55 protein-coding genes (2 of these 55 running past the window's edge) are annotated in these 56,794 nt (G+C 58.9%); 36 read left to right on the top strand and 19 right to left on the bottom strand.

Annotated elements, in window-relative coordinates; all coding sequences use genetic code 11:
- Positions 1-713 carry the start of a xanthine dehydrogenase family protein molybdopterin-binding subunit gene (locus ACR0MV_RS04735; protein ID WP_480701138.1) on the bottom strand. Its footprint begins 1,474 nt before the window's first position, so the window shows 713 of its 2,187 coding nt (coding positions 1-713); the start codon lies at positions 711-713; its stop codon lies off the left edge, out of view.
- Between the two features lie 3 nt (positions 714-716).
- A complete protein-coding gene (locus tag ACR0MV_RS04730) occupies positions 717-1,181 on the bottom strand; it encodes a (2Fe-2S)-binding protein (RefSeq protein WP_170426472.1) in 465 nt (154 codons plus the stop codon).
- Between the two features lie 139 nt (positions 1,182-1,320).
- Between ACR0MV_RS04730 and ACR0MV_RS04725 the strand changes: the two genes are divergently transcribed.
- Positions 1,321-1,923, top strand: coding sequence for a TetR/AcrR family transcriptional regulator (locus ACR0MV_RS04725; RefSeq protein WP_170426471.1), 603 nt, complete (start codon positions 1,321-1,323; stop codon positions 1,921-1,923).
- Between the two features lie 9 nt (positions 1,924-1,932).
- On the opposite strand, the gene ACR0MV_RS04720 is transcribed toward ACR0MV_RS04725, so the two are convergent.
- From ACR0MV_RS04720 to ACR0MV_RS04705, 4 genes are read right to left on the bottom strand one after another with little or no spacing between them, the layout of a single operon-like run.
- The gene (locus ACR0MV_RS04720) at positions 1,933-2,706 is read right to left on the bottom strand and encodes a heme ABC transporter ATP-binding protein (RefSeq protein ID WP_480701137.1); all 774 of its coding nucleotides are present in this window, start codon (positions 2,704-2,706) and stop codon (positions 1,933-1,935) included.
- Positions 2,707-2,709: 3 nt separating this feature from the next.
- Positions 2,710-3,786, bottom strand: a complete 1,077-nt coding sequence (locus ACR0MV_RS04715; RefSeq protein WP_480701136.1) for a FecCD family ABC transporter permease — start codon at positions 3,784-3,786, stop codon at positions 2,710-2,712.
- Positions 3,783-4,652: a heme/hemin ABC transporter substrate-binding protein gene (locus ACR0MV_RS04710; protein ID WP_480701135.1), complete on the bottom strand. Its 870-nt coding sequence runs from the start codon at positions 4,650-4,652 to the stop codon at positions 3,783-3,785. Before ACR0MV_RS04710 ends, ACR0MV_RS04715 begins: the two co-directional genes overlap by 4 nt.
- Positions 4,652-5,707, bottom strand: coding sequence for a hemin-degrading factor (locus tag ACR0MV_RS04705; RefSeq protein WP_480701134.1), 1,056 nt, complete (start codon positions 5,705-5,707; stop codon positions 4,652-4,654). The genes ACR0MV_RS04710 and ACR0MV_RS04705 overlap by 1 nt, the downstream gene beginning before the upstream one ends.
- Positions 5,708-5,941: 234 nt before the next feature.
- On the opposite strand from ACR0MV_RS04705, the gene ACR0MV_RS04700 reads away from it, so the two are divergent.
- The 6 genes from ACR0MV_RS04700 to ACR0MV_RS04675 are packed head-to-tail and all read left to right on the top strand — an operon-like array spanning position 5,942 to position 10,596.
- Positions 5,942-7,972, top strand: coding sequence for a TonB-dependent receptor domain-containing protein (locus ACR0MV_RS04700; RefSeq protein WP_480701133.1), 2,031 nt, complete (start codon positions 5,942-5,944; stop codon positions 7,970-7,972).
- A 20-nt stretch (positions 7,973-7,992) separates the two neighbouring features.
- Entirely contained in the window at positions 7,993-8,439 is a 447-nt protein-coding gene (locus tag ACR0MV_RS04695) for a hypothetical protein (RefSeq protein WP_480701132.1), read from the top strand.
- A 4-nt stretch (positions 8,440-8,443) separates the two neighbouring features.
- Positions 8,444-9,106 carry a MotA/TolQ/ExbB proton channel family protein gene (locus ACR0MV_RS04690; protein ID WP_480701131.1) on the top strand — a complete coding sequence of 221 codons (663 nt, stop codon included), beginning with the start codon at positions 8,444-8,446 and terminating at the stop codon, positions 9,104-9,106.
- Positions 9,107-9,137: 31 nt separating this feature from the next.
- A complete protein-coding gene (locus ACR0MV_RS04685) occupies positions 9,138-9,467 on the top strand; it encodes a biopolymer transporter ExbD (protein ID WP_480701130.1) in 330 nt (109 codons plus the stop codon).
- Positions 9,464-9,859: an ExbD/TolR family protein gene (locus ACR0MV_RS04680; protein ID WP_480701129.1), complete on the top strand. Its 396-nt coding sequence runs from the start codon at positions 9,464-9,466 to the stop codon at positions 9,857-9,859. Before ACR0MV_RS04685 ends, ACR0MV_RS04680 begins: the two co-directional genes overlap by 4 nt.
- Complete coding sequence (locus ACR0MV_RS04675; RefSeq protein WP_480701128.1) at positions 9,856-10,596, top strand: energy transducer TonB; 741 nt, start codon at positions 9,856-9,858, stop codon at positions 10,594-10,596. The genes ACR0MV_RS04680 and ACR0MV_RS04675 overlap by 4 nt, the downstream gene beginning before the upstream one ends.
- 25 nt (positions 10,597-10,621) lie before the next feature.
- Here ACR0MV_RS04675 and ACR0MV_RS04670 read toward each other — a convergent pair whose 3' ends face one another.
- A complete protein-coding gene (locus tag ACR0MV_RS04670; RefSeq protein ID WP_480701127.1) occupies positions 10,622-11,416 on the bottom strand; it encodes a FadR/GntR family transcriptional regulator in 795 nt (264 codons plus the stop codon).
- 346 nt (positions 11,417-11,762) lie between these two features.
- Between ACR0MV_RS04670 and ACR0MV_RS04665 the strand changes: the two genes are divergently transcribed.
- From ACR0MV_RS04665 to ACR0MV_RS04625, 9 genes are all read left to right on the top strand, one after another.
- Positions 11,763-12,812 carry a TRAP transporter substrate-binding protein gene (locus ACR0MV_RS04665; protein ID WP_170426460.1) on the top strand — a complete coding sequence of 350 codons (1,050 nt, stop codon included), beginning with the start codon at positions 11,763-11,765 and terminating at the stop codon, positions 12,810-12,812.
- A gap of 115 nt (positions 12,813-12,927) precedes the next feature.
- Positions 12,928-14,991 (top strand): TRAP transporter large permease subunit, encoded by a 2,064-nt coding sequence (locus ACR0MV_RS04660; RefSeq protein WP_480701126.1) that lies wholly within the window; start codon positions 12,928-12,930, stop codon positions 14,989-14,991.
- 12 nt (positions 14,992-15,003) lie between these two features.
- Positions 15,004-16,191 (top strand): alpha-hydroxy acid oxidase, encoded by a 1,188-nt coding sequence (locus ACR0MV_RS04655; protein WP_480701125.1) that lies wholly within the window; start codon positions 15,004-15,006, stop codon positions 16,189-16,191.
- Positions 16,188-17,873, top strand: coding sequence for a D-lactate dehydrogenase (gene dld / locus ACR0MV_RS04650; RefSeq protein WP_480701124.1), 1,686 nt, complete (start codon positions 16,188-16,190; stop codon positions 17,871-17,873). Before ACR0MV_RS04655 ends, dld begins: the two co-directional genes overlap by 4 nt.
- A 155-nt stretch (positions 17,874-18,028) precedes the next feature.
- On the top strand, positions 18,029-18,475 hold the full coding sequence (locus tag ACR0MV_RS04645; RefSeq protein WP_170426456.1) for a phasin family protein: 447 nt from the start codon (positions 18,029-18,031) through the stop codon (positions 18,473-18,475).
- 198 nt (positions 18,476-18,673) lie between these two features.
- A complete protein-coding gene (gene dusA, locus ACR0MV_RS04640) occupies positions 18,674-19,687 on the top strand; it encodes a tRNA dihydrouridine(20/20a) synthase DusA (protein WP_480701246.1) in 1,014 nt (337 codons plus the stop codon).
- Positions 19,688-19,727: 40 nt separating this feature from the next.
- Positions 19,728-20,552, top strand: a complete 825-nt coding sequence (locus ACR0MV_RS04635; protein ID WP_170468679.1) for a sulfite exporter TauE/SafE family protein — start codon at positions 19,728-19,730, stop codon at positions 20,550-20,552.
- On the top strand, positions 20,549-21,331 hold the full coding sequence (locus tag ACR0MV_RS04630) for a hypothetical protein (RefSeq protein WP_480701123.1): 783 nt from the start codon (positions 20,549-20,551) through the stop codon (positions 21,329-21,331). Before ACR0MV_RS04635 ends, ACR0MV_RS04630 begins: the two co-directional genes overlap by 4 nt.
- A gap of 32 nt (positions 21,332-21,363) precedes the next feature.
- Positions 21,364-22,092 (top strand): SpoIIAA family protein, encoded by a 729-nt coding sequence (locus tag ACR0MV_RS04625; protein WP_170428259.1) that lies wholly within the window; start codon positions 21,364-21,366, stop codon positions 22,090-22,092.
- 258 nt (positions 22,093-22,350) lie between these two features.
- Here ACR0MV_RS04625 and ACR0MV_RS04620 read toward each other — a convergent pair whose 3' ends face one another.
- Genes ACR0MV_RS04620 through ccmI form a run of 3 tightly spaced genes read right to left on the bottom strand, consistent with a single transcriptional unit; the run spans position 22,351 to position 24,289 of the window.
- Positions 22,351-22,584: a DUF1289 domain-containing protein gene (locus tag ACR0MV_RS04620; RefSeq protein ID WP_480701122.1), complete on the bottom strand. Its 234-nt coding sequence runs from the start codon at positions 22,582-22,584 to the stop codon at positions 22,351-22,353.
- A 17-nt stretch (positions 22,585-22,601) separates the two neighbouring features.
- Complete coding sequence (gene ruvX, locus ACR0MV_RS04615) at positions 22,602-23,066, bottom strand: Holliday junction resolvase RuvX (protein WP_170428253.1); 465 nt, start codon at positions 23,064-23,066, stop codon at positions 22,602-22,604.
- Entirely contained in the window at positions 23,063-24,289 is a 1,227-nt protein-coding gene (gene ccmI, locus ACR0MV_RS04610) for a c-type cytochrome biogenesis protein CcmI (RefSeq protein WP_480701121.1), read from the bottom strand. The genes ruvX and ccmI overlap by 4 nt, the downstream gene beginning before the upstream one ends.
- A gap of 196 nt (positions 24,290-24,485) precedes the next feature.
- Here ccmI and ACR0MV_RS04605 point away from each other — a divergent pair, with 196 nt between their 5' ends.
- From ACR0MV_RS04605 to ACR0MV_RS04590, 4 genes are all read left to right on the top strand, one after another.
- Positions 24,486-25,730: a sarcosine oxidase subunit beta family protein gene (locus ACR0MV_RS04605; protein ID WP_170468673.1), complete on the top strand. Its 1,245-nt coding sequence runs from the start codon at positions 24,486-24,488 to the stop codon at positions 25,728-25,730.
- Between the two features lie 75 nt (positions 25,731-25,805).
- Positions 25,806-26,135: a sarcosine oxidase subunit delta gene (locus ACR0MV_RS04600; RefSeq protein ID WP_170468671.1), complete on the top strand. Its 330-nt coding sequence runs from the start codon at positions 25,806-25,808 to the stop codon at positions 26,133-26,135.
- A 43-nt stretch (positions 26,136-26,178) separates the two neighbouring features.
- On the top strand, positions 26,179-29,193 hold the full coding sequence (locus tag ACR0MV_RS04595) for a sarcosine oxidase subunit alpha family protein (RefSeq protein ID WP_480701120.1): 3,015 nt from the start codon (positions 26,179-26,181) through the stop codon (positions 29,191-29,193).
- Entirely contained in the window at positions 29,186-29,752 is a 567-nt protein-coding gene (locus ACR0MV_RS04590; protein ID WP_480701119.1) for a sarcosine oxidase subunit gamma, read from the top strand. The genes ACR0MV_RS04595 and ACR0MV_RS04590 overlap by 8 nt, the downstream gene beginning before the upstream one ends.
- 31 nt (positions 29,753-29,783) lie before the next feature.
- On the opposite strand, the gene ACR0MV_RS04585 is transcribed toward ACR0MV_RS04590, so the two are convergent.
- Positions 29,784-30,545, bottom strand: coding sequence for an FkbM family methyltransferase (locus tag ACR0MV_RS04585; protein ID WP_480701118.1), 762 nt, complete (start codon positions 30,543-30,545; stop codon positions 29,784-29,786).
- Between the two features lie 100 nt (positions 30,546-30,645).
- Here ACR0MV_RS04585 and ACR0MV_RS04580 point away from each other — a divergent pair, with 100 nt between their 5' ends.
- Complete coding sequence (locus ACR0MV_RS04580; protein ID WP_480701117.1) at positions 30,646-31,245, top strand: superoxide dismutase; 600 nt, start codon at positions 30,646-30,648, stop codon at positions 31,243-31,245.
- 153 nt (positions 31,246-31,398) lie between these two features.
- Here the strand turns inward: ACR0MV_RS04580 and ACR0MV_RS04575 are convergent, their stop codons facing one another.
- Positions 31,399-31,971, bottom strand: a complete 573-nt coding sequence (locus ACR0MV_RS04575; protein WP_480701116.1) for a hypothetical protein — start codon at positions 31,969-31,971, stop codon at positions 31,399-31,401.
- 393 nt (positions 31,972-32,364) lie between these two features.
- Between ACR0MV_RS04575 and ACR0MV_RS04570 the strand changes: the two genes are divergently transcribed.
- Complete coding sequence (locus ACR0MV_RS04570) at positions 32,365-32,817, top strand: baeRF12 domain-containing protein (RefSeq protein ID WP_170428230.1); 453 nt, start codon at positions 32,365-32,367, stop codon at positions 32,815-32,817.
- Between the two features lie 47 nt (positions 32,818-32,864).
- On the opposite strand, the gene ACR0MV_RS04565 is transcribed toward ACR0MV_RS04570, so the two are convergent.
- Complete coding sequence (locus tag ACR0MV_RS04565) at positions 32,865-33,416, bottom strand: LOG family protein (RefSeq protein ID WP_170428227.1); 552 nt, start codon at positions 33,414-33,416, stop codon at positions 32,865-32,867.
- A 126-nt stretch (positions 33,417-33,542) separates the two neighbouring features.
- Here ACR0MV_RS04565 and ACR0MV_RS04560 point away from each other — a divergent pair, with 126 nt between their 5' ends.
- The 3 genes from ACR0MV_RS04560 to ACR0MV_RS04550 all read left to right on the top strand — a co-directional run bounded on the left by ACR0MV_RS04560 (position 33,543) and on the right by ACR0MV_RS04550 (position 37,223).
- The gene (locus ACR0MV_RS04560) at positions 33,543-34,874 is read left to right on the top strand and encodes a LysM peptidoglycan-binding domain-containing protein (protein WP_480701115.1); all 1,332 of its coding nucleotides are present in this window, start codon (positions 33,543-33,545) and stop codon (positions 34,872-34,874) included.
- Between the two features lie 78 nt (positions 34,875-34,952).
- Positions 34,953-36,752 carry an ABCB family ABC transporter ATP-binding protein/permease gene (locus tag ACR0MV_RS04555; protein ID WP_480701114.1) on the top strand — a complete coding sequence of 600 codons (1,800 nt, stop codon included), beginning with the start codon at positions 34,953-34,955 and terminating at the stop codon, positions 36,750-36,752.
- Positions 36,753-36,899: 147 nt separating this feature from the next.
- Positions 36,900-37,223, top strand: a complete 324-nt coding sequence (locus ACR0MV_RS04550; RefSeq protein ID WP_480701113.1) for a hypothetical protein — start codon at positions 36,900-36,902, stop codon at positions 37,221-37,223.
- A gap of 122 nt (positions 37,224-37,345) precedes the next feature.
- Here the strand turns inward: ACR0MV_RS04550 and ACR0MV_RS04545 are convergent, their stop codons facing one another.
- The 4 genes from ACR0MV_RS04545 to ACR0MV_RS04530 all read right to left on the bottom strand — a co-directional run bounded on the left by ACR0MV_RS04545 (position 37,346) and on the right by ACR0MV_RS04530 (position 43,407).
- Complete coding sequence (locus ACR0MV_RS04545; protein ID WP_480701112.1) at positions 37,346-37,594, bottom strand: hypothetical protein; 249 nt, start codon at positions 37,592-37,594, stop codon at positions 37,346-37,348.
- 297 nt (positions 37,595-37,891) lie between these two features.
- A complete protein-coding gene (gene speD / locus ACR0MV_RS04540; RefSeq protein WP_480701111.1) occupies positions 37,892-38,281 on the bottom strand; it encodes an adenosylmethionine decarboxylase in 390 nt (129 codons plus the stop codon).
- A 99-nt stretch (positions 38,282-38,380) separates the two neighbouring features.
- Complete coding sequence (locus ACR0MV_RS04535; protein WP_480701110.1) at positions 38,381-42,178, bottom strand: efflux RND transporter permease subunit; 3,798 nt, start codon at positions 42,176-42,178, stop codon at positions 38,381-38,383.
- Positions 42,175-43,407, bottom strand: coding sequence for an efflux RND transporter periplasmic adaptor subunit (locus ACR0MV_RS04530; protein ID WP_480701109.1), 1,233 nt, complete (start codon positions 43,405-43,407; stop codon positions 42,175-42,177). Before ACR0MV_RS04530 ends, ACR0MV_RS04535 begins: the two co-directional genes overlap by 4 nt.
- Before the next feature lie 226 nt (positions 43,408-43,633).
- Between ACR0MV_RS04530 and ACR0MV_RS04525 the strand changes: the two genes are divergently transcribed.
- From ACR0MV_RS04525 to ACR0MV_RS04505, 5 genes are all read left to right on the top strand, one after another.
- Complete coding sequence (locus ACR0MV_RS04525) at positions 43,634-44,305, top strand: hypothetical protein (protein WP_480701108.1); 672 nt, start codon at positions 43,634-43,636, stop codon at positions 44,303-44,305.
- A 42-nt stretch (positions 44,306-44,347) separates the two neighbouring features.
- Positions 44,348-45,670: a PQQ-like beta-propeller repeat protein gene (locus tag ACR0MV_RS04520; protein ID WP_480701107.1), complete on the top strand. Its 1,323-nt coding sequence runs from the start codon at positions 44,348-44,350 to the stop codon at positions 45,668-45,670.
- Positions 45,671-45,718: 48 nt separating this feature from the next.
- Positions 45,719-47,182 (top strand): ribosome biogenesis GTPase Der, encoded by a 1,464-nt coding sequence (der, locus tag ACR0MV_RS04515; protein WP_480701106.1) that lies wholly within the window; start codon positions 45,719-45,721, stop codon positions 47,180-47,182.
- 162 nt (positions 47,183-47,344) lie between these two features.
- The gene (locus ACR0MV_RS04510; RefSeq protein WP_170428190.1) at positions 47,345-48,331 is read left to right on the top strand and encodes a fatty acid desaturase; all 987 of its coding nucleotides are present in this window, start codon (positions 47,345-47,347) and stop codon (positions 48,329-48,331) included.
- Entirely contained in the window at positions 48,328-49,053 is a 726-nt protein-coding gene (locus tag ACR0MV_RS04505; RefSeq protein ID WP_480701105.1) for a helix-hairpin-helix domain-containing protein, read from the top strand. The genes ACR0MV_RS04510 and ACR0MV_RS04505 overlap by 4 nt, the downstream gene beginning before the upstream one ends.
- Positions 49,054-49,107: 54 nt before the next feature.
- Here the strand turns inward: ACR0MV_RS04505 and serS are convergent, their stop codons facing one another.
- Together serS and ACR0MV_RS04495 are read right to left on the bottom strand one after the other, a co-directional pair.
- Positions 49,108-50,400, bottom strand: coding sequence for a serine--tRNA ligase (gene serS / locus ACR0MV_RS04500; RefSeq protein WP_480701104.1), 1,293 nt, complete (start codon positions 50,398-50,400; stop codon positions 49,108-49,110).
- Between the two features lie 72 nt (positions 50,401-50,472).
- A complete protein-coding gene (locus ACR0MV_RS04495; protein WP_480701103.1) occupies positions 50,473-52,137 on the bottom strand; it encodes a mechanosensitive ion channel family protein in 1,665 nt (554 codons plus the stop codon).
- A 201-nt stretch (positions 52,138-52,338) separates the two neighbouring features.
- On the opposite strand from ACR0MV_RS04495, the gene yajC reads away from it, so the two are divergent.
- From yajC to ccmA, 6 genes are all read left to right on the top strand, one after another.
- Entirely contained in the window at positions 52,339-52,626 is a 288-nt protein-coding gene (yajC, locus tag ACR0MV_RS04490; protein WP_170428181.1) for a preprotein translocase subunit YajC, read from the top strand.
- A 33-nt stretch (positions 52,627-52,659) separates the two neighbouring features.
- Positions 52,660-54,321 (top strand): protein translocase subunit SecD, encoded by a 1,662-nt coding sequence (gene secD, locus ACR0MV_RS04485; RefSeq protein ID WP_170428178.1) that lies wholly within the window; start codon positions 52,660-52,662, stop codon positions 54,319-54,321.
- Position 54,322: 1 nt separating this feature from the next.
- A complete protein-coding gene (gene secF, locus ACR0MV_RS04480) occupies positions 54,323-55,291 on the top strand; it encodes a protein translocase subunit SecF (RefSeq protein ID WP_170428175.1) in 969 nt (322 codons plus the stop codon).
- Entirely contained in the window at positions 55,278-56,054 is a 777-nt protein-coding gene (locus ACR0MV_RS04475; protein ID WP_480701102.1) for a TSUP family transporter, read from the top strand. Before secF ends, ACR0MV_RS04475 begins: the two co-directional genes overlap by 14 nt.
- Entirely contained in the window at positions 56,041-56,394 is a 354-nt protein-coding gene (locus tag ACR0MV_RS04470) for an Mth938-like domain-containing protein (RefSeq protein ID WP_170428169.1), read from the top strand. The genes ACR0MV_RS04475 and ACR0MV_RS04470 overlap by 14 nt, the downstream gene beginning before the upstream one ends.
- Positions 56,395-56,542: 148 nt before the next feature.
- Positions 56,543-56,794: the beginning of a heme ABC exporter ATP-binding protein CcmA gene (gene ccmA, locus ACR0MV_RS04465; protein ID WP_480701101.1), read on the top strand. Its footprint extends 363 nt past the window's final position; 252 of the gene's 615 nt are visible here — the first part of the coding sequence; the start codon lies at positions 56,543-56,545; its stop codon lies off the right edge, out of view.

Here is a 56,794-nt window from a genome sequence, read left to right as displayed (position 1 = left end):
TCAAAGCCGGTCACTGTTGCGCCACGGGCTTCGGGCCGTTTGACCATCGCCACCATCTGGTTCGGCAGGTGCAGGTCCATGCCGTAGATGGCCTGACCATTGGTCTTGATGGGTGAGTCTTTGCGGCGAACCGACTCGTTCCCGATCAGAACAAATTCCGACGGATCTTTCAGTTTGGGTTCCGCCGGAGCTTCCAACTGCGCTGCAGCGGCCACGAACTCGGCCAGAGGTGCCGACTTGTCGCCCGCCTTGACAATGCCTTCTTCGATAGTGATGCCGGACGCATCGACGCCCCAGGCTTGCGCAGCAGCGGCGATCAGCATTTCGCGCGCGGCGGCACCTGCCTGACGGTACTGCATCCAGGAGTTGGCAATCGCGGTCGAACCACCGGTGCCCTGGGCCGTCCCAAAAGCGAAGTTCGCATAAACCTGCGGGTTGGACGGCGCAAAATCGTACTCGATCTGGTCCATACGCAGGCCGATCTCTTCGGCGATGATGGTCGGCAGGCCGGTTGAAGGACCCTGACCCATCTCGAAGTGCTTGACGATCGCGGTCACTGTACCGTCGGTGTCGATCCGCACGAACGGGTTCAACTGAGCGCTTTCGGTCGATGCAGCAGCAAGCGCGCCGTCAGGGCGGGCACCGACCAGCAGAACGGCACCGGCAGCTGCAGCGCCTTTCAGAAATCCACGGCGGGAGGTGTTGATGGTCATGGATCAGGCCTCCAGAATTTCAGATGCGCGCTGGATACCGGCGCGGATGCGTTGATAGGTGGCGCAACGGCACGCGTTGCCGGCCATGTAATCGTCAATCTCTTCTACGCTGGGCTTGGGGTTCTCGGACAGCAGGCCCACGGCCGACATCACCTGACCCGACTGGCAATAGCCGCACTGGACGACGTCCAGTTCGACCCAGGCCTGCTGGACGGCAGCACCGATCTTTTCGTCGCCAACGGCTTCGATTGTGGTGATCTCGGCGTCTTCGACGTCTTCGATGTAAGTCTGGCACGAGCGCACGGGCTCGCCATTCAGGTGCACAGTGCAGGCACCGCAGGATGCGACACCGCATCCGAATTTCGTTCCGGTCAGCTTGAGTTCATCCCGGATCACCCAGAGGAGGGGCGTGCCGGGTTCGGCGTCCACCGTGTGGGTTTCGCCGTTCAATTTCAAAGTCAATGCCATGAGGGGACTCTCCGTGTTGGGCTGGTTACCTGAGTCGGTAAACTGGCGGGTTTACACTAGGCGAGAAAATTGCCGGTGTAAACTGGTGAGTTTACGTAGCGTTTGACCTCAATCTGTCAATGGGTCTATAGCTTTGGATATGAACGAATGCACAACACCGAATGCGTCCAAGCGCGCCCAGATCATTGAGGCGGCCGTGGCTGAATTCCAGGAAAAGGGGTTCGCCGACGCAAGCATGGATCGTATCTCGGCGCGTGCCGAAGTGTCCAAGCGGACCCTATATAAGTACTTCGAAAGCAAGGAAAACCTGTTTCGTTCTATTGTGATAGAGCTTTCTGATCGGTTCGCCAGTGTGCGGGATATCCGGTACGAAAAAGGTCGTGACATTCGCGCGCAACTCACCGATCTGGCTTGGGCCGAAGGGCGCATTCTGATGCTGCCCGAGGTTATGGCGATGGCTCGCATGGTGATCAGCGAAACCTTGCGCAATCCCGTTCTTGCTGCGGCTGCCCAGGGCAAACTCGACAAGACGGCGATCTTCATTCAGATGCTGAAGGACGCAGCAGAAGATGGTCAGCTGCGTATCGACGATCCGGAAAGTGCGGGACAGGAGTTTATCGGTTTGATCAAGGCCAAAGCCTTTTGGCCGATGATCTTTACGGGCAGTGTTCTGACCGAGGCCGAGATGACGGCCACGATCGAGAACAGTGTTGAGATGATCCTCAGCCGCTACGGCGTGTGATCCGCACGGTTATTGCATGGCCTGTGGCAGGACGAAGGGAACCTGCGACGTTGGCAAGGTGCTGATGGGCAGGTTGATGCCATAAACCTGTAGCATGGTCTGGTCGTTCAGGATGTTCGCGGGCGTGCCCGAACCCCAAACCGCGCCATCTGACATCACATAGACCTGATCGGCGAACATTGCTGTCAGGTTCAGGTCATGCATCACCACCACGACGCCGCCGCTGTTGGCAGCAAATTCTCGGGCAACGCCCAGCACGGTGAATTGGTGCGCGATGTCCAGGCTGGCCACGGGCTCATCCAGAAGCAACCACCTTGGTTGATCGTTATAGGTCGCCTCCCAGACTTGCGTCAGCACGCGGGCCAGTTGAACTCGCTGCTGCTCACCGCCTGAGAGGTTCTGATAGGATCGGTCTCCGAACCCGGCAAGGTCGACATGGGCCAGTGCCTTTGATGGCAGGCTGTCATCCCCCGCCGCCAACCCGTTCGCCAGACCCAGCCTGACGATCTCCATCACCGTAAACGGGAAGGCCACCGTTGACGCTTGCGGCAGCACGCCCCGCATTACTGCCAATTGCCAGGGTTTCAAGCCAGAGATGTCGCGCCCGTTCAGGGATACCTGCCCAGACGCATGAATCTCACCCGATAAGGCTTTGAGCAGGGTGGACTTTCCTGATCCATTGGGCCCGATGATCGCCGTAACCTTCCCGGGTTCGGCGTCAAAATCCACGCCATGCAGGATATCCGTCCGGCCCAGTTTGACGCGTATGTTTCTCGCCTTCATCCGTTACATCCCCATTGTTCCATGACGCCGCAGCAGGATCCACAGGAACACCGGCGCGCCGAGTATTGCGGTTACGATGCCAATCGGCAGTTCAGCGGGGGCAACGATCAAACGGCTGATCATATCGGCGCACAGCAGCAAGCTGGCCCCCAGCAGGGCCGAGTTCATGAGCAGGCGATGATGGTCCGGCCCTGTCGCCAATCGCAACAGATGCGGCACGACGATGCCGATAAAACCAATGCCGCCGGACACGGCGACCGCCGCGCCGGTCGCGGCTGCGACTGCCAGAATGGCGATGTTCTTGCTGCGCTGCACCGGGATACCCATGTGATGCGCCACCGCTTCGCCCATGGCCATTCCGTTCAGAGCACGGGCAAGGAACTGCGCCACAAACACCGAGATCAGGATGATGGGTGCGGCGGTGATCACTTTGGTCCAGGTCGCGCCGGCCAAAGAGCCCATGCCCCAAAAGGTCAGGTCACGCAGTTGTTGGTCGTCGGCCATATAGACCAGAACCCCGGATACCGCACCTGACAGGGCCCCTAACGCGATCCCGGCCAGCAGCATGGTCGCGACCGAAGTCTGCCCCCGCCGCGTGGAAACGCGGTAAAGCAATAGGACCGAGGTCCACCCTCCCAGAAACGCCGCAACTGCAACGAGCCCGTTGCCGACCCAGGCCAGGATCGTCGCGGGCAGATACGCCCCGAGAATGATGGCTGAGATCGCACCAAGACCCGCGCCAGCACTGACGCCTACGATGCCAGGGTCGGCCAGCGGGTTGCGAAAGAGGCCCTGCATGACAACGCCCGACACGGCCAACGCTGCGCCGACCAAAACACCCATCGTCAAACGAGGAAGACGGATGTCCCACAGGACGATCCGATCAAGGTCCGACATCTCGCGTCCGTTTACCAAGTCTGCAATCGCCGCACGAACCGACGCTTCGGACGCGCCGACGGAAATGCTGAGGATACTGGTGAGACCCAGCAGCAAAAGCAGGGCCAACGTGACCCGCCGCGCCGTCGTCCGACGATCGCGGGCGGGTAGGGTCAGCCCGTCGTGATCCATTGCAAGGGTCATGAGCCCCCCAGCCTTTGAAGCTCGGACGACAGTTCAGCGATCGCTTGGGCGGTGCGGGGACCAAAGCCCAAAAGGTAGGCGCCGGGCATCCGGATGAGCTTTTTGTTCTGACCGGCGGGCGTCAGTTGGATGGCGGGCAGAGCGAACAGTTCCTCATTCGCCGTAGCGTGATTGCCTTGTCGATCCATCATCAGGATCACGTCTGGCGCGGTCGAGGCAATCGCTTCGGGTGTCATCGGTTTGAAACCCGATACGGAACCTGCTGCGTTCACACCGCCTGCAAGGCGAATGATGCTGTCGGCTTGGGTGTTCGCTCCACCGACCATGATGCGGTTGTCCTGCGCGGACAGAATGAACAGAACCCGAGCAGTTCCGCCTGAATCCACTGCAACTGCATGAGCACCGTCGATTTGCGCGCCGGTCTGCGCCGCCAATGCCTCGGCGGCATCTTCGACCCCCAACGCCGCACCAACGGCACGGATTTTCTGGACCACTCCGTCGCGGCTGTAGTCTTCAGCGACCGTCACAAAGGGGACGCCCGCCTCTTTCAACACGGCGACGGCTTCGGGCGGGCCTGCGCCTTCCAAGGCAACGATGAGGTCCGGCGATACCGACAGAACGCCTTCGGGGGACAGCGCCCGCATGTATCCCACGTCCGGCAGATCAAGCACGGCTGGGGGGTAAGTCGACGTTTGATCGCGGCCCACCAGGCGGTTTTGCTGGCCCAACGCGTACACGATTTCCGTCACAGAGCTGCCTATGGCGATGATGCGGTTCGGTTCTGTGTCGTCCGAAGCGAAAGCCGACGTTCCAAATGTTGCCGCAGCCAATGCAACAACGGAAGAGATTCTGCGAATTGCCTGCATCACGCGACCTCGGTTGTTCTTAGGGTTTGCAGGCCATTCACCAGCGTGTTCCATGCCGCGCGGTGGTCCGTCTCGCCCGAACGGCGACCGAATATCTGAAAGATCAGTCCGCCTTCGGCGTCGAACGCCTCGACCGAGACTGCAGGTCCACGTTGTGTGGGTTTGGTCACCGCCCAGACCTCGGCAATGTGATCCGAGCGCAGATGCAGGTTGAACCGCGGATCGAGTACGTTGAACCACGGCCCCATCTGTTTGAGCATTTGCACAGGTCCGCCGTGGATTTCGATGCATCCGCGATTGCCGACGAAGACCATGACCTCGAGCGACTGGTCACGCACTTGTTCGAACATCGGTGAAATCACACTGGGCTCAAGTGCCCGGGCCAGCGGTTCCCCTGCGACGCGATATGCACCCAAGCGGTTCATCTTCAGCTTGGATGTCAGGCGCAGAAATTGGTGCGTGTCCGTCATCTTGGCCCATTCGGTGCGTAGGGCGTCGGCCTTATCCGGGTTCGCCTTGGCGGCCTCGGCGGGCTTGCGCGGCTCAAGGGTCAACTCCTGGGATTGATCCTTGTCTGCCAGCGTTCGAACCAACTTGTTCCAGTGGGTCAGGTCGGATCCTCCGCGCAGAAATATCTTGTGCACCGCATCACCCGCTGCATCAAAGATCTGCAGGGACCGCTTGGTTCCGTTCTCTGTCTCGCGCTCAATCGCAAAGGTATGAATCCAGTGGCCGGGAAACATCCGCAGATCGATTTCTTCGGTCAGAACCATCGAGGCATGCGCGCCGGAATGGTAGTTGTCGTACCGTCCGACCTTTTCGATTACGCAAGAAGGGTTGCGCGTCAGCGCCATGACCTCACCCAACCCGTTGAGCATCGGGAAGAGGGCATCAAGGCTGTTCGAAAGCTTTGTTGCGTCGATTCCTGTGAAGGCTGCAACAAGCTGACCTTCGGTTATTCCAAGCGACTCCGCCAGATCGCGATCTCGTTTTTCGGTGTTGTCAGCATAGGCTGCGCGAATTTGATCCGGGGCCAGAAGCACCTGTTCCGTCATGGGTTTTTCCATCTTTGATTGTCAGGGTGTCGGGCTGGCACGGTCACCGGAAAGCGCGGAGAGCTGCTGGCGAAGGTCGATTCAACGACCCAGAAATTATGTTGACTGTTTTAGTCAGCTTTATTAACGAGCACAAGTCGCCAAAAAATGGCGATTCCAAAAATCAAAAAAGACTGACCACAGCCAGCACGGAGCAAGCATTTCCGGTCCTCTTAACGTTTCGAAGGGACAGAAATGCGTACGCGAATTCAAAAGATGGGGCTGTTGGGCACCGTGTCATGCCTCAGCGTGATTGCGGCAGGCGCTTCAGCGCAGGAACAGGAAGACGGCTTTCTCGGCACGCTTGAGCTGGGGGAAAGCAAGCGGGAAATCCAGACCGACACCGCCGTACCTGTAACCAATATCGATCAGGAAGAGATCAATGATCGTCAGGCCAACACCGTGGCCGAACTGATCGACACGGTGCCGGGTGTGACGTTGGTCAACGGCTCGACCCCGCAAGGCTCGGGCATCAACATCCGCGGCTTTGGGGCCAACGGCACCTTTGGCACCGACCAGAAAGTGCTGATCCTTGTCGACGGCGCGACGACAGGCGCAGAAGAGTTGTACCGGATCGGGAATCAGTTGTTCACTGACCCGCAGCTTTACAAAAGCGTTTCGGTCATCCGCGGCACCGTAGGGTCGTTCGAATATGGCTCGGGCGTTGTCGGCGGTGTTGTCCTGCTGGAAACCAAGGACGCGTCGGACTTTACCGGCGGTGAGCCGGGCTTCCGCTTCCGCCAGACGCTGGAAGGGTACTCCAACGGCAACGGCTTTGCGTCCTCGTCGATCCTGGCGTGGCAGCCCAACCGCCAGACCGAGTTCCTGTTCAACTATACCTACAGGGATCAGAACGACCAGAAGGACGGAAACGGCGACACGATCGGCAACAGCGCGTTTACGCTGCCGTCGCTGCTGGCCAAGGGGAAATATAGCTTCGGCGACGACCTGGAACACTCGATCACCGCGTCCTACAACCAGTCCACGTCGGAAGAGCGCGATGTGCCCTACGACTCGTTTGGCACGACCTCGGATTCGTTTGGCAATGTGGACCGCGATATCGAAACGAAAATCGGTGTTCTGCGCTATCAATACCGGCCAGCAGGCAATGACCTGATCGATCTGGACGTAAACCTCAGCTACTCGGAGCAGAAGATCGACAGCTCGTATGTGCCCGGCTCGTCCAGCCTTGAGCGATCGCCGTTTTTCCCAAGCATTCGCGGACTGGCTGATGCAAGCCACAGATATGAGACAACCAAGCTGACGGTCAAAAACACCTCATATTTCCAGACCGGTATCGCGTCGCATGATCTGCGCGCGGGCGTTGAATACATCAATCGCAAACGCCTGAATGCACCCTCTGCACCTGGCGGAACGGATCGCCGCGTCGCCTTGTTCGTCGTGGATGACATTCAGGTTACGGATGGCCTGACGGTTACGCCGGCTGTTCGGTACGAAACGCAGGACATCAAAGGCGACGGCGATGCGCCTGCGCCGCGGAACGCCAGCTATGACAATGACGCTCTGATGGGTGGCCTGTCCGCACGGTACGAATTCTCCAGCGGTTTTGCGGTCTTTGGCAGCGGGGCATACACGGAAAGCCTGCCGATCATCGACGATCTGGGCACGCCGGTATTCATGACCCAGCCCGAAAAGTCGCGCACCTGGGAGGCGGGTTTCTCGTACAATCGCGGCGACATCTTTGCATCCGGTGACGTGGTTCGCGCCAAGGTCAACTTCTACAAGACGGATCTATGGGACATCACGTCTTATAGCTTGGGTCGCCCCTCGCGCCCGCTATCGGAAGTTGAAACCAAAGGTGTGGAAATCGAGGCGTCCTACGCCAGCGCGGCGGGATACTATGTCGATTTCAACGCGAACATCGTCAAGGGAACCGAAACCAGCGCGACCGGTGCCGAGAGCCGTTGGCGGAACGAGCCGACGGATTCGGCCCGTGTGACGGTCGGTAAGCGCTTTGGTGAAACGCTGGATGTCAGTTGGGAACTGTTTGGCGCCAAATCCGGCACCGATTCCAGCGGTGATCCGGTGGCGGGGTATGGCGTGAACACCTTGCGGGCGACGTACCTGCCGCAAGAGGGCGTGTTCCAAGGCTTCGAGGTTCGCGCAGGTGTCGAGAACATCTTTGACAAGAACTACCTGCCGAACCTTTCGACCCGCAACTCTCCGGGCCGGAACTTCAAGCTGACCTTGGCGAAAACCTTTTGAGCCACATGAAAGGACCAGTCATGCAAACCAACGTTCACAGCTCTGCACGGGTGGTCCTGCTGGCCCTGCTCCTGATTTTGGGGGCGGGGCTGGCCAGAGCCGAAGATATCAAAGCGTCTGGCGGGGTATCCATCGAACTCAGCAGCGTTCAGGACAATGGCCAGAGCTGTATGCTCAGCTTTCTGGCGGAAAATGCCTATGAAGCGGACATCGACAGCGCGGTGTACGAGACGGTGCTGTTCGGTGCCGAGGGGCAGGTGGCCCTGCTGACCTTGCTGGACTTTGCCTCTCTGCCAGCGGGCAAGCCGCGTGTGCGGCAGTTTCAGTTCAATGACATGGCTTGCGAGCAGATCAGCCGCATTCTGATCAACGGTGTTCAGGAATGTGAAACCCAGGCGGACATGGCGGATGCCTGTGCGGCGGGTCTGACGCTGAACAGTCGTGTGAAGATCGAAGTGATTGGGTGAAATCATGGATGCAATTATCCAGAAAACAACGGAAATCTTGGAGCTTGGCGGGCCGGTTGTCGCTATTTTGATCCTGACATCGGTCGCGACATTGTCGTTGGTTCTCTACAAGCTTTGGCAGTTTCGGGCGGCAGGCGTTGGCCGCCATATCGAGCTGTCCCGCGCCATTCAGGCCTGGGACCGCAAGGACCTGGCTGAGACGCGCACCCATCTAAACAAAAGCCGCAGTTACTTGGCCCCGGTGATCGTGATGGCCCTGTCCGGCGAGGATCGCACTTTGTCCGAGCGCGTGGATGCCGAGGCCGAGGCGCGATTTGCGAAGCTTGAACAGGGGTTCAATGTGCTGGACATGGTAGCCCAGCTTGCGCCTTTGCTGGGTTTGTTTGGCACCGTTCTGGGGATGATCGAGGCGTTTCAGACCTTACAAGGGGCAGGTAACTCGGTCGATCCTTCGCTGCTGGCCGGTGGGATTTGGGTTGCGCTTTTGACAACGGCTGCCGGGCTTGCCGTCGCGATGCCGACCTCAATGGTCCTGACGTGGTTCGAAGCCCGGATGAACCGTGAACGCAGCTTTGCCAACCGGGCGCTCAGAACTGTTTTTGCGCCGGGTCACGCGCAGGGCACCGTTTCGCCAGCCCCGGAAATGGCCCTGGCCCATGGCGCTTGATCTGCGGCGAAAACGGCGCAGGCGCTTGTCGATGACGTCCCTGATCGACGTCATCTTTTTGCTGCTTCTGTTTTTCATGCTGACGTCGACATTCTCCAAGTTTGGCGAAATCGAGTTCGCGACCGCCGCTGCCGGAGGCGGGGAACAGGACTGGACGATCCGTTTCCTTAAGCTGGAAGCCGAGCGCATTCTGGTGGATGGCAAGCCCATGCCACTGGCTGACGTCGCGGCACGGCTGGAGGGTGACAAACCACAAATCGCGCTGATCAGTCTTGGTCCGAACGCGACCTCTCAGGATCTGATCGACCTGCTTTCGGTCCTGAATGGCGTCGACCAATTGCGTGCACAGGTGATCGGATGATCCAGCTAAAGCCCAAGGCGAAACAGGGCCGAGAGCCAACGATCGCCTTGATCAACGTGGTGTTTCTGATGCTTATCTTCTTCATGATCGCGGGCACATTGGCACCACCGCTGAGCAAGTCGGTGAAGTTGGTGGAAACCAACGATCTTGAAGGGCGCGAGCCACCGGATGCGTTGGTCATCCGGGCCGATGCGACGTTGGAATACCGTGGTGCCGAGCTGACTGGAGTTGAGGCTTATGTCGAGCGCGCCTCGATCAACCTTCCGCTGGACGACGTGCGCCTTGTTCCAGACCGCGCCCTGCCTGCAGTCAAATTGAAGGAGGTCAGCGATGCCCTGCGCGCGTTGGGGGCGAAAAAGGTCTATGTGGTCACCGAAAGGGGCGTGCAATGATACCCACTTCGCGCGTTGTGGCCTTGGGGGCCCTGGCCTTGGCGGCAAGCACGCATGTTCTGGCGCTGCATGATTTCTCAGCTACAGAACAGGTTCAGATCGAAGGCGGCGGCGCTGGAGAGGCCGCCGCGCTGGGCGAGGCGTTTCGGGATTATGTGACTGGCTCGACAGCCTCAGCCCCCGTTACTGTGCGCCAGCACGCGGTCACGCCGGCCTCACAGCAAGCGGCGGTGCGCCCTGTCGATCACGCTCAGGCCGCGCCGATCAAAGCTGCCAGCGCTGTTTCTAAGCCGACAACGGTTGCGCAGACTCCAAAGGCGCAGCCGCCAGAGCCAACACCAAAGCCGCAAGCTCAGATCGCGTCGCAGGCGGGCAATTCAGACAGGGCCGCGCGAAAAGGCAACGCGTCCGGAACCAAACAGAAGGGCGCTGCCACGACACGAAAGACCGCTTCGACCTCCGCCGCGCAAGGCAATGCCGAGGCTAGCAACTATGCGGGTCACGTAAAGCGCAAGATTTCCCGCGCCCGGCGCAAAACCGTCAATATTCGCGGCGCGGCGATGGTGCGTTTTCGGATCGGAGACGACGGTGCGTTGCTCAGCCTCGACGTCGCGCGCAGCTCGGGATCAAAGCGGCTGGATCAGGTAGCGTTGGCTCAGGTTCGCGCTGCCGCACCGTTTCAGCCGCCACCGCCTTCCGCACGACGGGACTACACAATCAAGATTATCGGAAAATAAAGCCAGCCTTCGTCACCCCGTGCCATCACGACTGAGGTGTGGGCTTGGGATCGGACAAAAGGCGACGCTTTTCGGCCATGGCCTCACGGCGGCGCCTTTCAATGCCCAGCTTAAAGGACTCCTCGACAAAATCGATATGGTCGTGGGCCGCTTTGACAGCGCGCTCTTCGTTGCCTTCGATCACGGCCAGCCCAAGTTCGCGGTGCTGCTCCATCAGCAGCTTTCCGGTTCCGTCGATGGTCTTCAGGAAATCTCGGTTGTAGAAAACGCCCTGCCGCGTGAGTTCGTAGATCGAGGCCATCATGTGAATCAGCGTCGCATTCTGGCTGGCATCTACGATTGCGGCATGCAGAGCAAAGTCGGCCTCACGTGATGCCAACTGATCCTTTTCTCGCCACGCGCGTTCATCTTCGGCCAGAATTTCGGTGATCCGTTCCTTGTCGGCGCGGGTCGCGCGGCGCGCGGCAAGCTTGGCGGCAAACCCTTCTTGTTCGCGCCGGTATTCTAGGTAATCAAAAAACGCAGGCTCATGACGTTCATAAAGGGCCAACAGGGCAGGGAGCATGGCGCTGCCTGTCAAAGCAGCGACAAAGGTGCCCTCACCATGTTGAGTGGTGACCAGGCCGCGTTGTTCCAGAACGGCCAGCGCTTCGCGGAGCTTTGGGCGCGACACACGCAGGGTTTCGGCCAGGTCACGCTCGGACGGCAGCTTACGTCCCTGTTTCAGTATCCCCGACGCAATCAGGTCTTCGATTTGCGCAACCACCGCGTCCGAGAGTGATTCGTGCCCGATTGGTTCGAAAATCGCTGTCGTGTTCATCGTGGCTGGCCCTTCGAGTTCAGGTTGCAGACATCTCTTGGTAAACAAAACTAACCTTTGAATGGTTTCCAATCAATAGTGTGGTTCAAATACGCCTTTTTCGCGAGCGGCGCGCCAAGGCGCTGAAAATAAATGAAATGTGACAAATTTATTGAGCCTCGCCATGCTGTCGGTGCTTTCGCGACATTAGTGAAGCGCCCAATTTTCGACCATCTACGCTCCGTGCCAGTGGTAAACAAAGTTGTTGACTGATTCACGTGGTCAACTTTATTTACCACCAAGGCGCATGTGTTTCGCGTCACGAGATGTTCGGACGTTGTGTTCGATCGACCCTGGAGGAGAATTCATGAAAAAGACCCTGACGAGCCTTGCCGTTGCTGCCAGCCTGATGGCCGCCCCCGCCGTGGCCAAAGACAAGCTGCTGCTGAAAACGCCGATTGCGTTCTCGACCGAGCTGCCAGGCCTTGGCTCGCCGATCCCACGCGTTGCCGAACAGCTGGACCTGATGTCCGGCGGCACGCTGAAGATGAAGGTGTACGAGCCGGGTAAACTGGTTCCGCCGTTCGAGATTTTGGATGCCGTATCCACCGGCAAGATCAACTCGGGCTACACCACCGCCGGTTATTGGGCGGGTAAAATCCCGGCTGCTCCGCTGTTCTCGGCCGTTCCGTTCGGTCCCGAGGCAGGCGAATACATGGCGTGGCTGTACTACGGCAACGGCATGTCGCTGTACCAGGAAATGTACGATCAGGCCGGTTACAACGTACACGTGATCCCTTGCGCGGTTATTGCCCCTGAAACCTCGGGCTGGTTCGCATCCGAGATCAACACGCCCGAAGATCTGAACGGCCTGAAGATGCGCTTTTTCGGTTTGGGTGGCAAAGTGATGCAGAAACTGGGTGTCGCAACCTCTCTGCTGCCGGGTGGTGAGATTTTCCCGGCATTGGAAAAAGGTGCCATCGACGCGACCGAATTCTCGATGCCTGCCATCGACGCACGTCTTGGTTTCCACAAACTGGTCAAGTTCAACTACTTCCCCGGCTGGCACCAGCAGGCGACTGTGTTCGAACTGATGATCAACAAAGACGTATGGAACGAAACCAGCGAGCAGCACAAAGCGATCATCGAAAACGCCTGTAAGGCCTCGATGGCCGACAGCTTTGCCGAAGGCGAAGCCATTCAGCACGCGGCCCTGATCGACAACGTTGAAAACAATGGTGTCACCATCAAGCAGTGGTCGCCCGAGATGCTGGATACCTTCCGCGCAACCTGGGAAGAGGTCGCTGCTGAAGAGGCTGCCAATGATGCCTTCTTCAACAAGGTTCTGACCGACATGAACCAGTTCCGCGAAGGGTACAACCTTTGGAAAACCAACGCGTTCCTCCCCCGTCAGTAACTGATTGACTGACGTTTCCGGGGCGTCGGACCAGTCCGCGCCCCGGATATTCTCAGGATTTGAACCTTCAGTCCCCTGACCGCGTCCGCGCCGGTCAACCGAGCGAGGATTTCCCATGGTCACGCAAAACAACCTCAATGATCCGGTCGAAGCCTATGAAGGCATCCTGGAACATCCCGATACCGACCGCCAAAAGATCGCTGTTGCCATAGACACGGGCGTAAAGGCCGTTGGGCATGTGGTGATGTGGGCCAATGTCCTTCTGATCGCCGCGATCTTCAGCCAGGTTTCGCTGCGTTATCTGTTCAGCCAGAACTATCCAAAACTGGACGAGATCCAGTGGCATTTCTACGGCCTCGTCACGATGATCGGCATTTCCTATGCCTTGATCACCGACAGCCATGTCCGTGTCGACGTTTTGCACATGCAGCTATCGCGCCGCGCGCAGCGTGTGATCGAAGTGATCGGCATCCTGACCCTGCTGACCCCGTTCATCTATCTGATGATCGATCAGGGGTATGACTATTTCTACGAAAGTTTCCGCGTCAACGAGCGTTCGGACAGCCCCACAGGCCTGCCTGCGCGCTGGGCGTTCAAAGCGGTCATTCCGATCAGCTTCATCCTGTTGGCGCTAGCTGCTCTGGCGCGCCTGATCCACGATGGGCATGCGCTGCTTTACGGACCAGCCTCGGAACGCGAAGGCGCGCCGCTGCGTCGGGTTCTGCTGGTGCTGGCTGTGTTTGCAGCGATCTGTGTCGGCCTGACATTCCTGGTTGAAACGACTGAGGAAAAACTGGTCATTGCGATGTTCCTGACCTTCATTGCGCTGCTTTTCACCGGCTATCCGGTGGCCTGGGTTCTGGCTGGTGTCGGTGTCGCCTATTGCGGTCTGGCCTATCTGTTCGACAACGATCTGATGCTTTGGACAGGTCTTGAGAGCACGTTCACCGGGCTCGATTACCTGACCCTCGGAGCGGTCGTGAACCGGGTCTACGCGACCATGTCCAATGCGGTTCTGGTGGCCCTTCCGATGTTCATCTTCATGGGCCTGATGCTGGACGAATCCGGAGTGGCAGAGCGTCTGATGTCCTCGATGCAACGCTTGTTTGGTACGGTGCGCGGCGGTCTGGCGATCACGGTAACCTTGATCGGGATCATTCTGGCCGCGTCGACGGGCATTATCGGTGCCTCGGTGGTGCTGCTGGGCGTCCTGTCGCTGCCCTCAATGATGCAGCAGAAATATCAGCCAACGCTGGCGGCGGGTGTGGTTTCAGCGTCCGGGACGCTGGGCATCCTGATCCCACCCTCGATCATGCTGGTGATCATGGCCGACCAGATGGCTTTGTCTGTTGGGGACCTGTTCATGGCTGCCGTCTTCCCCGGTGTCATCATCGGTGGCCTGTATCTGACCTATATCTTCATCCTCGCGCTGGTGAAACGTGACGCTGCCCCGGTGCCCGAAGGGGCCAAGGCCCCGGATTGGGCCGCCGTCAAGGATGTGCTGATCGCCGTGATCCCGACGCTGTTGCTGATCCTTGCCGTGCTGGGCTCGATCTTTGCCGGTTTGACAACGCCAACCGAAGCCTCAGGCATTGGTGCGCTGGGTGCGACCCTGCTGGCATTGGGTTATCGCAAGCTGTCCCTGACCAAGCTGTGGAATGTGCTGGTGTCGACCTTCAACACCACCGCCTACATCTTCGCGATCTTCTTGGGTGCGACCGTGTTCTCGTACGTTCTGCGTGAACTAGGTGGGGATGAGCTGATCGAACATGTGGTGCAATCGACCGGGTTCGGAGCCAATGGTACAATCCTGTTCATCTTGTTCATCGTCTTCCTTCTGGGCTTTGTTCTGGACTGGATCGAGATCACGCTGATCGTCCTGCCCCTGATGCGCCCCATCGTGAACGGGTTGGGCATCGATATCCCCGGTTACGGTGTTCTGGATGAGCCTGCGCTGGTCTGGTTCGTGATTCTGGTGGCGGTCACTCTGCAAACCAGCTTTTTGACCCCGCCGGTTGGCTTTGCCTTGTTCTATCTCAAAGGCGTTTGCCCGCCAGAGATTAAACTGACGCATATCTACAAGGGCATCATTCCCTTTGTCCTGCTGCAGCTGACCGGTCTGGCGCTGGTGTTCCTGTGGCCCACACTTGCCACGTGGCTGCCATCCGTCGCGTATTAAGGAGGAAGACTCATGCGTCTGAAAGACTGCCATAACTTCCAGGACTTCCGCACTTTGGCCAAACGCCGCCTTCCGGGGCCGATCTTTAACTACATCGACGGCGGCGCGGATGATGAGGTGACATATCGGGAAAACACCCGGGCGTTCGAGCGGTGCGACCTGCTGCCCTCGGTCCTGCGCGGGGTGGAAGACGTGGATATGTCCGTCACCGTGATGGGGCAAAAGCTGGACATGCCGATCTATTGCTCGCCCACCGCTTTGCAGCGTCTGTTCCACCATCAGGGGGAACGGGCGGTGGCGGCGGCGGCAGAGAAATACGGCACCATGTTCGGAGTGTCGTCGCTGGGCACCGTCTCGCTAGAGGAGTTGAGGCAAAAGCACAAGAACCCGCAGGTCTATCAGTTCTACTTCCACAAGGATCGCGGCTTGAACTCGGCCATGATGCAGCGCGCCAAAGAGGCCGGGGTCGAGGTGATGATGCTGACTGTCGACAGCATCACCGGCGGAAATCGCGAGCGTGATCTGCGCACCGGGTTCTCGATCCCGTTCCGGCTGACGCTGGGCGGCATGATCCAATTCGCGATCAAACCGATGTGGGGCATCAACTATGTCACGCATGAGAAATTCCGCCTGCCGCAACTGGACGAGCATGTGGACATGAGCGGTGGCGCCAGCTCGATCGGGGGCTATTTCACCGACATGCTGGACCCTTCGATGAATTGGGATGACGTTGCCCAGATGGTGCGTGAATGGGACGGCCAGTTCTGCCTCAAAGGGATAATGACCGTCGAAGATGCTCGCCGCGCGGCTGAGATCGGCTGCACGGGCATCATTTTGTCGAACCATGGCGGTCGCCAATTGGACGGCTCACGCACGCCTTTCGACCAACTGGCCGAGATTGTCGATGCGGTCGGGGATCGTGTTGACGTGATGATGGACAGTGGCATCCAGCGCGGGACCCATGTGCTCAAGGCGCTGTCTCTGGGGGCCAAAGCAGTAGGGGTCGGGCGGCACTATCTGTATCCGCTGGCTGCAGCGGGTCAGCCAGGCGTCGAACGCGCGCTTGGTCTGATGCGTGCCGAGATCGAGCGCGACATGAAACTCATGGGAGTCACGCGGGTCGAACAACTGTCGCGCGCCAATCTGCGGTTCCGCGATCCGGTGGCGGCTCCGGGTGAAGCGCATCGGAACGCGGCATGAGCAACGAGGCCCTCATATCCGACTTCCGCGCCATCGTAGGGTCTCGGCACGTTCTGACCGGGGCGCGCGCGACGGAACGGTTCCGCCGCGGGTTCAGATCGGGGGAGGGCGAAGCGCTCTGCGTCGTTCAACCCGGCACTCTGCTGGAGCAGTGGACAGTGCTGCAGGCCTGCGTCGCCGCCGACAAGATCGTCATCATGCAGGCGGCCAATACCGGTCTGACCGAAGGGTCCACCCCCTCGGGTCGCTATGACCGCGACGTGGTTCTGATCAATACCCGCCGTATGGACACTCTGGTACCGTTGAACGACGGCCATCAGGTCGTCAGCTTTCCCGGAGCTACTCTGTTCGCGCTGGAAAAACTTCTGGAGCCGATGGGGCGTGAACCGCATTCGGTGATTGGCTCCTCCTGCATTGGTGCGTCGATCGTAGGCGGCGTGTGCAACAACTCGGGTGGGTCGCTCGTGGAACGCGGCCCGGTTTACACCGAACTGTCCGTTTATGCCCGCGTCTCCGAAGACGGCGCGCTGGAACTGGTCAACCATCTGGGCATCGATCTGGGCGAGACGCCCGAAGAAATCCTGTCCAACCTCGACGCCGGTACGTTCGAACGTAATCCGGGTGCCACCAACAAACGCGCCTCGGCCAGGGACTACGCTCAGATCGTGCGCGACGTGGATGCTGAAACCCCGGCGCGGTTCAATGCCGACAAGGCTAAACTGTTCGAGTCTGCAGGCTCTGCCGGGAAAATGGCCGTGTTTGCGGTTCGGCTTGATACATTCGCCAAGAACGAGGCAGAGCAGGTCTTTTACATAGGCACCAACAGCCCCGATGACCTGGCCGATCTGCGCCGTCACATCCTGTCCAGTTTCTCATCTCTGCCGGTGTCCGCCGAGTATATGCAGCGCGATGTGTTCGACATCACCAAGACCTACGGTAAGGACACGGTCTGGATGATCGACAAGCTGGGCACGGACAGGTTGCCCATGTTCTTCGCGCTGAAAGGGGCAGTGGACGCCCGTTTGCGGCGTGTCCCGTTCCTGCGCAATTTTACCGACCGGTTCATGCAGGCGGCGGTTGGTCTGCTGCCGCAGGTGTTGCCCAAGCGGATGATTGAATACCGCGACGCCTATGAACACCACCTGATCCTGAAGATGAAGGATGACGGCATCGATGAGATCCGCGCCTGGCTTCCCGGTTTCCTCGACAGCCGCGATGCCGGATGCTTTGAATGCACCCCGCGCGAGGCCAAGATCGCGGGTCTGCACCGTTTTGCTGCTGCGGGCGCTGCCGTGCGCTACATGGCCATACATGCCAATGAGGTCGAGGATATCATCGCGTTGGACGTTGCTTTGCGCCGCAATGACCGCGATTGGCTGGAAAACCTGCCGCCCGAGATCAGCGATCAACTGGTGCATAAACTCTATTACGGTCACTTCATGTGCCACGTCATGCATCAGGATTACGTGGTTCGCAAAGGGGCAGACCCCAAGGCCCTGAAGGCCGCGATGTTGAAGCTCTTCGATGAGCGAGGGGCTGAATACCCGGCCGAGCATAATGTCGGACATCTCTACAAGGCCAAGCAGGATTTGGCGGCGCACTACAAATGTTGCGACCCGACAAATTCATTCAATCCTGGGATTGGTAAGATGTCTAAAGCCCGAAACTACGCTGGTGAGTGATGTGCGCGTGAAGGCAAGTCATTGATTTAACTTGGTGCGGCAAGGTTTTTCTGCATTGCAGCAAAAAAACCTTGCAATGCTGCATTGCGGCATCCATATTGTCCTTACGCTGAGGAAAGCCGGGGTGGGCCCGGTTCGGCAAAAGGATTTGTAAAATGGCAAAGACGCAAGATTTCACTGCGACCCTGAAAGACATGATGGGCGCGTTCCCCGTTGACACCACCGCTCTGGAAGGTGCCTTCAAGTCGACCGCGACGCTGAACGAAAAGCTGTCGGGTGTTGCTCTGGAAGCGGCTGAAAAGTCGGCCGAGATCTCGAACAAATGGACCAAGGACACCCTGGCCAAACTGAGCGAGATGTCGAAAGCCAAAGCAGAGCCTGCAGACTACGCCAAAGCGGCCACCGATTTCGCCAGCGCATCGGCTGAAGTTGCTGCAGAAAACATGGCCGCCTTCGCTGAGATCGCGAAAAAGGTTCAGACCGAAACCGTTGAGCTGCTGATGGCGGCTGGCAAAGACGCAGCCGAAGACGCAACCGCGGCCGTCAAGAAAGCCACCAACGACGTGACCGCAGCTGCCAAGAAAGCCGCTGCTGCCAAGTAAGCAAATGCCGCGAGGCGCACCCGTTCCTCCCATCCGGTGCAATCGCGTAGGGCAGGTCGAAAGACCTGCCCTTTCTTTTTGTGCCGAAGGCCCTGTCTGAAGTGATGCGCCCTTGGTTGCGAAACCATGTTTGGTGCAGTAAGCCAGCAGCCTAGTTTAGCCCGAGATCAACCGATGACAGCGCCGTCAAACTCTGTGATGCAAAGACAATCCACTTCGGCAGCCCGTGTTTCTCAGGCCGCAAGGCTGTCTGTCGCTCCGATGATGGACTGGACCGATCGTCATTGCCGGTATTTGCATCGCTTACTCAGTCAGGACACGCTTCTATACACTGAAATGGTGACCGCCCCGGCCTTAGTGCGCGGAGGGGCATTGCATCTGTTGGACTACAATCCACAAGAACACCCTGTCGCCCTGCAACTGGGTGGGTCTGATCCGCAAGAACTGGCGCAGGCGGCGCGACTGGGGGCGGAGGTCGGGTATGATGAGATCAACTTGAACTGCGGCTGCCCCTCGGACCGGGTTCAATCGGGTACGTTCGGTGCGGTGTTGATGAAAGAGCCCGAACGGGTCGCTGATTGCGTTTCTGCAATGCGTGAGGCAGTTGATGTTGAGGTCACTGTGAAGTGCCGCATTGGGGTCGACGATCAGGACCCCGAACAGGTTCTGCCAGATTTCCTGCAGGCCATTCAGGCGGCGGGGTGCCAACGCGTCACAATCCATGCGCGTAAGGCCTGGCTACAGGGGCTGAGCCCCAAGGAAAACCGGGACATTCCGCCGCTAGACTACGATCTGGTGCACCGCATGAAGGCGGCGTTCCCCGATATGCATGTCTCGATCAATGGTGGCATTACCTCGTTGAAACAGGCGCAGGCGCAGCTTGAGGCTGGTTTGGACGGCGTCATGATCGGGCGCGCGGCGTATCACCAACCAACCGACATTCTAGCCGAGGCGGATGTTCGGATTTTTGGCGCCGGACAGGTGGCGGATCCGATTGATGTCGTTCACAAAATGGTGCCCTATGTGGAACGTCACCTTGCCAATGGTGGGCGTTTGCACCAGATCACGCGTCATATGCTGGGCCTGTTTGCCGGTCGCCCGGGCGCACGCGCATGGCGACGGGCTTTGTCCGAGGGTGCGGTACATGACGGTGCTGGCCCCGAGGTGATGCTGCAGGCTCTGGACAGTATCGCGCCATTGGCCGAAGTTTGAGTGGAACGGAATACGGCTGTGAGGCCGGTTTGGGGGGATGATGCCCGAGACGATGTTGCTGGCCCAGATGCTGGGCCTTTTGCTTGTGATCGGGGCGCTGGCCGGCGTGCTGGCTGGATTGCTTGGTGTCGGCGGCGGCATTGTGCTGGTGCCCGCGTTTTTCTATGCATTTCAGACCCTTGGGTACGGTGGCCCGCAGTTGATGCAGCTGTGTCTGGCGACCTCTTTGGCGACGATCATCGTGACTTCTTTGCGCTCGGTTCTGGCGCATAACAAGAAGGGCGCGGTCGATTGGGATATTCTGCGCGGTTGGGGTCCGGGGATCGCGGTCGGTGCTATTGTTGGCGTACTGGTCGCCTCTGCCTTGCGTACCGAGGCACTGCAGGCTCTGTTCGGGGTGCTGGGCATGGTGATCGGTGCTTATCTGGGGCTTGGCAAATCTGAGTGGCGGCTTGGCGACGCAATGCCCAAGGGCGTTAAACGCGCGGTTCTGTCTCCGTCGGTTGGGTTTTTGTCGGTTCTGATGGGGATTGGGGGGGGCAGCTTTGGTGTGCCGCTGATGAGCCTGTTCAACACGCCGATCCACCGGGCAGTGGCGACGGCGGCCGGGTTTGGCGTGATCATCGCCGTGCCCTCGGTTCTTGGCTTTCTGTTTCTTGATATCGCGCCCGAGCATCGCCCTCCGCTGACCATTGGGGCCGTCAATCTGGTGGCTTTTGCGATCGTAGTGGCCATGACCATGATCACCGCCCCGTGGGGGGTGAAGCTGGCGCATGCGATGGATCCGAAACCTTTGAAGCGTGTGTTCGCGGTGTTCCTGACGCTGGTTGCGCTGAACATGTTGCGCAAGGCACTGGGGCTGTGACCGACTTTTGGGACAAAGGCTGGATCCGGTTTCCGTATGATCCTGCCCTTGCCCGGTGGGTTGATCATGCCTTGCCGCAGGCGCGGGCTTCGGTCACCGATCCCGCGTTTGCCGAGTGGCTTGATTGCGAAGGTACCTGGTTTATCGGGGTAGATGCGCTGGACAACGATCCCGAGGGCAGGGTGGGGCAATCGAACCCTCTTTCAGGTCAGGCCATGACTTTTGTCTCTCAGCATTACGGGCATTTGCCGCTTCACAAGGGGCAGGTCTCGGTTGTCTATCCCGGCTATCCACGGCCGCGCCGTGGCGAAAGCGAAGCGGCCAGTCGCTACCGGCGGAACCGTGATGCGGCACATGTGGACGGGCTGCGCCCTATGGGGCCGGATCGTCGCCGACGCGTCGACGAACCGCATGCCTGGATCCTTGGTATCCCGTTGACCGAGGCCAGCGCAGACGCCGCTCCGATGGTTCTATGGGAAGGCAGCCACAAGATCCTGGGTCCCGCTTTTGCGCGCGCAATGGAGGGCCAGCCCAAGGATACCTTGCATCAGATCGACATCACTGAGATCTATCAGGCGGCCCGCCGCGAGGTTTTTGAAACTTGTTCCCGTATCGAGTTACCCGCAAAGCCGGGCGAGGCGTATCTGCTGCATCGCCATTGCCTGCACGGTGTTGCGCCCTGGGCCGAAGCGGCTTCAGCCGGGCCGGATGGACGAATGATCGCCTATTTCCGCCCAGAATTTGCAGGGGGTGTAGCGGAGTGGATCGAATCCCCGTAACCTCCTGCCATTATTCAGGTTTGGAGGGTTTCATGATTACGGTTCATACCGATTCCGAAGGGGCACAGATCGAGGTCGAGCTGTCCGGCGAAGTCACCAGCAAAGATTACAGCGAAACATTGGTGCCCGCGATCGAGGCCGCACTGGCGGATCATGACGCGGTGCGGATGCTGGCTATCGTGCAACCAGAGTTCCAAGGCTATGACCTTGGGGCCGCTTGGGCGGATACGAAACTTGGCCTCAGCCATTGGCGCGGGTTCGACCGCATTGCTGTTGCAGCCGATCAGGGCTGGGTCCGATCCGGCGTTCATCTGGCTGCACCGATTTTGCCATGTCCGGTTCAGGTGTTTGACCTTGCCGAACTTGAGGCCGCGCGCCGTTGGATGCGAGAATCTCTGGGGGCCATTCATGTCACCGATCTGGGCGGACCCTGTGTTCAGATCAGCCTGATGGGAAAACTGGACCCGGATCAATACAAACAAGCCGAGCGCGATCTTGATGCTGTTCTTAGTACCAAGGACGGGTTTCGCCTGCTGATTGATTTGCGAGAGTTTGACGGCTGGCAGGGGCTGACAGCGTTGGCCGCGCATTTCCGGCTGGCACGAGGGCACGTAGGACTGTTGGACCGCGCGGCCATTGTGGGGGACAAGGCCTGGCAGCATATCGCGCAACGCGTGGCCAGTCATGTTCTTGGCGCGCGTACGCAGTTCTTTCCGTCCGAAGAGTTTGAAAGCTCAAAGACCTGGCTGGCTGCGGGATAGCGCGTCTGTTTTGCAACATAAATGCTGCGCAAGTTGACCATTACGTCAAGTTAAGTAAACGAGCGTTCAATTTTTCTTGATCGACTGGTCAAAAAACATTAAGCAACCATTGTCCGCCCGTCTAACCACTTCGGGTGTACGCCTTTTTTGAAACGCCGCTGTGGGTTGCCACTCACTCAACGTTTGTCTTGGAACTTGACCCCCTCGTAGTTCAGACCAACCCGCAGCGGCGCGGATACATCCCTGAATTGAGAGTTCTTAGGATTTGTTCAAGCGTGCAGAACGTCCGCCACGCCGCTTGGAAAGGCGCGGTTTGCGGGCAGGCAAGTCATCCATGATTTCTGCACGTTCACTGCTGTCCATTTTTGACCAGCGCGTGATCTCGTCAATGGTGCGATAACAGCCGGTACAGATGCGTTCGGTCGGGTGCACGACGCAAATCTGGATGCAAGGGCTTTCGACCTCGTTCCTTTTCCAGACCATGTTTGTCATCGGTGTTCCCCGTGCCGTTACAAAAAGCGCAGCCTATCCAGTGCTCCTTGCAGAATATAGCCAGCCGCGACGTGGTCGATAACCTGTCCGCGACGTTTTCGTGTCGTATCCGCCTCCAGCAGTGCTTTTTCTGCCGCAACCGTGCTAAGCCGTTCGTCCCAAAAGCCGATTGAAACCTCGGTCAGGCGCGACAGGTTTCGGGCAAAAGCGCGGGTTGATTGGCAGCGAGGGCCTTCGGTTCCGTCCATGTTTTTGGGCAGGCCGAGGATAACACCGCCGATCTCGCGATCAGCGATGATCTCAAGCAAGCGAGCGGAATCGAGGGTGAATTTCTTGCGCCGCACAGTCTCAAGCGGGCTGGCCACACCGCGCATCCGGTCGGACACGGCGACACCGATGGTTTTCTCGCCCAGATCGAGCCCCATCAGCGCTGTCATCGGCGGAAGATTGGCCGCGAAGTCTTCAAACGCGTCATGGATCATTGTGCGATACCGGCTTGGTAGGCTGCGGCGTCGATGATCTCGAGCGCTTCTGCGTTTCCGGCAAAGACTTCCATCGCCTCGTTCTTGATGTCGATGGCGCGCTGTCCCTCGCCCAGAACGCCCAGCGCAGCTATCAGGCGGGCCCAGTCTTCTGGCGCACCACCTTCGGTAGCCAACCGGTCCGAAAGCTGATTGACCATGCCACGGATCATCTCTTGCCGTTCTTCGGGGGTCAGGGCGGCCGCAGCGTCGATATCGTCTTGCGAGGGACCAGAAATCGCAGGTGCCGGAATCTCGGGCGCGTTGAACACACCTGCGCGGAAGGCCAGCTCATCCAACTGTGCCAGGATCGCATCCGCCCACGGAGCTCCGGCAGGCGCGTTGCGCAGCGCGTCGGTCCAGATACGGTATCCAATGTCAGGCCGCCCGACCTGCACCATCATCTGGCCCAGGTAATACAGCGCCGGACCATGGCGAGGATCGCGCTGCAGCGCCTGACGCAGCGCCTCTTCGGCTTCGGGCGACACATATCCGCGTGCCGACAGGATCATCATTTCGGCCAGATGCGAATAGGCGTCCGCAGGAACCTGATCTCCAGACAATTCGATGACACGCTGTTGAGCTTTGTAGGCCGCCGGAAAATTCCCTGCGTTCGCTTCATGTTGTGCCAGAAGAATGTGCCCCTGAAGATCGTCAGGGCGCGCAGCCACGGTTTCGCGAAGCTGGTTCAGCAAAGAGGCGTAGCTTTCATCCAACTCCGGCAGCGGGGCTGGCGTTGCGGCGGCTTCTGCCTCGGCCTGATTGGGGCGTTCCGCGCGGAGAATTTCGGCCTGTTCAAGCCGCAGAGACAACGGCTGATCCGGCAGGCCCGCTGCGCCCATACGGTTGTACATCCAGGCCGCGCCCCCAACCAGAAAGGCACCAACAAGCGCAATCCCAGTGATCGTGACCCAAACCGGTGGCCCGGCCTGCGCTGTCTGCGCCTGCATTTGGGCATCAGCCGCCAGAATACGACGCGAGATTTCAGTTCGCACACGCTCGGCATCTGCTTCGCCAATAACGCCGCGCGCCAGATCCTTGTCCACTCCCGCCAGCTGTTCACGATAAACTCGCAGGTCATAAGCAGCGGCCGGTTCGCGCGTATCGCGCCCCCGCAGCAGGGAAAAACCCAAAAACACCGCTGTTACCAGCGCGGTCAAGATGATCACGGCCCAGAACGTCATGGCTTCTCCGATATGGCTGCCCTGACTTAGACCTCTGGGCAGGGCGAAAAAAGGGACAAATGGCCGCTGTTCGACTTCATGTCGCAATAATGGAGCCTATGTCGCAATAATGCGATATTACGGCGTTGCACGGCAGGGGCGTATTGTCGTTACACGTCATATCTTCGCCCAATCACCGAACCGGATGGATTCGCTTATGAAACACTATTCAGCCTTTGCTGTGGCGCGCGAAGCGCTGCGCTATCACACCGGATGGGAGCGCGCGTGGCGTTCGCCCGAGCCCAAGAAGAAATACGACGTCATCATCGTCGGTGCCGGCGGCCACGGATTGGCCACGGCGTATTACCTGGGCAAGAACTACGGCATCCAGAATGTTGCCGTGATCGAAAAGGGCTGGCTGGGCGGTGGAAATACCGGCCGCAACACGACCATCATCCGCTCGAACTATCTGCAGGATCCGTCTGCTGCGCTTTATGAAAAGGCGCGTGGCCTGTACGAAGATCTGAGCCAGGAGCTGAACTATAACATCATGTTCAGCCCTCGCGGCGTCATGATGCTGGCGCAAACCCAGCACGAGATTCGCGGCTATCAGCGTACCGCGCATGCGAACGCGCTGCAGGGCGTAAAGACCGAATGGATCGGGCCAGAGCGCGTCAAGGAACTGGTGCCGATCATCAACATCGACGGGCCGCGTTATCCGGTTCTGGGTGCCCTGTGGCAGGAACGCGGCGGCACAGCTCGCCATGACGCGGTTGCGTGGGGGTATGCCCGTGCATGTTCCGCGATGGGCATGGACATCATCCAGCAGTGCGAAGTCACCAGTATAAGGTCGGAAAATGGCCGTGTCGTTGGTGTGGATACAACCAAGGGCGCGATTGATTGCGAAAAACTTGGCATCGTGGTTGCGGGGCATTCCGGCCAGCTGGCCGAGATGGCAGGCTTCCGTCTGCCGCTTGAGGCGATTGCGCTGCAGGCGCTGGTGTCGGAACCGATCAAACCCTGCATGGACGTGGTCGTAATGGCGAACACCGTGCACGGTTATATGTCTCAATCGGACAAGGGCGAGATGGTGATCGGTGGTGGTACCGACGCGTACAACAATTTCACCCAGCGCGGTTCGTTCCATCATATCGAGGAAACGGTGCGGGCGCTGGTCGAGACCTTCCCGATGATCTCGCGCCTGAAGATGCTGCGCCAGTGGGGCGGGATCGTGGACATGACCGGTGATCGGTCACCGATCTTGTCGAAAACACCTCTGGGCGGCTGCTTCATCAACTGCGGCTGGGGCACGGGCGGTTTCAAGGCCATCCCGGGCTCGGGCTGGGGCATGGCGCAGCTGATGGCTACGGGTCATTCACCGCTGACCGAAGCCTTCACGCTGGACCGCTTCAAAGAGGGCCGCTTTATCGACGAAAGCGTCGCCGCCGGGGTGGCGCACTAAGGCCCGACCTAATAGCGCCACTGTTTAGAATTCTGGTTGGCCGCGGTGCCAACCGACCGCCAAAAGGATGATCACATGCTGATCCTGAATTGCCCTTATTGCGGCGTCGATGCCGAAGAAACCGAACTCACCGCCGGTGGTGAGGCGCATCTGAAACGCTATGGTCCGGGCTCGTCCGAGGATGAGTTCCACGACTACCTGTTCATGCGCGAAAACCCCAAAGGCGTTCATTTCGAACGTTGGCGTCACAGCAACGGCTGCGGCAAGTGGTTCCACGCTGCGCGCTGTACGCAAACGTTGGAAGTGTTTGGAACTTATTCGGCCCAGACCACCGAGCCGCCCCAAGAAATCAAGGACGCGATCACCGCAAAGCGTCCCGGCTGGACGTGGAGAGAGTACAAATGATCCGCGCCGCCATCCGTAATTCCGCCTGCGAAAGGTCCGCAACATGAGCACCCGTCTCGCAAAACAAGGCCGGCTGATTGACCGGTCGAAAAAGGTCACGTTCACCTTTAACGGCACTTCGATGCAGGGCTATGAGGGCGATACGCTCGCCTCGGCGCTGTTGGCCAATGACCAAATGATGATGGGCCGGTCGTTCAAGTACCACCGTCCGCGCGGCGTTGTCGCCAGCGGCGCGGAAGAGCCGAACGCCCTGGTTGGGCTGGGCGAGGGCAATCGGTTTGAGCCGAACCAGCGCGCCACCACGACCGAACTTTTCAACGGCCTAACCTCGGTGTCGCAGAACCATTGGCCGAACCTTGAGTTCGATGTCGGGTCGATCAACACCCATCTGTCGCGTTTCCTGCCGGCTGGTTTCTACTACAAGATGTTCATCCATCCGAAACCGTTCTGGAAACACGTCTACGAACCGTTCATCCGTCAATCCGCCGGTCTGGGCAAAGCCCCTGACAAGGATAGCCGCGATGCGGACACCTACGAGCACTTCTATGCCTTCACCGACGTTCTGGTCATCGGCGGCGGTATCGCGGGTCTGCAAGCGGCTAAGGCCGCGGCCCAATCCGGTGCCAAGGTTCTGCTGATCGAGCAGACGGCCCATTGGGGTGGCCGCGCTCCGGTTGATGGGGGAACCATCGACGGCGAGCTTGTGGATAAGTTCGTGGAGCAATTGGTTTCCGAGCTTGAAACAATGGATAATGTCACCATGCGCGCTCGTTGCATGGGGGCAGGTGTCTATGACCATGGCTATGTGCTGGGGTATGAGCGCCTGAATGACCACAAGCCGGGCACGCAAGGTCCGCGTCACCGCCTGTGGCGCATCCGCGCCAAGCAGGTGGTCACCGCGACGGGTGCCATCGAACGCCCGTTGTCCTTTGCAGGCAACGATGTCCCAGGTGTCATGCTCGCCTCAGCGATGCGCGACTATGTGGTGAACTGGGGCGTGACCCCGGGCGAAAAAGTGATCGTGGCCACCAACAATGACGATGCGTATCGGACAGCGATCATCCTGAAACAAGCGGGTGTGAACGTCCTGCGCGTGGTCGATGCGCGCGCCGCAGCGGGTCCTCTGGCCGAAGAGGCGCGTCAGCTTGGTATCCGCGTTGACCCCGGCAAAGCAATCGCCAAGGTCAAGGGCGGCAAGCGCGTCAAGAAGGTTGCAATCTGCAATCAGGAAGGCATCGGTGGCGCTCGCGAAGAGGTTGAGTGCGACGCGGTGGCAATGTCGGGCGGATGGTCTCCGGTCGTCCATATGTGGTCGCATTGCGGCGGCAAACTGATCTGGGATGAAGCCAACGCGCATTTCCGCCCAGATCCCGATCGTCCTCCGTTGGGCGCAAATGGAGAAGGGTTTGTCGTGGCCGCAGGTGCCTCGAATGGACCTTTGGCCTTGGGTGAGGTTTTGACCGACGCGCACGCTGCGGGCAAAGCAGCTGCCAAAGCCGCCGGGTTCAAGCCCAAGAACACCAAGGCTCCGTCCGGGGAAACAACCGGCGAAGCACCGATGGAAGCTGTGTGGCTTATGCCAGCGAATGCTGAAATCCAGCTGCGCATGAAGTCTTGGCTGGACTTTCAGAACGACGTCAAAGTCTCGGACGTTCAGCTGGCCGCGCGCGAAGGGTATGAAAGTGTTGAACATACCAAGCGCTACACCACGCTGGGCATGGCGACCGACCAGGGTAAGTTGAGCAACATCAACGGTCTGGCGATCCTTGCTGATGCGTTGGAATCTGAAATCCCGAAGGTCGGAACCACCACATTCCGTCCGCCGTACACCCCAATTTCGATGGGTGCGATTGGCGGCGAAGCGCGGGGCGAGGTTTTCCAGCCGATCCGTCGTACTCCGATGCATGACTGGCATGACAAGAACGGCGCTGATTGGGAGCCGGTCGGCCATTGGCGCCGTCCGTATGCCTATGTTCGTGCAGGTGAAACCGTCCATGATGCGGTGAACCGCGAGGTGAAAAACACCCGTGATAACCTTGGACTGTTGGACGCCTCGACGCTGGGCAAACTGATCGTCAAAGGCCCGGATGCCGGGAAATTCCTAGACATGATGTACACCAACATGATGTCCACGCTGAAGATCGGCAAATGCCGTTACGGTCTGATGTGTTCGGAAAATGGGTTCCTGATCGACGACGGCGTAGTCGCTCGGATCGACGAAGACACCTGGCTGTGCCACACAACCACCGGCGGAGCGGAACGTATCCACGCCCATATGGAAGAGTGGTTGCAAACCGAGTGGTGGGACTGGAAAGTCTATGTTGCCAACGTCACCGAGCAATACGCTCAGGTCGCCGTGGTCGGCCCTAATGCTCGCAAAGTGTTGGAGAAGCTGGGTGGCATGGATGTCAGCCCCGAAGCGCTGCCATTTATGGAGTGGCGTGACGGTCAGATCGGTGGGTTCGATTGCCGTGTCTACCGGATCTCTTTCTCGGGCGAGTTGAGCTGCGAGATCGCGGTGCCTGCATCGCAAGGACAGGCTTTCTGGAACGCGCTGATGGAGGCTGGAAAAGAGTTCGGAGTGATGCCGTATGGCACCGAATGTCTGCACATCCTGCGGGCCGAAAAGGGCTTTATCATGATCGGGGACGAGACCGATGGCACCGTGATCCCACAGGATCTGGGGCTGAACTGGGCGATCTCGAAAAAGAAAGAAGATTTCCTTGGAAAGCGCGCGCAGGAGCGGTCGCATATGACCGACCCGGATCGCTGGAAATTGGTTGGGCTTGAGACTGTGGATGGTTCCGTCCTGCCTGATGGAGCTTACGCAGTCGGCGAGGGCGTCAACGCCAACGGTCAGCGCAACATGATCGGGCGTGTGACCTCGACCTACTACTCGGCCAATCTGGGCAAGGGCATTGCCATGGGGCTGATCAAGCACGGTCCCGACCGGATGGGAGAAGTTGTCGAGTTCCCCGGAACTGATGGCAGAACCTACAAAGCAAAGATCGTGGACCCGATCTTCTTCGACAAGGACGGGGAGAAGCAGAATGTCTGAACCCATCAGCGCACTGAACCACGCCAGCTATGACGGAATCGCCAAGGTCGAAGAATGCGGCCTGCAGGGTATGATCACCCTGCGCGGCGATCTGTCCGACAAGGTACTGGCCAAGGCCGTGAAGGACGCCACCGGGCAAAAAGTGCCCGGTCAGCGCGAAGCTCTGGTCGATGGTGAAACCGGCGTTTGCTGGATGTCCACCGACGAGCTTTTGGTGCTTGTTCCTTATGCCGAGGTCGAGGCCAAGCTGACCGCCATGACCAACGCGCTTAGCGGCACGCATGCGCTGGCGGTCAACGTCTCGGATGCTCGTGCTGTGTTCCGCATCGGCGGCAGCAGCGCCCGCGAGGTGCTGGGTAAGCTGGCACCGGTTGAATTGTCGTCAGAGGCTTTCCAACCCGGCCAAATCCGCCGTTCGCGTCTGGCGCAGGTGGCGGGTGCATTCTGGATGGACGACGCCGAAACGCTCCGCGTCGTCTGTTTCCGCTCGGCTGCAGACTATGTCTTCAACCTGCTGAAGGTTGCGGCGCAACCGGGCAGCGAAGTCGGTGTTTACTAAACCAAAGAACGGCCCCTTTCCGGGGCCGTTTCTACTTTGAGAACAGATACGTTCCGAAACCGGACAAGGCGTCAGAACTGACAAAATCATCCTTGGACGTCACACGACCCATCCCATCTCGGCATTCCGAATAAAACGCGAGCGTGTCAAACAGGGCGGCCATTTTTTCTTTGCGATCATCCGCATTCAAGTAGGGCGCGTGCGTCGAAAGATATAGGGCAGGGCGGTTCTGGTTCAGCCAGTTGGCGAGCGTCGGAACAACCGAATACTCGGCCCCTTCAATGTCCATCTTGACCAGAGAAACGCCTGATAGGTCATTCACGGCCTCGAACTGATCCCAAGCGATGGTCAGGGCGTCGCTGCCATGAGTGCCGTCATGCAACAAAGAACTTGTGGAGTCACCGGGCTCCCCACGGACCGACGCCATGCGGGCCACTCCAAACCGGTCCGACAGCGCGACACCAAAGGCCGAGACATTCTCGAAACCGTTCAGGTCTAGGTTCCAGGCAAGATGCCGGAACGCCGTGGGGTCTGGTTCAAAACACCAGACGTGCCGCGCCTTGCTGGCACCATACAGCACCGTCGGACCAATCCACGCGCCGATGTCCAGATAGTCACTGTCCGGGGACAGGAACTGATCCAGCACGGCAAAGGTTTCGGGTTCCCACTGGCCCGAGGCCGCCTTGCGCCAGAATTTCGAATGATAGGGATCCAGACGAAATGGCGCGCCGTTCAGGTTGCCCGCATAGTATCCGCGGGCGCGGTAAAACATCTTGCGCGCCTGTGTCAGCATCGCCTGCCTCCGGGTTTTCTTGTCTCGGCCCTTGACCTGCGGCGGTTGCCAAAGCATTTAACCCTTGGGAACCGCAACTTACATTTAACAGGGGGCCGACATGGCTTTTGAACTTCCTGATCTTCCTTATGCACATGACGCGCTGGCAGCCAAGGGTATGTCCGCGGAAACGTTGGAATATCACCACGACCTGCACCACAAAGCCTATGTCGACAACGGCAACAAGCTGATCGCCGGGACCGAGTGGGACGGCAAGTCGCTGGAAGAGATCATCGTCGGCACCTACGATGCAGGCGCAGTTGCTCAAAACGGCATCTTCAACAACATCAGCCAGCTGTGGAACCACAACCAGTTCTGGGAGATGATGGGCCCCGGCGGCAACGCAATGCCTGGTGAGCTGGAAAAGGCTCTGGTCGAAAGCTTTGGTTCGGTTGACGAATTCAAATCGCAGTTCAGCGCAGCTGGCGCAGGTCAGTTCGGCTCGGGCTGGGCGTGGCTGGTCAAGAACGCAGACGGTTCGCTGGCCGTAACCAAGACCGAGAACGGCGTGAACCCGCTGTGCTTTGGTCAAACCGCTCTGCTGGGTTGCGACGTGTGGGAGCACTCGTACTACATCGACTTCCGCAACAAGCGCCCGGCTTACCTGTCGAACTTCCTCGACAACCTGGTGAACTGGGAAAACGTTGCATCGCGGATGTAATCATTGACCCGATAAGGGTTAATCAAGGGCCTGCTGGTGGTGACACTGGCAGGCTTCTTTTTTGCGCGACTGTTTCCGCCTTTGGAACCGATATCGAACGAGTGTTTAGAGCCCTAGGTGTCAAATACTGCGATACTTTGACGACGAGGGATTTCAATAACAACGCTGAAACATCTTCGACGTGTTACCACTGCCCTTCGTGCAATCCTGGAACCAAAGCTCATAGCGAATGCCATATTGTGAAAGCGCCAGAAATACTCGGTGTGGGTCCATTCCTGCGGCTTCTCGATCAATGATCAGGACACGATCATCGGTCAAATGAAGCTCAAAGCGTTCGCGGGTTTCGGTGTATTCACCATCGCTGTCTTTGCTTGTTTGGCTCGTTTCCAAACGCAGCGCCTTGGCGATCTGCCCAAGTTCGACGTCCATCGGTAAGTTCTCGGATGGTATGGCTACATCCCACACAAGCCTGCCTGCGCCGATTGTAGCTTTCCAATCGCCCGATGCTCGGAAAATGCGCCAAATTCTAAAGAGCGCGCTCATTGCAAAAACGCCGCTTGCCAAGGCGCAAAGAGCAAAAACTGCTTTGAAAAATGCCCCGATATGGTCGGCGGGGTGAATTGTAAAAACGTAAAGTGCGGGCCAAATCAGCCCGAGGCAAACCCAAGCGATTTGCGTGCTGGCGACGCGTAGCTTCGACGAATGGATGACGGTTAGTTCTCTCACATAAACACGCTTTCACGGAACTGTATCAAAAATATGGCAAAGTCTGCATCAGACGGACGAGCGATCCTCACAATCACGAAAGATATCGGCCGCTCATAGCACCACACTTAACACTTTTTTGCCGGCTTTAGCTGACACCAAAAAAACGCGCCGTTCACCTGCGCCGATAAAGCTTAGAGCTTTGTCGCAGGTGGAAACTTGCCTATACGTCAACTTTCGAATTGAGACCTATTGTACGCGGCCCCGCAATACTTAGCTAAGATATGCGGAAGGGAGAGAGCCGCAAACCACTAAGAGCACTGTCAGGCAACGCGCTGAATGACTTCGGCGCGTCTCGGGAGAGGTGTGTCTGACGCATGAGGAATGGCATCAACGCCACAACAGGAGAACGCTATGGTCGAACTTGCACAGGGAACATGGGTTGTTATTGCCGACGGGGAAAAGGCGCTGTTCATGGAGAATGTCACCGACGCCGAAGATCCCAATCTGGTTGTCGTATCCGTCGAGGAAAGCGATGGCGCGAACGCCAAACCGTCTGATCGGGCAGGTCGCCGATATGACACGGCGCCGAACCAGAAATCGGCGATGGAAGAGGGTAAATGGAAGACCCATGCCAAATCCCTGTTTGTGCAGGACGTGGCCAATCTGTTGAACCGGAAAGGGCTGAAAGGCGCTTACAAACGGCTGGTTCTAGTGGCCAGTCCGCATGTCCTTGGGTTGCTGCGCCGACGGTTGCACAGCGAGGTGCTGGGCAAGGTGATTGCCGAAGTCGACAAGACGCTGACGAACCATCCTCTGCACAAGGTCGAACAGGTTCTGCGTAGCCGTCTTGCGCCCGCGACCTGACCTAGAAAGCCAGACGGGCGGTCCTGGCCGCCCGTTCATCGCGCAATTCAGGTAAGACTTGACCTGAGCGCCGACATCGCAGCCTCGGGGCTATCGACCCAGGTTATGAAACCCGCAAGCGAGGCGTCGGCGAAGCCTTGGCCGATGACCTGCTGCAATAGCTCCTTCAGCGTATCCCAGTAGCCATCCACATTCATGATCAGAATGGGCTTGTCGTGCAGGCCCAGCTGCCGCCATGTCAGCGCCTCGAACAGCTCGTCCAGTGAGCCGGGGCCGCCGGGCAGGACGACGACCGCATCGGCATTCATAATCATGACCTTCTTGCGCTCATGCATCGTCTCGGTCACGACAAAGCTCGTCAGGTCTGTTTTGCCGACCTCGCGTCGCAGCAGATGAACTGGGATGACGCCAAAGGTATCGCCCCCGGCGGACTGCGCCGCGCGGGCGACTTCGCCCATCAGGCCCACATCCCCGGCACCGTAGACCAGCCTCCAGTCTTCGTTTGCTAGCAATTCGCCGAACCGGCGCGCGGCCTCGGAATAGGCCGGAATCGCGCCATTTCGTGACCCGCAATACACACAGACAGATTTCTGAGACATGGAATGGCTTCTCCGGGCTTGTATCTGAGGTTTTGACCCCTGATAGCGGGATTGATAGATTGGCTCAACCGTCAGGCAGAATGTGTTATACTCAAGGCACTTGCGCTGCGGAGTGAAAGGAAAAGAATGGACTCCAAGTCGGGAAGCGAAAGCTCGGGGGCATTCGCCTGGGGGGCGATAGCGGGTGTTGTCGTGGTGCTCGGCGCGGGCGGGTTGTACCTGTCTGGAATATTTGGACCCGGCCCGCAGGACGAGGTGTCTGAACCGGATGTAGCCGTCGCAACCACCGAAAGTTCCGCGCCTACAACCCAAACATCAGAGGAGCAGGCGCCAGCAGAGGCCGAGCAACCTGCGCCCGCACCAGAGGATACGACCGCAACCGCACCGGATGATACGGCTAGTGCTGCGGCCGAGGACACTGCCGAGGCGGACCCGGTCATTCCTGCGCCGACGCTGGACCAGATTTTTGTCGAACCCGACGGCAACACGCTTTTGTCCGGGAATGCCAAGCCGGGATCCGACGTGCGTGTCCTGTTGGATGGTGAGCAGGTGCACAGCTTTACTGTCGACGCGTCGGGTCAGTTTGCCGAGTTTTTGTCGATCCCGTTCTCGGAGAATGCTCGGGGTCTGACATTGGAAACTGAGGGCGCGGATGCCCCTCTGCGCTCAGATGATTACTTGATTGCAGCTTTGCCCGAGCCAGAACCGGAGCCCGAGCAGATCGCCGTCGCCGAATCGGAGGAGCCAACTCCTGCGGAGGACACCGCTGCGCAATCCGAGACACCGGCCGTGCCTGCGGATGAAGCGGCTGCTGAGGTCGAAACGGCGGATGCCGGTACAGAACAAACTGAACAGACGGCCCAAGAGGCCGCCGAGGGCGTCGCGGAAGATACCCAAAATCAACAAGTTGCTGTGCTGCGTTCAGGTGAGGATGGGGTTGAGCTGGTGCAAGCCCCGACTGCGGAAACCAGCGCGCCGGAAGAGGTTGCTCTGGACACGATCGGTTATTCCGATGTGGGTGACGTCGAACTGACGGGGCGCGTGCCGGACGGGTCGGCGGTGCGCCTATATCTGGACAATCAGCTTGTCGACGATCTGTCGCCAGCGGATGACGGCAAATGGCGCAGCGAATTGGAGGGGATCGACCCAGGCGTCTACACCCTGCGTGTGGATGAGGTCGCTTCGGACGGAACCGTCGTCAGCCGCCTGGAGACGCCGTTCAAGCGCGAGCCTCTTGAGGTGCTGCGTGCCGCCGAAGCCAGCGATGAGCCCGAGGCCGCGCCCGAAGCGTCTGCAATCCGAGCTGTGACCGTACAGGAGGGCGACACGCTCTGGGCGATTTCTAGGGACCGGTTTGGTGACGGAATCCTCTACGTCAAGCTGTTCGAGGCCAATCGCGACTCGATCCGTGATCCTGACCTGATCTACCCGGGCCAGATTTTCACAATCCCCGAATAACCCTTGGTCTCTGGCCCCAGCGGGGCCAGGGACTATCTCTGACCGCAGATCAGGTACGTGATGAGACGAGCAGCCCCTATGACCTCAGAAGATATGCCTGCGACGGACGAACGCCGCTCTGGTTGGCGCACGATCCGCAAGGTCGCGCCTTACCTTTGGCCCGATAATGAGCCTTGGGTGAAGCGTCGCGTCGTGTTGGCGATGGGGATGCTGGTGCTGGCCAAGCTGATCGCGGTTTACACGCCGATCTTGTACAAAGGGGCGGTCGACAGTCTGGCGGGTGAGGGCGTGCCGCCTCTGGCGCTGGGCGCAGTGGGTTTGACTGTGGCCTATGGCGTTGCGCGGTTGTTTACCGTGGGGTTCCAACAGCTCCGCGATGCGGCCTTTGCCCCGGTTGGGCAGCGCGCGTTGCGGGCACTGGCGCTTGAGACTTTCCAGCATATCCACCAGCTGTCCATGCGCTATCACGTGACACGCCGCACCGGAGGCCTGAGCCGCATCATCGAACGCGGCGTGAAAGGCGTCGAGTTTCTGCTGCGCTTCCTGCTGTTCTCTATCGGCCCGTTGATCCTTGAACTGTTGCTGGTCGCGATCATCCTGATGTGGCTGTTTGACGTCTGGTATCTGGTCGTTGTGGCCGTGACTATCGGGCTTTACATCTGGTTCACCTTTGCCGTGACCGAGTGGCGCGTGAAACTGCGGCGCGAGATGAACGATCAGGATACCGAGGCCAACCAGCGCGCCATCGATAGCCTGTTGAACTTTGAAACCGTCAAGTACTTCAACGCCGAAACGCGCGAAGCGGAACGGTATGACGTGTCGATGAAGGCCTATGCGGGCGCCGCGTTGAAGACCGCGTATTCGCTCGCTTTCCTGAATTTTGGTCAGTCCTTTTTGATCACCTGTGGTCTGATCGGAGTGATGGTTCTGGCGGCCATTGGCGTACAGCAGGGCAGTCTGACCGTAGGCGATTTCGTTATGGTCAACGCGTATATGATCCAGATCACCGTGCCTTTGAACTTCCTCGGCACCGTCTATCGTGAAATCCGCCAATCGCTGGTGGATATGGGGCAGATGTTCGACCTGCTAGAGCAACCGGCCGAGGTGCAGGACAAGCCCGGCGCGCCGGATCTGGCGGTCAACGGCGGCGAAGTGACCTTGGACCATGTGCATTTCGGCTATGACCCCGATCGCGAGATTCTCAAGGGCGTTTCTTTGACGGTGCCCGCTGGGCAAACTGTGGCCATCGTGGGGGCCACAGGGTCCGGCAAGTCCACCATCGGGCGATTGCTGTTCCGGTTCTATGATGTCACGGGCGGCGCGCTGAAGATCGACGGGCAGGATGTGCGCGACGTGACGCAGTCCAGCCTGCACGCGGCCATTGGCGTCGTGCCGCAGGACACGGTGCTGTTCAATGACACCATTCGCTACAACATCGCCTATGGCCGTGACGGTGCCACGCAAGCCGAAGTGGAAGAGGCTGCAAAAGCCGCGCAGATCCACGACTTTATCGAGACGCTTCCTGAAGGCTATGACACCAAGGTTGGTGAGCGTGGGCTGAAATTGTCCGGTGGTGAAAAGCAGAGGGTGGGCATCGCGCGGACCTTGCTCAAAAACCCTCCAATCCTGTTGCTGGACGAGGCGACCTCGGCCCTGGATACGGACACCGAGCAGGACATCAAGGACGCGCTTGCGCGGGCAGGTGAGGGGCGCACTGTTCTGACCATCGCGCATCGCCTCAGCACCATTGCCGAAGCGGACCGTATCGTGGTTCTGGAGCGCGGCGAAATCCTTGAGCAAGGCACGCATGATGAGCTGTTGCAACGCGAGGGGCGCTACGCGCAACTCTGGAGCCGCCAGCAAGCTGACGCTGCCTGACCATTAGGTGGGGATTTTGCTCAACACAGGCAATCGAAAAACTGATTTTTCATCGAAGTTTAAATTGACGTTTATTTCTTCGATGACAAGGTACGCGCAGGCACGGTGCATGACACTTTGGCTGAACCCAAAAATGAGGAATAACTGATGAAAATGCGTGCAGCAGCTGCGTTACTCGCAACTGTTTTTATGGCGACTTCGGCAAGCGCCGAGGACCTTGAATTTCTGATCGTCAACGATTCCAGCGCGGACTTGGTGGAGTTCAATGTCTCCCCCGCGTCGTCCGATAGCTGGGAAGGCAATCTGCTAAGGGGTGGCTATCTGGCACCCGACTACGAGATTGACGTTGTTATCGCCGATGGTCTGACCACATGCGTTTACGATATTCGCGGCGGGTTCGATGATGGATCGTCGGTTGAAGACTATGGCCTAAACCTGTGTGATCTCGGTGAGTATGTCTTTACCGACTAAGTCACAAAAAAGAAACATGGCGAACCTTGAGGTTCGCCATATTGCTTATCATCAGCCTTAAGCGGTGGCGTGGGGGCTGATCCGGTCGATCATCTGAAGCCTTGCTTGGAGCCGGCGCAGTTTCATCCTTCCCAAACAACTTCCTTTGCCTGAGCTTTAAGGGTAGCGCGGCCGACGGCCATATCCTGTGCGACCGGGCCGAAGCGACCGGTCGCGGGGCGCGCCAGCGCTCTGCCAAGCCACACAGAATAGGTGGTCACCCACACACGCATCGCCAGGAAGGACGGCGTCACGATCAACGTCAGAATAGTCGCGATGCCCAGCCCAAAGACTTCGGCAGTCGCCAGCCGCTTCCGCCAAAGGGCCGTCAAGCCGATTGGGGAGGTCAGTCAAGTGCCGCGCACATCGGATGGCTACTCGGGGCAGATGCCCAAGCAGCGGATTGATTTCACTACCAGTTCCCACTGCGTCATAAGCGCATCTTACGATGCCAACCGGGTTGTGAACCTCACTCCTAACTGGAAATCGCGCACCATCGATCCGAGCGTTAGTCTGTTTCTTGGAGGCCCAGAGCACGCCCCTTCACGCCTTTCTTGTTCAAGCGCGATAGGGGGGCAATGAAACAATTGTTGCAAGAGAACGCCCGGCGTGCTTCCTGTATTCGTCGTTCAGAAACCCGCGACAGCCAATCTGGGAACGGTCTGCCCGACCAGACCGCGTCTGATGGACTGGACTTTGACGCTTTGCGGTCGGAAATAGTCTTCCAATACATCAAGGCTGCGCTGCGGTTGCGCTTCGCCACACATAAAGATGTCGATGGCGGCATAGCCGTGTTCCGGCCAAGTATGGACCGAGATATGGGACTCGGCCAACAAAGCCACGCCGGTAAACCCCGCCCGTTGTCCAAAGTCATGGGTCTTGAGGCCAAGAATATCGGCCTTGGCCGCAAGGGCGGCACGCCTCAGCGCATCTGCTCCGGGGAGTGGGTCATGAAGGGCAGTTGCGTCGAAGAAGTCGGCGATCAGGTGCAGGCCCAATGAGGTTGAGTATCCATCCATGAAAAGCGTGGTCCAAAAAACAGGCTGCTGTGACATCGATAGACTTTTGTCTGCGTGAGTCAATTATGGCTTCGCGGCACTTTCCGATATCGCTTTTGGCTACTCAGCCGCCTTCAAAGGCGTTTTCGGTGGATGATCGGGGCGATCGTCCGTTCCGGCCTCGGGCTGCCCAGACTCGGGTGTTCCATCATCCCATACAACTTCTGTTGTTTGAGCCTGACGGGCGGCGCGACCCACGGCCATATCCTGGGCGATTTGGCTTGAGCGTCCTGCGGTCGCCCGTGCCAGCGCCTTGGCCAGCCACACGGCATAGGTGGTCACCCACACCCGCAGCGCCAGGAAGGACGGCGTCACGATCAAGGTCAGGATAGTCGCGATGCCCAGCCCAAAGACGACGGCAGTCGCCAACTGCTTCCACCACAGGGCCGTCGGGCTGTTGATCGAATAGCCGCCGTTGATGAAGTCCAACGACAGGCCGAACATCATTGGGGTCAGACCTGCCATCGTGGTCAGGGTGGTCAGCAGAACCGGACGGATACGCGCCTCGGCCGTGCGGATGATGGCTTCGATCCGGGGCATATAGCGGCTGTATTCCTGATAGGTATCGATCAGAACAATGTTGTTGTTCACCACGATACCCGCCAGCGCCACGATCCCGGTGCCCGTCATGATGATCGAGAACGGTTGTTGCATGACCATCATTCCGATCAGGACGCCCGTGGTCGACAAAACAACAGCCAGCAGCACCAGCACCGAGTTGTAGAACGAGTTGAACTGCGCCAGCAGGATCACGAACATCAGGCCCAAAGCACCCAGAAAGGCGCTCTGCAGGAAGGCTCCGGATTCTTCCTGTTCTTCCTGATCACCGGTCCATTCCCAGTCGACGGCGCTGCCAAAGGGGTCGGTGTTCAACCACTCGGTCAGAACGGCGATACGTTCGTTGGGGTTGATCAGCACGATCCGCGCGTCGCCATCCTCAAGGCTTGTGCGCACCTCATCGGCACTTCCAGCACCGGTCAGCATCATCAACTCGTATGTGCCACCGGTCGGGCCAGCAAAGGTTGATCCAGTTGGCTCGACATCCTCGGGGATCTCACGCACAACGGCCAGACGTTGCTCTGTCCCGTCTGAGTTATTTGTCACAACCTTGCTCAGCCCCGGTTCAACATCGGCTTTTACGTCGTAATAGCGCTGTTGGTTGATCCGGTTGATCTCGGCCAGTTTGGCCACGGGTTTGCGCGTGACAAAGTTCGACAATGGTACCAGACCGTCGGGTGTGCGGACTTTGAGCGTATCCAGCGTGGACAATACCCGGTCAGAGTCGGGAAAGCGCACGCGGATTTCGATTTCTTCGTCCACACCCTCGGGGCGCATTTCACCCAGAAGCAATCCGCGCGTGACCAGTTGCACCATCGCACCAACCGTTGCCACATCCGCACCGAACCGTCCCGCCTTGGCGACGTCCACGTCGATCTGCCAATCGATACCGGGCAGGGGCAACGTGTCTTCGATCTTGATCAGGCCGGGGGTGGCGTCGAACGCTTCACGGGCGGCGACTGTGGCCGTTGTGAGCTCTTCCCAGCCATCTGCCTTGATGCGCAGGTGGACCGGCTTGGCCGAGGCGGGCCCTTGCTCCAATGGCTCGATCTCGACCACGAAACCCGGAATTTTTGCTAGTTCGGCGTTCAGTTCTTCTAAAACAAAATTGCCGTCATACTCGGGCGCAATGGTCTGACGATCCAGCAAGCCGCCGAGGATTGGCTCGGATAGGTTTGGCCGATCTTCCCACGGAATGATCTCGAACTGTACGCGACCGACCGTATCGGCCGGAGCTTGCGCGCCGCCGTTGTTTTGGTTCAGACCACCTTCGCCTGCAAAGGCAAAGACGTTTACCACGGCGGGATGCGCGCTGATGATTTCCTCGGCAGCCAGAACCATCTGGTCTTTTTCAACCAGCGAGATGTTGCCGCGCGCACGGACAAAGGCAGTGGCCTGTTCCGGTTCGGTTTCCACAAAGAACTCAACACCGCGGTTGTTGTTGCCGAAGGCTGTCATGACGCCGACGATCGCAAAACCGATCAGGACAATCGAAACGATCGGCATGATCGGGTTGCCGACTAGAAACTTGATGACGTAGCCAAACAGCGTATGTTCGCGCGCAGTATGCACATGCTGATCCGGCGCGCGTTCGATCCGCGCCGCGCTGAGCGTGACCGACCCCGCAAATCCGCCCAAGATGAACAAAGCCGCGCCTAACAACACGCCGCCCGATGCGCCCTCGGGCAGCAAATACGCGGGGTTCAAAAGCTGCATTGCGCCAAGGAAAATCATATAAAGTGCGGGCGGTACCATGACGGCCCGAACCCACCAAGGCGTTCTCGCACGCAGCCAGTCCGAGTTGCGGTCGAATACCCGGCTCATGCGGCCCGAAACACCGCCCATCACCGGCAGATAGACAAGCGCCACCACCAACGAGGCCGACAGAACAAAGATCAGCGTGATTGGCAGCATCTTCATGAACTCGCCGGGAACACCGGGCCAGAACAGCATTGGCAGGAAGGCGCAGAGCGTCGTGGCCGTTGAAGAGACGATGGGCCAGAACATCCGCTGCGCCGCCTCGACATAGGCATGCATTGGGCCGACGCCCTCTTTGATGCGCTTGTCGGCATATTCCACGACGACGATGGCCCCGTCGACCAGCATCCCCACGGCCAAGATCAGCCCGAACATCACCATGTTCGAGATCGTGACCCCGATCATCGCCAGAAACGCGAAACACAGCAGGAACGAGGTCGGGATGGCAAAGCCCACCAACAGCGCCGCGCGGGTGCCGAGTGAGGCCAGAACAACGATCATAACCAGAGCGACCGCGGTCAGAACCGAGCCTTCCAGCTGGCTGACCATCGAGCCGACGATCCGGCTTTGGTCATTCGATGTGCCCAGCTGAATTGCGGCCTGCATTTCGGGCGGCCATTTGGTCTGTGCGGTGGCAATGGTGGCCTTCACGGCGTCGACCGTGTCGATCAGGTTATAGCCCTTGCGCTTGACCACCTGCAACGCGACGGTCTGTTCGCCGTTGAAACGGGCGGTGCCTTCGCGGTCTTCAAAGGTGTAGTTGACCTGTGCCAGTTCTCCCAGCGTGACGACGCGGTCGCCGTTCACCTTGACCGGCAGGCCATACACGTCCTGCGCGGTTTTGAACGATGACGGGATCTTGACCGAGAACGTGCCCTGCGCCGTTTCAACCTCGCCCGCTGCGATCAACTGGTTGTTGTTGCGCACGACGTTGATCAATTCATCCGCGGTAACGTTATAAGCCTCAAGCCGAAGGGGGTCGATCAGGACCTCAAGCAATTCGTCACGATTGCCCGCGATACCCGCTTCAAGCACCGAGTCCAAAGCCTCAAGGTCGTCCTGCAGATTTTTTGCGATGCGGGCCATCGTGCGTTCGGGTACAGCGCCGGTCAGGTTGACGATGACGATGGGGAATTCCGAAAAGTTAATTTCGGTCAGCGAGTATTGCTCGGCGCCTTCAGGAAACTCGGCCTGCGCGCTGTTCATCGCATCGCGTACGTCGGCCATGATCGCGGTTTTGTCCCAGCCGAACTCAAACTCAAGCGCCACACCGGCATAGCCTTCGGCGGCGGTCGAGGTCATGTCTTTCAGGCCATCAAGGTCTGCAAGCTCGGTCTCCATCGGTTTGACCAACAGGTTTTCCGAGTCCTCGGCGGAAATGCCAGGAAACTGCACCGAGACGAACAGGGCAGGGATTTCGATGTCCGGCTCACCTTCTTTCGGCAGGCTGACATAGGCAAACCCGCCGATGACCAATGAGATAGCGATAAAGGCCAGAACCATTCTGGCCCGGCCTGCGGCCCAACTGACTATTCCGGTCATTTTGCTGCTTCCCGATAAGTGGGTTCGACCATGACGCCGCGGGTGACGAACTCCTGACCCACAACGATGACGTCGACGGTTTCTGGCAGGCCGCCGACCCAGACGCCTTCGGCTGTGTCACGCAGCAGGGCGACGGGATGGAAATCAACCACATTGCCCTGGCCAACGGTGCGTACCCCCACCTGACCTTCGTTGTTGAGGGTCAGGGCCGACTGCGGCAGGAAGTGCGCCTTGGCTCCGGCGGCTGAAATACGGATATCGGCGGTTTGCCCGTCGCGGATGGCCAGCTCGGGGTTCGGAACCGTGATCTCGACTTCGAACGTGCGGGTGACTTCGTCGGCAGAGCGGCTCAGGAAGGTCACGCGACCGGCGACTTGCAGTCCGGTCACCAGTTGTGCGGTTGCCTCAGAGCCGACGATGACCCGGTTGACCTCGGTCTCGGGGACAAACCCGACCAGCTTGATCGGGTTCAGCTGAATGACGGTTGCGCACAGCGAACCGGGCTGCATCAGGCTACCCAACTCGGCGGTGTCGCTTTCCAGCAGGCCCTTGAACGGAGCTTCGATGGTCTGACGTTCGATCTCGCGCTCTGCGGCCTTGACCTCGGCTGTTGCAGCTTCGATCCCGGCGCGGGTGGCTTCCAGCCCGGCTTCTGCAGTCTTCACACCAGCCTCAGCGGTGCGCATCGCAGCCTCGCTTGAGATTCGACGAGTTTCCGAGCCAAAGCCGGTCTCGGACAGCTTGTTCGCCGCGGTCAGGTTGATCTGGGCCTCGGCCACGCGGGCGTGCGCCTCTTGCAAGCGCGCTTCGGCTTCGGGGATACGGCTTTCGGCTTCCAGCTTGGCCGCCTTGGCTTCGGCCAGACTGGCGGGGCGGGTGCCCGGATCAAGCTCGCACAGCAGGTCGCCCGCTTCGACAAAAGCACCCTTACGCTTGGGTTCCGAGATCACAGTCGAGGTGGTTTCAGCCAGAACTTCGACTTCGCGATTGGCGCGGGTCTGGCCGCGCAACTGGACAGCGTTATCAATCTCGCGCGCCGACGATCGCATGGCTACGACCCCGATGGTCAGCTGTTCTTCGCCCGAATCCGCGCCGGATTCGGTGGCTGTTTCCGGGCTTGCATCCGCTTCAGCGCGTCCGGCGAAGGCAAAAAGGCTGTCCCTCTGAAACACGAGGAAAAATAGAACAACAATAACCAATGCGGCATTTACAAGTGAAATCAATCGCATGCGGGGCTACTCCCAGAATTCGCTGCCGTGTTTTTCTTGGCGTCCATGCTAGAAAGTGGGCACGAGTATGTATGTTTTCTACGCTAAACTGAATAGTTCGGTTTATTTTTTTCCACAATAGCGAAGGCCCCCATTGTGAATGTGCGAAATCGGACCCTTGGCTTGGCGAAAGCGCCGGGGTATGACATGGCGCCATACACCAAGGATACAGCCCCGGAGGGCAGGGATGAGCGACGTCGACAGTTTTATTGATGAGGTGACCGAAGAGGTGCGCCGAGACCGCCTGTTCCTGTTATTGCGCAGATGGGGCTGGGTTGGCGTTCTTGCGGTCCTTCTGATCGTGGGCGGTGCCGCGTTTAACGAGGTGCGCAAGGCACGCGCCACCAGTCAGGCGGAACAGCTGGGGGATTCCCTTTTGGCCGCGCTGACGCAGAATCAATCCCAAGATCGGGTTGCAAGCCTGGAAGCGGTCGAAACGCAATCGCCTGGCGGCGACGCGATTCTCAACATGCTTCTGTCGGCCTCTCAGCTTGAGGCCGGGTCCGACCAAGATGCGGTTGCCAGTCTGAACGCTGTCGCAACGCAGGGCGACCTACCGGAAATCTACCGCGCCATCGCCAGCTTCAAGGCGCTTCTGCTGCAGTCCGAGACTTTGCCCGCCGCTGATCGCCGCGTTCAGTTCGAAGCGCTTGCCGCGCCTGGCGCGCCGCTGCGCTTGCTGGCCGAAGAACAACTGGCCCTGATCGATGTGTCCGAGGGCAATGTCGAGGCGGCAATCACGCGCCTGCAATCGCTGCGTCAGGATGCTGAGGTCAGCATTGATCAGCAGCAACGCGCGGCGCAGCTTATCGTAGCGCTGGGCGGCGAGCCAGAACCTCTGGTAGCCCAGCAGGGCTGATCCGGTAGCGGCAACAACATTTTCAGGCGAGTTCGGAATATCATGGTAGCAAGTCTATTTTCTCGTATTGGATTGCCGGTGGCAGCCCTGGCCCTGACCATGGTCGCAGCCTGTGAAGAGCCCGAGGTCATCCTGCCCGGTGAGCGGGAAGATATTCGTCCATCCTCTGATACCGCAACCGTCGAGACCCGTGGCTCGAAACCGATCAGCCTGCCAGCGCAAAGGGCCAACGCAAGTTGGCCGCAGAGCGCGGGCACCGCGGCGTTCCGCACGACCAACGCCCAATTGCGTGCAACGCCGCAGCGTATCTGGTCCACATCCATTGGCAAGGGCGACTCGCGTAAGCTGCGGATCACGGCCGAGCCGGTTGTTGCCGGCGGCCTGATATACACTCTGGATGCAGGTGCCACTGTTTCGGCGGTATCGCCACAAGGGCAGGTTGTTTGGAACACCAACCTGATCCCGCCGAATGATGGCGACTCGGATGCTACGGGCGGTGGCATGGCCTATGACAATGGCGTCCTATATGTGTCCTCAGGCTTTGGCCGCCTGACTGCGCTTGACGCCAGAACCGGTGCTGTCCGCTGGCAGAAGCGATTGAACGCAACCGGCAGCGGTGCGCCTTTGGTTAGCGGTGGTCTTTTGTATCTGGTCGCCGGGGACGAAACCGGCTGGGCCGTCAACACCAAAGACGGACGTATCGCCTGGCAGGTGCAAGGCACACCCAGTGTCGGCAACGTGCTCGGCGCTCCCGCGCCGGTTTTGGCATCCGATTTTTCTGTCTTCGCCTTTGGTTCGGGTGACATCGCCGCGACCTTCCGCCGGGGCGGTATTCGCCGCTGGAATGCTTCGGTCGCGGGTGGACGTCGTGGACGTGCGGCCGCGCAGATCGTGGACGTGACCGGAGGACCAATGGTCGTGGGCAACACGATCTACATCGGCAACCACTCCGGGCGCACCGTTGCGTTTGACGCCAACACAGGCGACCGCATCTGGACTGCGGACGAAGGAGCCGTCGACACTGTCTGGCCTGCTGGCAATAGCATTTTTCTGATTAGCGACCGCAGCCAGCTGGTGCGGCTGGACGCGGCCACCGGGACAATTGTCTGGGCACAGGACCTTCCGGGGTTTGTCAAAGACAGGCCAGGTCGGCGTGGACCGATCTATGCGCATTACGGCCCCATTGTGGCGGGCGGTCGCATCGTCATCGCCTCGAATGACGGCTATCTCCGCTTCTTCAACCCGGTTGATGGATCGCTGGTGAACCGTGTCGAGGTGCCCGGCGGCGCAACGACAGCACCGGTTGTGGCGGGTCAGACGCTGTACGTGGTGTCGACCAAAGGTGATTTGCACGCTTTCCGTTGACCGAAAGATGCGCTAAAGGGCGCGTCTGAGTCTTGAAAGTTGAGTATCATGTCGCTGACCCTCGCCATCGTGGGCCGCCCCAACGTGGGCAAATCCACCCTGTTCAACCGCCTTGTCGGCAAACGCCTGGCTCTGGTCGATGACCAGCCCGGCGTGACGCGTGACCTGCGCGAGGGCGAGGGACGTCTGGGTGATCTGCGCTTTACCGTGATCGACACCGCAGGTCTTGAGGACGCGACCGACGACAGCCTGCAAGGCCGCATGCGTCGCCTGACCGAGCGCGCGGTGGATATGGCGGACGTTTGTCTGTTCATGATCGACGCTCGTGTCGGCATCACACCGACGGATGAGATGTTCGCGGAAATCCTGCGCAAACGATCGAAACACGTGATCCTTGCAGCCAACAAGGCCGAAGGCAGCGCTGCGGATGCCGGTGTGCTCGAGGCTTATAACCTCGGTCTGGGTGAGCCCGTCCGACTGTCGGGCGAGCATGGCGAAGGGATGACCGATCTCTATACCCAGCTGATGCCACTGGCCGATGCCGCCGAAGAGCAGGCGGTCGACGATGCGCCGGAAACCGATATCGACCTTGACGAAGACGGCGAGGGTGAGACACCTCTGATCACAGCGGCCAAACCGCTGCAGGTGGCCGTTGTCGGGCGTCCGAACGCTGGTAAATCGACGTTGATCAACAAGATCATGGGCGAAGATCGGTTGCTGACCGGACCCGAAGCCGGGATTACCCGCGACGCCATCAGCCTGCGCATCGACTGGGCCGACCCGGATGGGGAAACCACGCCCATGCGGATCTTTGATACCGCGGGCATGCGCAAAAAGGCGAAGGTGCAGGAAAAGCTTGAAAAGCTATCGGTCTCTGACGGTCTGCGCGCGGTGAAATTCGCTGAGGTCGTAGTGGTCCTGCTAGACGCGGCTATTCCGTTCGAACAGCAAGACCTGCGCATCGCCGATCTGGCCGAACGCGAAGGCCGCGCCGTCGTTGTTGCGATCAACAAATGGGACATCGAAGAGGACAAGCAGGAAAAGCTGCGGGATCTGAAAGAGTCGTTCGAGCGTTTGCTGCCGCAACTGCGTGGTGCCCCGCTGGTGACGGTTTCAGCAAAAACCGGCCGTGGGTTGGAGCGTCTGCGCGCCGCCATTCTGCGTGCCCATGACATCTGGAACCGCCGCGTCCCGACGGCTGCATTGAACCGTTGGCTGACGGCCATGTTGGAACAGCACCCGCCGCCAGCCCCGCAAGGCCGCCGGATCAAGCTGCGTTACATGACCCAAGCCAAGACCCGCCCGCCGGGGTTCGTCGTAATGTGCTCGCACCCAGACAAGATGCCTGCCAGTTATACGCGGTATCTGGTCAACGGACTGCGCGAGGATTTCGACATGCCGGGCACGCCGATCCGCCTAACGTTGCGCGGGCAAGGGGACAAGAACCCCTACAAAGGTCGCCGCAAGAAAAATGCCGGTGCCTTGGCTAAACATCTCAAGGGTCGCGCGTAACTGCGCCAATTTTCAGCATTTTCGGCTGAGGGGCGTGACAGCCCCATTTCCCCACGCTAGCATTCACTGGCGTGCATCTGTTTTTTGCGCGTGTTTTTTCACGCGGAGATTCCGCACCAGTTTTTGACACCATTGGACCTGACCAACGTGGGGAGCGGCTGGATGGATCTGAGGGAATACACAAGGCAATACGCGGTTCAGGACAATAGATTGGCCGCGCTGAGCTATTTCGGAACGTTTGCGGTGTATTTCACATCGCTGGCACTGGCGATCATTTATGTAGACCGCTGGTATGTGATGATTCCTGCCGGGATCGTCTTTGCCTTCTCTGCAGTGCGTCTTTATGTGCTGCAACATGACTGCGGGCATCATTCGCTGTTCGAAACCCGCGCGCAGAATGAATGGGCAGGGCACGGGCTTTCACCGTTCACATTTGCGCCTTTTGAGGTGATGAAGCAGAACCACAACCTGCATCACGCCGGGATCGGGAATCTGGAGCACCGTGAAACGGGTGAAATCCATACCATGACCGTGCGCGAATGGGAAAACGCCGACTGGAAAACGCGTTTGTTCTACAGGCTTTATCGAAATCCGTTCATCCTGGTACCGGTCGGCGCGCTGTTTACCTATTTCATCCGCTATCGCTGGCCCAAGAATACGGTTCGTTTCGGAGTAATGGGCGTGCTGTTGCATAACCTCTCCATCATCGTGTTCCTCGGGCTTTTGTACTTGATCGCCGGCACGACTGGCATTTTGGTGTGGCTGGTGTTCTCGCTTCTGGGCGGCATGCTGGGTGTGTTCCTCGTCTATCTTCAGCACAATTTCGAAGACACTTACTGGGACCGTCGCCCCGAGTTGGACCCACAGTTGGCGGCGCTTCAGGGCTCATCTGCCTTGGATTTTGGGTGGTGGTTCGACAATGCGGTCGCATGCATCACGCTGCACGACATTCACCATTTCAATGCACGTATTCCGTCTTATCGGCTGCGGGCTTGCCACTATAACCTACCGCCGGAATACACTCCGCGCCGGATCAAGTTCCCCGAGGCCGTGGCGGCACTGAGCCTGAAATTATGGGATGAAGAGGCGAAACGCCTTGTACCGTTTCCGCGCAAGGATCAGTCAGGACGGTTCGCTCATAGCAATTGATACAAAAAACCTTATGCTCGGACATAGGGCTGCGAGGCTGTATATCTTGTGTATATACAGATTGCAGGGATAGACTGAAAGGACAGAGAATGACCGTAGTGACCGAAATCAAAGGTGTAGGTGAGGCGCTTGGACAGTCTTTGACGTCTAATGGGTTCAAAACCGCAGAAGCCATAGCCAAGGCGACCCCCGCTGATCTGGTCAAAGTTCCTCGCATCGGTGAAGCCCGCGCGGCTGTATTGATCGCTGCGGCAAAAGAGGTGGTCGCGGCGAAGCCTGCGGTCGCAAAGCGCGCTGCAACAAAACCCGCCGCAAAGAAAACCGCCCCGGCGCGTGCTGCGGCGAAACCAAGAACCCGCCAGTCACCGGCAAGAAAACCGGCGACGCGCCGAACTACGGCCCGCAAGACAGTTGCCGCGGCAGCGGCCGAAAAGCGGGCTGAAGAGGCGGCGCGAAAAGCCGCCGAAGAGAAAGCTGCAGCCGAACTGGCAGCGGCCAAAGCCAGAAAGAAGGCCAAGGCCAAAGCCAAAGCGGAAAAGGCCGCTAAAAAGCTTCAGGAAATGGAAGCTGTGTTCTCGAAAGCCAAGGATAAGGTGAAAGCCAAGGCGAAGAAGGACAAGAAGAAAGACAAAAAAGACGGCAAGAAAAGCGCCGACAAAAAAGACAAGAGTAAAGATAAAAAGAAAGACAAGAAGAAGGATAAGAAAAAGGCGAAGAAGTAAACCTTCCTCGCCCTTGATCTTTCGGAACCGGCGCCCGTTTGGACGCCGGTTTTCTTATGCCAGCGTGCCGTCCAGCTGCAGGGTCAGCTTGCCGCCCAGGTAAGGGGCCAGAACTTCAGGCAGGGTGACGGTACCGTCGGCGTTCTGACCGTTTTCCAGAACGGCAATCAGGCAACGGCCAACGGCCAGGCCCGAGCCGTTCAGGGTGTGAACGTATTCTGGCTTACCGCCGCCTTCGGGACGGAAGCGTGCGTTCATCCGACGGGCCTGGAAATCACCGCAGGTCGAGACCGAGCTGATCTCGCGATAGGTGTCCTGACCTGGCAGCCACGCTTCGATGTCGAACGTCCGGCGCGCGCCAAAGCCCATGTCGCCGGTGCACAGGATGACGGTACGATAGGGGATGCCCAGTTTCTCCAGAATGCCCTCGGCACAGCGCAGCATGCGCTTTTGTTCCTCATCCGATTTTTCCGGGTGGGTGACCGAGACCATCTCGACCTTTTCGAACTGGTGCTGACGCAGCATGCCGCGTGTGTCCTTGCCCGCGCTGCCAGCTTCCGAACGGAAGCAGAGCGAATGCGCGGTATAGCGGCGGGGCAGGTAGCTTTCCTCGATCATCGTGTCGTTGACGATATTGGTCAGCGACACCTCGGAGGTCGGGATCAGCCACCAACCTTCGCGGGTCTGATAGCTGTCCTCTCCGAATTTTGGCAGTTGGCCGGTGCCCTGCATCATCTCGGACAGAACCAGAACCGGGCCGTTCACCTCGGTCAGTTCGTTCTCGTTGATATGCGTGTCCAGCATGAACTGCGCCAGCGCACGGTGAATGCGGGCGACACCGCCGGACAACAGCACAAAGCGAGAGCCGGATAGCTTGGCCGCCGTCTCGAAATCCATTCCGTTCTGCACGGCTTCAATCTCGAAATGCTCCTTCGGCGCAAAGCCCAGTTCCCGCGGAGTGCCCCAGCGGTTGACCTCGACGTTGTCGTCTTCGTCCGCACCTTCGGGCACGTCCTCAGCTGGCAGGTTGGCGATGCGGATCAACTGATCCGTCAGCAGCGCGTCCAAATCCTTGGCCTCGGTCTGCATCCGGGCGATTTCAGCCTTTTTCTCGGCCACCAAAGCGCGCAGGCGCTGGAACTCATCCTCGTCACCGCGGGCTTTGGCTGCGCCGACTTCTTTGGAGGCCTTGTTCTGTTCAGCCTGCGCGGTTTCGGCCGCCAGAATCTTGGCCCGGCGGCTTTCGTCCAGCCTCAGCAAATCTGACGACACCGGCGCGTCCCCACGGCGCGCAAGTGCGGCGTCGAAGGCGGCTGGGTTTTCGCGAATGGCGCGGATGTCGTGCATGGTTCAGATCCTTAAATGCGTGAATCACTGAAACCGCTTATGCACCATCTGAATGGAAGGGTGTAGCGCCGGTTACGACTTATCCGCGTCCTCGTGTGTTTCATGCGCCAGGTGGCCATCCCAATGCCCGGCCGGTATCTTGGGTTCGGGCGGATCGGCCATGTAAGAGGGCGTCATGATCTGGACGCTATTCTCGTTGAAAACGGCCACGATATTGCGATGCAGATCCGACCGGATTTTCGGAATGATACTGCCGCGGGTCGTATAGCCGTTGATCTGATAGTTGATCGCGTAGTCAGCCAGGGCGGTCCACAAAACAAAGGGTTCGGGCTTGGACTTGATGCCCTTGGTGCGATTGGCAGCCTCGATCAGCATCGCCTCGACCTTTTCCGGTGGCTCTTCGTATCCGATGCCGACAGTCGTGTGCAGCAGCAGCCCGCTGCCGTCCGTTTTCTTTGAGAAATTCACCACATCAGAATTCATAAGCTGCGCGTTGGGGATCGAGATCAGCTCGTTTTTGATGGATTTCAGGTGGGTTTCCATAAGCTTGATCTGAACCACGTCCCCGATGTGATCGCCGATCTGAATCCGGTCGCCGATTGAGGTCGAGCGGCGATAGATCACGAACAGACCGGCCAGCATGTTGGACACGACTGAGTTTGCACCCAGCGACAGCATCGCGCCCACGAGGATGGTCAATCCCTGGAATGCCGCCGAGTCCGAACCTGGGATGTAAGGGACGGCAAAGACCAAGGCGATCAGGATCACAACAACGCGGGCAATGTTGAAGGTCGGGCTGACCCAGTGTTTTTCGAAATCGCCCATGTCGAATGAGCCCGCTTCGACCGCGTCAAAGAACACCCGCATCCCTTTGATAATGTACATCGTCACCCAAGTGATCAGGCCAAGCATGATCATGTTGGGGATATAGCTGAGTATGCCCTTGAAGATCAGCAACACGGGCTCTGTCAGGTAGGTCAGCAGTAGCTGCGCGAAATAGCGGGTTTCAGCGAATGCCAGCAGAACGAAGGACAGGTAATAGTAGAACCCAAGGAAGAAGATGATGAGCAGAACGAAGTTCAACCCATAGCGCACCAGCGCGGCAATTGCCTCGGCTTGCACGCTTTTGGCGGTCGCTGTCTCCACGTCTTTAAGGTGTCGTTTGACGAGTTTTAGTGTTTTGCGTCGAATGCGACGGTGCACCCATAGGATCGCCACCACAAACGCAACAAATCCCAAGGTCCAAGCGGCCGCCTCGATCGCACCGGATACCCTGGCTTGTTCGGTGCGGTTCGCACGGTAGGCTTCGATGGATTGCTTGATCGCGTTCCCGTGCAACACGCTCAGAACGCTGAGCTCCATCTGATCCAATTCTGCGTCAGCTGCCGTAACGATTGAGACCCTTTCACCATCCGCAATTGTCCAGATGCCGATCTCGGTTTCTTCATAGGTGATCTCGACCGTTGGTGCGTCCGAAGCCTCGGCAATTTCGATGATCTTGTTCTGGACACCTTCAGCCCGCTCTGGCGCGGGTAGGGCGCTGGAGCCCCGGACTTGGAACAAGACGTCACCGTCCACGATGACCGGAGCCATGAAAGAGTCCGATTCCTCACCCTCGGGTGGGACCGTGTCGGCCGGTGTTTCCTGCGCAACTGCGACATCTGAAAACCAAAGGCTCGACGCCATGGCTGTCAGAAAATAAACCAGTAAAAGGAATGGCTTGATTTGCCGTACCATATGTCCCCCTTAACCCAAACTATACCCGGATTCAGCAGGGTGCCTAGGACATATCTGCAACGCCTGGATTGTTCTTTGGACAGTGTTGCGACGTCAGGGTGGGGCACAGCGACGCCTTTGCTTGCAAAGGGGCAACTCAGAGCATAGGTTCTCGCCAAATTTGCGGAGCGTGTCCGCAGCATCTAGACAAAGGAATATCCCATGGAAGGTGGCGCAATCGCCCAGTTTCTCCCGCTGATCCTGATCTTCGCGATTATGTATTTCCTGCTGATCCGTCCGCAGCAGAAAAAGATGAAGGAACACCAGGCCATGGTCGAGGCTGTGCGCCGCGGCGATCAGGTTGTCACCCAAGGTGGATTGATTGGCAAAGTAGCCAAGGTCAAAGAAGGCGAGAACGAGATCGAGGTCGAAATCGCCGAAGGCGTCAAGGTTCGCGTCGTCAAGTCGACCATCGCTCAGGTTCTGAACAAGACCGAACCTGCGAAGTAACTTCGCGCGACAATTCCTTGAAAAGGCAGGGTAATGCTGCAAATTGATACCTGGAAGCGGGTTCTGATCTGGTCGGTCTGCGTGATCGGCCTGCTGATGGCCCTGCCGAATGCGTTTTATACGCGCGTCGAGCAATCCAACGATGCCAAGGCCGCGATCGAGCTTGGCATCGACACCCCCGAAATGCAGGCCGAAGCGGCGCAGTGGCCAAACTGGCTGCCGTCGTCGCTGGTCAATCTGGGCCTCGATCTGCGCGGCGGTGCGCATCTGCTGGCTGAAGTTCAGGTCTCGGATGTCTACGAATCCCGGATGGAGGCGATGTGGCCGGAAATCCGTGATGCGCTGCGGGATGAACGCGCCACCGTTGGCACGATCCGCAAACAGGAGTCGGCTCCCGACGAAATCCGCGTCAAAATCAGCCAGCCAGAGGGCATCAACCGCGCGCTTGAGGTTGTGCGCGGATTGGCCCGACAGGTGCAGACCCTGACCGGAGTAGGGGCTACGGACATCGAAGCGCGCGCCGAAGGCGACACTATCGTTGTTCAGCTCTCCGAGGCGGAAAGGCTGGCCTCGGACGACCGCACCGTACGCCAGTCGCTTGAGATCGTGCGCCGTCGTATCGACGAAGTCGGCACGCGCGAACCCACGATTCAGCGCCAGGGCGCGGACCGTATTCTGATTCAGGTTCCCGGCATTGGCAGCGCGGGTGAGTTGAAAGAGATCATCGGCACCACCGCGCAGTTGACCTTTAACCCGGTCGTTGGGCGAGGCACGAATGAAAACGCTGTGCCAGGCATCGGCGAAAAGATAATCCCTTCCATCGATGAGAACGGAATCTTCTACACGGTCGAGTCCGCTCCTGTCGTCACCGGCGAGGAACTGGTGGATGCCCAGCCCTCCTTCGACCAGAATGGACGCCCGGCGGTCAGCTTCCGGTTCAACACATCTGGCGCACGTAAGTTCGGCGACTACACGCTGGAAAATATCGGCCAACCGTTTGCAATCGTTCTGGATGATGAGGTCATCTCGGCTCCTGTGATCCAAAGCCACATTCCGGGTGGTTCAGGTATCATCACCGGCAACTTCACCGTTGAAGAAAGCACCAATCTGGCCGTCCTGCTGCGTGCGGGTGCCCTGCCTGCGGGGTTGGAGTTCCTTGAGGAACGCACCATTGGCCCAGAACTAGGGCAGGACAGCATTGACGCCGGTAAGGTGGCGACCATCGTGGCCTTTGTCGCGGTGCTGACCTTTATGGCGCTCAGCTATGGTCTGTTTGGTATCTTTGCCAACATCGCTCTGATCATCAACGTGGGCCTGTTGTTTGGCCTGTTGTCCCTGATCGGTGCCACGCTGACACTGCCCGGTATTGCGGGGATCGTTCTGACGGTGGGTATGGCGGTGGACGCCAACGTGCTGATCTTTGAGCGTATTCGCGAAGAACTGAAATCCGCCAGAGGGCCGGCACGGGCCATCGAGCTGGGCTATGAGAAGGCGTTGTCGGCCATTTTGGACGCGAACGTGACCACCTTCATCACCGCTGTGATCCTGTTTGCCATGGGCAGCGGTCCGGTGCGCGGTTTCGCAATTACACTGGGTCTTGGTATTCTGACCTCGGTCTTCACCGCGATCTTCGTGACGCGTCTGATGATCGTCATGTGGTTCGAACGCCGCCGTCCGAAAACGATCGAGGTTTGACATGAGACTGAAACTCGTACCCCAGAACACCTCGTTCGATTTCTTCAGCCGCTGGAAAATCTGGCTGGGCATTTCCGGCCTGATGATGGTGATTGCCTTCACCTCATTCATGATCCAAGGCCTGAACTTCGGCATCGACTTCCGCGGTGGGACCACCATTCGAACCCAAAGCGCCGAGGTCGTGGACGTTGGCGCCTATCGCGATGCCATCGCTCCGCTGGAACTGGGCGACGTGACCATCACCGAAATCTTCGATCCGACCTTCGGGCCTGATGAAAATGTCGCGATGATCCGTATTCAGGCTCAGGCCGAGGCAGAAGCAGTGTCGGCTGAAACCGTTACAGCGGTTGAAGAGGCGCTAAAGATTGCGGCTCCGGATATTCAATTTGTATCCGTTGAATCCGTTGGTCCCAAAGTCTCGGGCGAGTTGATCCAAACGGCGGTCATTGCGGTCGCGCTGGCGATAGGCGCGGTGCTTGTCTACATCTGGTTGCGCTTTGAATGGCAGTTCGCTTTGGGTGCGGTCGCAGCGCTGGTGCATGACGTGATCCTGACCATCGGGATCTTCTCGGAACTGCAGATTCGGTTCGACTTGGCCATTATCGCCGCGTTGCTGACGATTGTGGGGTATTCGCTGAACGACACCGTGGTTGTGTTCGACCGCGTGCGCGAGAATCTGCGGAAGTATAAAAAGAAAGACCTCAAAGAAGTGTTGAACATCTCGATCAACGAAACCCTAAGCCGGACGGTCATGACCTCTGTCACGACCCTGCTGGCGCTGATCTCGCTCTATGTGCTTGGCGGAGACGTGATCCGTGGCTTTGTCTTTGCCATGATCTGGGGCGTGATCGTGGGGACGTACTCATCGGTCTTTGTGGCTTCGACCATCCTGTTGTGGCTGGGTGTCAAGCGCGACTGGTCCAAACCGTCTAACAACGCGGGCAATCAGTTCGCGAATGTGGACGCTTGATCTGTTCGGCCAGTCCCCGACGGGGCTGGCCGTACTCTTTTTTGCAGCTTTTCTAAGCGGGGTCGTGCGCGGGTTTTCCGGGTTTGGAACTGCGCTGATCTTCCTGCCTCTGGCGACACCGTTTCTGGGCCCGTTTGGGGCGCTGATCGGGCTGACCATCATGGACATTTTTGGACCGCTGCCCAACCTGCGACGGGCATGGCGAGCCGTGGATCGCGGCGACCTTGTGCGGTTGCTGCTGGGATGCGCCTTGCTTCTGCCGGTTGGCTTGTGGCTGCTCACACTGGTCGCGCCTGAGGTGTTCCGATACGCGGTCAGCCTTCTGGCCCTGTTGATGCTGGCAATCCTGATCCTTGGCCTGCGGTATCAGGGCCGTGTGCGGCGCGCGATGGTGACGGCAATTGGTGGTGCCGCCGGATTTTTAGGTGGTGTCGCAGGCCTGCCTGGACCTGCCGTGATCCTGTTCTACATGTCCCGTCCGCTGCCGATCGAGGTCATCCGCGCTACCATCCTGCTGTTTCTCTTCGGATTTGATTTCCTGATCTTTGGATTCTTATCCGCCATGGGGCGCGTGACGCCAGACAGCATCTTTCTGGGGCTGGCGCTTTCGGTCCCAAATCTGTTGGGCAACTGGCTGGGCGGCCGGCTGTTCAACCCGGAAAAAGAGAAGCTCTACCGCTATGCGGCCTATATTGCGATCGCGGTTGCCGCCTTGTCGGGTTTGCCTATATGGGGCATAGAGGACGCCCATGCGATTGAATGAGATCACATATAACAACGCTGTGCCGATCGACGGCTATGGCCCCGGTTTCTTCCGCATCGGCGGTCAGGTTTACGAGGGCGCGGTTCTGACAGGCGCGCAAGGTACCGCAGCCTGGGGCGGTTATGATGATCGCGAGCCGCTGCTTGCTCTGGCCGAAAATGTTGACGTCCTGCTGATCGGAACCGGTGCCGAGCTCACACACATACCCACAGACCTTCGCAGCGCGCTGGAACAAGCTGGTATCGGCGTCGAGATCATGAATGCGCCAGCTGCCTGCCGGACATACAATGTTCTGCTGTCCGAAGGTCGCCGCATCGCGCTCGCTTTGATCCCCGTATAACCGGATCCTCCTTCATCTGGCCCAAAATACCTCGGAGAGCGCGAGAGGCTGGCCTCTCGCTCCCGCACCCGACAAATTGCTCGGCCCTGCTGTCCCTGCGGCAAATCTCGCCTTTTGCCCCTGTCCGCAATGAGATAAGCGGGACTGCATGACACTGACCGTGACCGACCTAGCCATCGCCCGTGGCGGCATTCCCGTTCTGGAAGGACTTACCTTCTCGCTGCTACCCGGGCGCGCGCTGATCCTGCGCGGGCCGAACGGTATCGGCAAAACGACGCTGCTGCGGACTTTGGCCGGATTGCAGCTGCCACTGGCGGGTACGATCGAAGGGGCCGAGGATCAAATTGCCTATGCCTCGCACTCCGACGGGCTGAAGCCGACGCTGACGGTGGTGGAAAAC

Source organism: Ruegeria sp. BC3, from assembly GCF_056539265.1.
This window is presented reverse-complemented; position numbering and strand designations above follow the sequence as displayed.

Bases quoted from the DNA above. Each gene is read 5' to 3' on its own strand.
- ACR0MV_RS04720 (WP_480701137.1), bottom strand. From the start codon at position 2,706: ATGAAGGCGAGAAACATACGCGTCAAACTGGGCCGGACGGATATCCTG.
- secF (WP_170428175.1), top strand. From the start codon at position 54,323: ATGAGACTGAAACTCGTACCCCAGAACACCTCGTTCGATTTCTTCAGC.
- ACR0MV_RS04690 (WP_480701131.1), top strand. From the start codon at position 8,444: ATGGATGCAATTATCCAGAAAACAACGGAAATCTTGGAGCTTGGCGGG.
- ACR0MV_RS04585 (WP_480701118.1), bottom strand. From the start codon at position 30,545: ATGCTGACACAGGCGCGCAAGATGTTTTACCGCGCCCGCGGATACTAT.
- ACR0MV_RS04710 (WP_480701135.1), bottom strand. From the start codon at position 4,652: ATGCAGGCAATTCGCAGAATCTCTTCCGTTGTTGCATTGGCTGCGGCA.
- ACR0MV_RS04730 (WP_170426472.1), bottom strand. From the start codon at position 1,181: ATGGCATTGACTTTGAAATTGAACGGCGAAACCCACACGGTGGACGCC.
- ACR0MV_RS04670 (WP_480701127.1), bottom strand. From the start codon at position 11,416: ATGAACACGACAGCGATTTTCGAACCAATCGGGCACGAATCACTCTCG.
- ACR0MV_RS04675 (WP_480701128.1), top strand. From the start codon at position 9,856: ATGATACCCACTTCGCGCGTTGTGGCCTTGGGGGCCCTGGCCTTGGCG.
- ACR0MV_RS04550 (WP_480701113.1), top strand. From the start codon at position 36,900: ATGAAAATGCGTGCAGCAGCTGCGTTACTCGCAACTGTTTTTATGGCG.
- dld (WP_480701124.1), top strand. From the start codon at position 16,188: ATGAGCAACGAGGCCCTCATATCCGACTTCCGCGCCATCGTAGGGTCT.
- dusA (WP_480701246.1), top strand. From the start codon at position 18,674: ATGCAAAGACAATCCACTTCGGCAGCCCGTGTTTCTCAGGCCGCAAGG.
- ACR0MV_RS04660 (WP_480701126.1), top strand. From the start codon at position 12,928: ATGGTCACGCAAAACAACCTCAATGATCCGGTCGAAGCCTATGAAGGC.
- ACR0MV_RS04645 (WP_170426456.1), top strand. From the start codon at position 18,029: ATGGCAAAGACGCAAGATTTCACTGCGACCCTGAAAGACATGATGGGC.
- ACR0MV_RS04665 (WP_170426460.1), top strand. From the start codon at position 11,763: ATGAAAAAGACCCTGACGAGCCTTGCCGTTGCTGCCAGCCTGATGGCC.
- speD (WP_480701111.1), bottom strand. From the start codon at position 38,281: ATGGATGGATACTCAACCTCATTGGGCCTGCACCTGATCGCCGACTTC.
- ACR0MV_RS04680 (WP_480701129.1), top strand. From the start codon at position 9,464: ATGATCCAGCTAAAGCCCAAGGCGAAACAGGGCCGAGAGCCAACGATC.
- serS (WP_480701104.1), bottom strand. From the start codon at position 50,400: ATGCACGACATCCGCGCCATTCGCGAAAACCCAGCCGCCTTCGACGCC.
- der (WP_480701106.1), top strand. From the start codon at position 45,719: ATGTCGCTGACCCTCGCCATCGTGGGCCGCCCCAACGTGGGCAAATCC.
- ACR0MV_RS04535 (WP_480701110.1), bottom strand. From the start codon at position 42,178: ATGACCGGAATAGTCAGTTGGGCCGCAGGCCGGGCCAGAATGGTTCTG.
- ACR0MV_RS04580 (WP_480701117.1), top strand. From the start codon at position 30,646: ATGGCTTTTGAACTTCCTGATCTTCCTTATGCACATGACGCGCTGGCA.
- secD (WP_170428178.1), top strand. From the start codon at position 52,660: ATGCTGCAAATTGATACCTGGAAGCGGGTTCTGATCTGGTCGGTCTGC.
- ACR0MV_RS04725 (WP_170426471.1), top strand. From the start codon at position 1,321: ATGAACGAATGCACAACACCGAATGCGTCCAAGCGCGCCCAGATCATT.
- ACR0MV_RS04625 (WP_170428259.1), top strand. From the start codon at position 21,364: ATGATTACGGTTCATACCGATTCCGAAGGGGCACAGATCGAGGTCGAG.
- ACR0MV_RS04555 (WP_480701114.1), top strand. From the start codon at position 34,953: ATGACCTCAGAAGATATGCCTGCGACGGACGAACGCCGCTCTGGTTGG.
- ACR0MV_RS04590 (WP_480701119.1), top strand. From the start codon at position 29,186: ATGTCTGAACCCATCAGCGCACTGAACCACGCCAGCTATGACGGAATC.
- ACR0MV_RS04695 (WP_480701132.1), top strand. From the start codon at position 7,993: ATGCAAACCAACGTTCACAGCTCTGCACGGGTGGTCCTGCTGGCCCTG.
- ACR0MV_RS04495 (WP_480701103.1), bottom strand. From the start codon at position 52,137: ATGGTACGGCAAATCAAGCCATTCCTTTTACTGGTTTATTTTCTGACA.
- ACR0MV_RS04605 (WP_170468673.1), top strand. From the start codon at position 24,486: ATGAAACACTATTCAGCCTTTGCTGTGGCGCGCGAAGCGCTGCGCTAT.
- ACR0MV_RS04620 (WP_480701122.1), bottom strand. From the start codon at position 22,584: ATGACAAACATGGTCTGGAAAAGGAACGAGGTCGAAAGCCCTTGCATC.
- ACR0MV_RS04475 (WP_480701102.1), top strand. From the start codon at position 55,278: ATGTGGACGCTTGATCTGTTCGGCCAGTCCCCGACGGGGCTGGCCGTA.
- ACR0MV_RS04510 (WP_170428190.1), top strand. From the start codon at position 47,345: ATGGATCTGAGGGAATACACAAGGCAATACGCGGTTCAGGACAATAGA.
- ACR0MV_RS04595 (WP_480701120.1), top strand. From the start codon at position 26,179: ATGAGCACCCGTCTCGCAAAACAAGGCCGGCTGATTGACCGGTCGAAA.
- ACR0MV_RS04715 (WP_480701136.1), bottom strand. From the start codon at position 3,786: ATGACCCTTGCAATGGATCACGACGGGCTGACCCTACCCGCCCGCGAT.
- ACR0MV_RS04530 (WP_480701109.1), bottom strand. From the start codon at position 43,407: ATGCGATTGATTTCACTTGTAAATGCCGCATTGGTTATTGTTGTTCTA.
- ACR0MV_RS04705 (WP_480701134.1), bottom strand. From the start codon at position 5,707: ATGACGGAACAGGTGCTTCTGGCCCCGGATCAAATTCGCGCAGCCTAT.
- ACR0MV_RS04565 (WP_170428227.1), bottom strand. From the start codon at position 33,416: ATGTCTCAGAAATCTGTCTGTGTGTATTGCGGGTCACGAAATGGCGCG.
- ACR0MV_RS04560 (WP_480701115.1), top strand. From the start codon at position 33,543: ATGGACTCCAAGTCGGGAAGCGAAAGCTCGGGGGCATTCGCCTGGGGG.
- ccmI (WP_480701121.1), bottom strand. From the start codon at position 24,289: ATGACGTTCTGGGCCGTGATCATCTTGACCGCGCTGGTAACAGCGGTG.
- ACR0MV_RS04655 (WP_480701125.1), top strand. From the start codon at position 15,004: ATGCGTCTGAAAGACTGCCATAACTTCCAGGACTTCCGCACTTTGGCC.
- ACR0MV_RS04470 (WP_170428169.1), top strand. From the start codon at position 56,041: ATGCGATTGAATGAGATCACATATAACAACGCTGTGCCGATCGACGGC.
- yajC (WP_170428181.1), top strand. From the start codon at position 52,339: ATGGAAGGTGGCGCAATCGCCCAGTTTCTCCCGCTGATCCTGATCTTC.
- ACR0MV_RS04685 (WP_480701130.1), top strand. From the start codon at position 9,138: ATGACGTCCCTGATCGACGTCATCTTTTTGCTGCTTCTGTTTTTCATG.
- ACR0MV_RS04700 (WP_480701133.1), top strand. From the start codon at position 5,942: ATGCGTACGCGAATTCAAAAGATGGGGCTGTTGGGCACCGTGTCATGC.
- ACR0MV_RS04600 (WP_170468671.1), top strand. From the start codon at position 25,806: ATGCTGATCCTGAATTGCCCTTATTGCGGCGTCGATGCCGAAGAAACC.
- ruvX (WP_170428253.1), bottom strand. From the start codon at position 23,066: ATGATCCATGACGCGTTTGAAGACTTCGCGGCCAATCTTCCGCCGATG.
- ACR0MV_RS04525 (WP_480701108.1), top strand. From the start codon at position 43,634: ATGAGCGACGTCGACAGTTTTATTGATGAGGTGACCGAAGAGGTGCGC.
- ACR0MV_RS04570 (WP_170428230.1), top strand. From the start codon at position 32,365: ATGGTCGAACTTGCACAGGGAACATGGGTTGTTATTGCCGACGGGGAA.
- ACR0MV_RS04635 (WP_170468679.1), top strand. From the start codon at position 19,728: ATGCCCGAGACGATGTTGCTGGCCCAGATGCTGGGCCTTTTGCTTGTG.
- ACR0MV_RS04520 (WP_480701107.1), top strand. From the start codon at position 44,348: ATGGTAGCAAGTCTATTTTCTCGTATTGGATTGCCGGTGGCAGCCCTG.